General features: G+C 64.0%; 41 protein-coding genes (2 of these 41 running past the window's edge). 28 read left to right on the forward strand and 13 right to left on the reverse strand.

Annotated features, from left to right (window positions below; all coding sequences use genetic code 11):
- The 11 genes from ACODSP_RS06965 to ACODSP_RS07015 all read left to right on the forward strand — a co-directional run.
- Positions 1 to 2046, forward strand: the 3' portion of a protein-coding gene (locus ACODSP_RS06965) for a TonB-dependent receptor (RefSeq protein WP_488964897.1). Its footprint begins 237 nt before the window's first position; the window shows 2046 of its 2283 coding nt (coding positions 238–2283); its start codon lies beyond the left edge, outside the window; the stop codon is at positions 2044 to 2046.
- Between the two features lie 249 nt (positions 2047 to 2295).
- Entirely contained in the window at positions 2296 to 3858 is a 1563-nt protein-coding gene (locus ACODSP_RS06970) for a carboxylesterase/lipase family protein (protein ID WP_488964898.1), read from the forward strand.
- Between the two features lie 25 nt (positions 3859 to 3883).
- Complete coding sequence (locus tag ACODSP_RS06975) at positions 3884 to 4492, forward strand: gluconate 2-dehydrogenase subunit 3 family protein (protein ID WP_488964899.1); 609 nt, start codon at positions 3884 to 3886, stop codon at positions 4490 to 4492.
- Positions 4489 to 6174, forward strand: a complete 1686-nt coding sequence (locus ACODSP_RS06980) for a GMC oxidoreductase (protein ID WP_488964900.1) — start codon at positions 4489 to 4491, stop codon at positions 6172 to 6174. Before ACODSP_RS06975 ends, ACODSP_RS06980 begins: the two co-directional genes overlap by 4 nt.
- A 4-nt stretch (positions 6175 to 6178) precedes the next feature.
- Complete coding sequence (locus tag ACODSP_RS06985; RefSeq protein WP_488964901.1) at positions 6179 to 6622, forward strand: nuclear transport factor 2 family protein; 444 nt, start codon at positions 6179 to 6181, stop codon at positions 6620 to 6622.
- Between the two features lie 48 nt (positions 6623 to 6670).
- Positions 6671 to 7537 (forward strand): 3-keto-disaccharide hydrolase, encoded by an 867-nt coding sequence (locus tag ACODSP_RS06990; RefSeq protein WP_488964902.1) that lies wholly within the window; start codon positions 6671 to 6673, stop codon positions 7535 to 7537.
- 365 nt (positions 7538 to 7902) lie between these two features.
- Positions 7903 to 10164, forward strand: a complete 2262-nt coding sequence (locus ACODSP_RS06995) for a TonB-dependent receptor (protein ID WP_488964903.1) — start codon at positions 7903 to 7905, stop codon at positions 10162 to 10164.
- A gap of 3 nt (positions 10165 to 10167) precedes the next feature.
- On the forward strand, positions 10168 to 11487 hold the full coding sequence (locus tag ACODSP_RS07000; RefSeq protein WP_488964904.1) for a spinster family MFS transporter: 1320 nt from the start codon (positions 10168 to 10170) through the stop codon (positions 11485 to 11487).
- The gene (locus ACODSP_RS07005) at positions 11487 to 13121 is read left to right on the forward strand and encodes a carboxylesterase/lipase family protein (RefSeq protein WP_488964905.1); all 1635 of its coding nucleotides are present in this window, start codon (positions 11487 to 11489) and stop codon (positions 13119 to 13121) included. The genes ACODSP_RS07000 and ACODSP_RS07005 overlap by 1 nt, the downstream gene beginning before the upstream one ends.
- A complete protein-coding gene (locus ACODSP_RS07010) occupies positions 13121 to 14692 on the forward strand; it encodes an AMP-binding protein (RefSeq protein WP_488964906.1) in 1572 nt (523 codons plus the stop codon). Before ACODSP_RS07005 ends, ACODSP_RS07010 begins: the two co-directional genes overlap by 1 nt.
- Positions 14693 to 14754: 62 nt before the next feature.
- Positions 14755 to 15438 (forward strand): TetR/AcrR family transcriptional regulator, encoded by a 684-nt coding sequence (locus ACODSP_RS07015; RefSeq protein WP_054166439.1) that lies wholly within the window; start codon positions 14755 to 14757, stop codon positions 15436 to 15438.
- A 21-nt stretch (positions 15439 to 15459) separates the two neighbouring features.
- Here the strand turns inward: ACODSP_RS07015 and ACODSP_RS07020 are convergent, their stop codons facing one another.
- The 6 genes from ACODSP_RS07020 to ACODSP_RS07045 all read right to left on the reverse strand — a co-directional run bounded on the left by ACODSP_RS07020 (position 15460) and on the right by ACODSP_RS07045 (position 22036).
- A complete protein-coding gene (locus tag ACODSP_RS07020) occupies positions 15460 to 16353 on the reverse strand; it encodes an SDR family NAD(P)-dependent oxidoreductase (RefSeq protein ID WP_488964907.1) in 894 nt (297 codons plus the stop codon).
- Positions 16354 to 16576: 223 nt separating this feature from the next.
- Positions 16577 to 17515: a hydroxymethylglutaryl-CoA lyase gene (locus ACODSP_RS07025; protein ID WP_488964908.1), complete on the reverse strand. Its 939-nt coding sequence runs from the start codon at positions 17513 to 17515 to the stop codon at positions 16577 to 16579.
- Positions 17516 to 17518: 3 nt separating this feature from the next.
- Complete coding sequence (locus ACODSP_RS07030) at positions 17519 to 18730, reverse strand: CaiB/BaiF CoA transferase family protein (RefSeq protein WP_488964909.1); 1212 nt, start codon at positions 18728 to 18730, stop codon at positions 17519 to 17521.
- A 22-nt stretch (positions 18731 to 18752) separates the two neighbouring features.
- Positions 18753 to 19361, reverse strand: coding sequence for a 3-isopropylmalate dehydratase small subunit (leuD, locus tag ACODSP_RS07035; RefSeq protein WP_488964910.1), 609 nt, complete (start codon positions 19359 to 19361; stop codon positions 18753 to 18755).
- 4 nt (positions 19362 to 19365) lie between these two features.
- Entirely contained in the window at positions 19366 to 20778 is a 1413-nt protein-coding gene (locus tag ACODSP_RS07040) for a 3-isopropylmalate dehydratase large subunit (protein WP_488964911.1), read from the reverse strand.
- 4 nt (positions 20779 to 20782) lie between these two features.
- Positions 20783 to 22036 carry an MFS transporter gene (locus ACODSP_RS07045; protein WP_488964912.1) on the reverse strand — a complete coding sequence of 418 codons (1254 nt, stop codon included), beginning with the start codon at positions 22034 to 22036 and terminating at the stop codon, positions 20783 to 20785.
- 274 nt (positions 22037 to 22310) lie between these two features.
- Here ACODSP_RS07045 and ACODSP_RS07050 point away from each other — a divergent pair, with 274 nt between their 5' ends.
- The 5 genes from ACODSP_RS07050 to ACODSP_RS07070 all read left to right on the forward strand — a co-directional run bounded on the left by ACODSP_RS07050 (position 22311) and on the right by ACODSP_RS07070 (position 26593).
- Complete coding sequence (locus ACODSP_RS07050) at positions 22311 to 23000, forward strand: isochorismatase family protein (RefSeq protein WP_488964913.1); 690 nt, start codon at positions 22311 to 22313, stop codon at positions 22998 to 23000.
- Between the two features lie 17 nt (positions 23001 to 23017).
- Positions 23018 to 23971, forward strand: coding sequence for a polysaccharide deacetylase family protein (locus ACODSP_RS07055; protein WP_488964914.1), 954 nt, complete (start codon positions 23018 to 23020; stop codon positions 23969 to 23971).
- Positions 23971 to 24894, forward strand: a complete 924-nt coding sequence (locus ACODSP_RS07060; protein WP_488964915.1) for a polysaccharide deacetylase family protein — start codon at positions 23971 to 23973, stop codon at positions 24892 to 24894. The genes ACODSP_RS07055 and ACODSP_RS07060 overlap by 1 nt, the downstream gene beginning before the upstream one ends.
- A gap of 100 nt (positions 24895 to 24994) precedes the next feature.
- On the forward strand, positions 24995 to 25789 hold the full coding sequence (locus tag ACODSP_RS07065; RefSeq protein ID WP_488964916.1) for a GntR family transcriptional regulator: 795 nt from the start codon (positions 24995 to 24997) through the stop codon (positions 25787 to 25789).
- Between the two features lie 21 nt (positions 25790 to 25810).
- Positions 25811 to 26593, forward strand: a complete 783-nt coding sequence (locus tag ACODSP_RS07070) for an enoyl-CoA hydratase-related protein (RefSeq protein WP_488964917.1) — start codon at positions 25811 to 25813, stop codon at positions 26591 to 26593.
- Positions 26594 to 26605: 12 nt separating this feature from the next.
- Here the strand turns inward: ACODSP_RS07070 and ACODSP_RS07075 are convergent, their stop codons facing one another.
- Positions 26606 to 27316: a GntR family transcriptional regulator gene (locus tag ACODSP_RS07075; protein ID WP_488964918.1), complete on the reverse strand. Its 711-nt coding sequence runs from the start codon at positions 27314 to 27316 to the stop codon at positions 26606 to 26608.
- Positions 27317 to 27500: 184 nt separating this feature from the next.
- On the opposite strand from ACODSP_RS07075, the gene ACODSP_RS07080 reads away from it, so the two are divergent.
- The 7 genes from ACODSP_RS07080 to ACODSP_RS07110 all read left to right on the forward strand — a co-directional run bounded on the left by ACODSP_RS07080 (position 27501) and on the right by ACODSP_RS07110 (position 37642).
- Positions 27501 to 28871, forward strand: a complete 1371-nt coding sequence (locus ACODSP_RS07080) for an MmgE/PrpD family protein (RefSeq protein ID WP_488964919.1) — start codon at positions 27501 to 27503, stop codon at positions 28869 to 28871.
- The gene (locus ACODSP_RS07085; RefSeq protein ID WP_488964920.1) at positions 28868 to 30238 is read left to right on the forward strand and encodes an MmgE/PrpD family protein; all 1371 of its coding nucleotides are present in this window, start codon (positions 28868 to 28870) and stop codon (positions 30236 to 30238) included. The genes ACODSP_RS07080 and ACODSP_RS07085 overlap by 4 nt, the downstream gene beginning before the upstream one ends.
- Positions 30239 to 30259: 21 nt before the next feature.
- Positions 30260 to 31663, forward strand: a complete 1404-nt coding sequence (locus ACODSP_RS07090) for a phenylacetate--CoA ligase family protein (RefSeq protein WP_488964921.1) — start codon at positions 30260 to 30262, stop codon at positions 31661 to 31663.
- Positions 31660 to 32958 carry an amidase gene (locus ACODSP_RS07095; RefSeq protein WP_488964922.1) on the forward strand — a complete coding sequence of 433 codons (1299 nt, stop codon included), beginning with the start codon at positions 31660 to 31662 and terminating at the stop codon, positions 32956 to 32958. The genes ACODSP_RS07090 and ACODSP_RS07095 overlap by 4 nt, the downstream gene beginning before the upstream one ends.
- 223 nt (positions 32959 to 33181) lie before the next feature.
- Positions 33182 to 35665, forward strand: a complete 2484-nt coding sequence (locus ACODSP_RS07100) for a TonB-dependent receptor (protein ID WP_488964923.1) — start codon at positions 33182 to 33184, stop codon at positions 35663 to 35665.
- Positions 35666 to 35745: 80 nt separating this feature from the next.
- On the forward strand, positions 35746 to 36921 hold the full coding sequence (locus ACODSP_RS07105; protein ID WP_488964924.1) for an alpha/beta hydrolase-fold protein: 1176 nt from the start codon (positions 35746 to 35748) through the stop codon (positions 36919 to 36921).
- Positions 36922 to 37009: 88 nt separating this feature from the next.
- Positions 37010 to 37642: an isochorismatase family protein gene (locus ACODSP_RS07110; RefSeq protein WP_488964925.1), complete on the forward strand. Its 633-nt coding sequence runs from the start codon at positions 37010 to 37012 to the stop codon at positions 37640 to 37642.
- 41 nt (positions 37643 to 37683) lie between these two features.
- On the opposite strand, the gene ACODSP_RS07115 is transcribed toward ACODSP_RS07110, so the two are convergent.
- Positions 37684 to 39873 (reverse strand): beta-glucosidase, encoded by a 2190-nt coding sequence (locus tag ACODSP_RS07115; RefSeq protein ID WP_488964940.1) that lies wholly within the window; start codon positions 39871 to 39873, stop codon positions 37684 to 37686.
- 334 nt (positions 39874 to 40207) lie between these two features.
- On the opposite strand from ACODSP_RS07115, the gene ACODSP_RS07120 reads away from it, so the two are divergent.
- Positions 40208 to 41716: an aldehyde dehydrogenase family protein gene (locus tag ACODSP_RS07120; protein ID WP_488964926.1), complete on the forward strand. Its 1509-nt coding sequence runs from the start codon at positions 40208 to 40210 to the stop codon at positions 41714 to 41716.
- A gap of 41 nt (positions 41717 to 41757) precedes the next feature.
- Entirely contained in the window at positions 41758 to 43962 is a 2205-nt protein-coding gene (locus ACODSP_RS07125; protein ID WP_488964927.1) for a TonB-dependent receptor, read from the forward strand.
- A gap of 192 nt (positions 43963 to 44154) precedes the next feature.
- Here the strand turns inward: ACODSP_RS07125 and ACODSP_RS07130 are convergent, their stop codons facing one another.
- The 4 genes from ACODSP_RS07130 to ACODSP_RS07145 are packed head-to-tail and all read right to left on the reverse strand — an operon-like array spanning position 44155 to position 51355.
- On the reverse strand, positions 44155 to 45054 hold the full coding sequence (locus ACODSP_RS07130; RefSeq protein WP_488964928.1) for a LysR substrate-binding domain-containing protein: 900 nt from the start codon (positions 45052 to 45054) through the stop codon (positions 44155 to 44157).
- A 15-nt stretch (positions 45055 to 45069) separates the two neighbouring features.
- Positions 45070 to 46905 (reverse strand): CocE/NonD family hydrolase, encoded by a 1836-nt coding sequence (locus ACODSP_RS07135; protein ID WP_488964929.1) that lies wholly within the window; start codon positions 46903 to 46905, stop codon positions 45070 to 45072.
- Positions 46902 to 48458 (reverse strand): AbgT family transporter, encoded by a 1557-nt coding sequence (locus tag ACODSP_RS07140; protein ID WP_488964930.1) that lies wholly within the window; start codon positions 48456 to 48458, stop codon positions 46902 to 46904. The genes ACODSP_RS07135 and ACODSP_RS07140 overlap by 4 nt, the downstream gene beginning before the upstream one ends.
- 59 nt (positions 48459 to 48517) lie before the next feature.
- The gene (locus tag ACODSP_RS07145) at positions 48518 to 51355 is read right to left on the reverse strand and encodes a TonB-dependent receptor (protein ID WP_488964931.1); all 2838 of its coding nucleotides are present in this window, start codon (positions 51353 to 51355) and stop codon (positions 48518 to 48520) included.
- 324 nt (positions 51356 to 51679) lie between these two features.
- Here ACODSP_RS07145 and ACODSP_RS07150 point away from each other — a divergent pair, with 324 nt between their 5' ends.
- On the forward strand, positions 51680 to 53881 hold the full coding sequence (locus tag ACODSP_RS07150; protein ID WP_488964932.1) for a TonB-dependent receptor: 2202 nt from the start codon (positions 51680 to 51682) through the stop codon (positions 53879 to 53881).
- Positions 53882 to 53896: 15 nt separating this feature from the next.
- Positions 53897 to 55624: a tannase/feruloyl esterase family alpha/beta hydrolase gene (locus ACODSP_RS07155; protein WP_488964933.1), complete on the forward strand. Its 1728-nt coding sequence runs from the start codon at positions 53897 to 53899 to the stop codon at positions 55622 to 55624.
- Between the two features lie 47 nt (positions 55625 to 55671).
- Here ACODSP_RS07155 and ACODSP_RS07160 read toward each other — a convergent pair whose 3' ends face one another.
- The gene (locus ACODSP_RS07160; RefSeq protein WP_488964934.1) at positions 55672 to 56829 is read right to left on the reverse strand and encodes a hypothetical protein; all 1158 of its coding nucleotides are present in this window, start codon (positions 56827 to 56829) and stop codon (positions 55672 to 55674) included.
- Between the two features lie 629 nt (positions 56830 to 57458).
- Here ACODSP_RS07160 and ACODSP_RS07165 point away from each other — a divergent pair.
- Positions 57459 to 57671, forward strand: partial view of a peptidase domain-containing ABC transporter gene (locus tag ACODSP_RS07165; protein ID WP_488964935.1) — the 5' end (the start) only. The gene runs 1374 nt beyond the window's last position; only the first 213 of its 1587 coding nucleotides appear in the window; the start codon lies at positions 57459 to 57461; its stop codon lies off the right edge, out of view.

Below are 57671 nucleotides of genomic sequence, written 5' to 3' on the forward strand. Positions count from 1 at the left end.
CTGAATGTCACCAATGACACGATCTTTACGAAGATTTCGGTGCGCGGCGTGTCCAGCCAGGACATTTCCGAAGCGTCCGATCCCGCGCTGACCATCGGCATCGATGGCGAGTACATCAACCGTCCGGTCGCACTGAATGCCAGCTTCTTTGACTTGGAACGGATTGAGGTTCTGCGCGGTCCGCAGGGTACGCTCTATGGCCGCAACGCGACCGCCGGCGCCATCAACATCATCGCCGCCAAGCCGCAGCTGGGCAAGACCGCCGGCTTCCTGACCGTCGGCTATGGCAATTTCGACGCCAAGCGGGCCGAGGGTGCCGTCAATGTCCCGCTGGGGGATACGGTTGCCGTCCGTGTCGCCGGCATGCACACCGATCACAAGGGCTATCGCAAGCATGGCGCCGTCGGTCGTGGCGAGGACCAGAATGTCGATGCGGCCCGCCTCGCCATCGCCTGGGAACCCACGGAGAATATCCGCACCTATCTGGCTGGTGAGTATGTGAATGTCGATCAGCTGCCGCCGTCGCAGTTCGGTATCCTGGTGGCCCAGAACGGCGTTCTGACCAATCCCGCCTACTCCGCCGGGGTCATCGACGCCATCCCGTCGACCACCGCGTTTGAAAATAATGGTATTCCCGCCAACCTGACCTTCAGCGGCATCAATACCAAGAATTATCCCCTGGGTGATCTGGGCAATTTCAACAGCGAGCAGTTTGCCCTGCGCGGCCGGGTCGAGTTTGATTTCGACCTGGGTACGCTGGCCTATCTGGGTGGCTATCGCGACAATGAAACCAACAGCGTCCTGCCGCTGAATGGCTATCTGCCCGCGACCTTCACCTTCCGCAACAACAAGCTGAATTCGCAGACGCAGAGCCATGAACTGCGCCTGTCGAACACGCTGGATAACGGCCTGTTCTATCAGCTGGGCGGTTTCTACTTCCGTGAGAAGGTCGACCTGTCGCGCGGCCTGTATCTGGAACTGCCGCGCGCCTTTCTGAACTATTTCTACCGCCCGGACATCCTGTCCAAGTCCAAGGCCGCCTTCGGGCAGGTTACGGTGCCGGTGGCCGGTCCGGAACTGACCTTGACCGGTGGCCTGCGCTATACCGACGACGCCAAGAGCGCCACGTTCTACAATTACGGCGCGCGTTTTGGCCGTGGCGAGGGCACGACCCCGCCGGCATTCGGCTCCGCCGGTGCCACCATCCTGCGCCCGCGTTCTTCTTCCGATCAGGTTACCGGCAATATCGGCATCGACTGGAAGCCGGCGGATGACAGCCTAGTCTATGGCAAGCTCAGCACCGGTTATAAGAGCGGCGGTTTCGACAGCGTTGGCGCTTACGAGCCGGAAGAGCTGGTTGCCTACGAGGTCGGTACCAAGAACCGCTTCAATGGTGGCCGCCTGCAGTTCAATGCCTCTGCCTTCTACTATGATTACAAGGATCAGCAGATCCAGGTGTTCGTGGACAATAATATCGGCGCCCGCACCCTGAACGCCGGTAAGTCGCGCGTCTGGGGTATCGAGACCGATACCAGCATCCTGCTGACGGAAAATGACGAATTGTCCTTCACCGTCAATTACCTGGATGCCAAGGTGCAGAGCTTCGCGACCTCGCTGGTCGGTGTGAATGGCAACCCGATCAACGATGCCGATCCGGTCACCCCCGGCGTCCAGCAGTTCAACCTGAAGGGCAACCGCCCGCCGCAGGCCCCGAAATGGACCCTGTCCGCCGGTTACAGCCATACGTTCGAGCTGGGTGACGGCGCGAATGTCGTGGCCTCGGCCTTCAGCCGGTACAAGTCGGCCCATTACCTGTCGGTCGTGAACTGGGCTGCCCTGCGTCAGAAGGGCTATATGATGACCGACCTGTCGGTCGAATATAACTCGGGCGACGGCGACTATACGGTCCAGGCCTATATCCGCAATCTGGAGGACAAGCAGCCGCTGGCCTTTGCGAATTTCAACGCTGCTGCCGGTTCGCTGATCTATAACTCCATCTATGGCCCGCCGCGTACGTTTGGCGTGCAGGGCACCTACCGGTTCTGATCGCCGGCGCACTGTATTGGCTTGAGATCATGGATGCCGGGGGAAATTCCCCGGCATCCATGTCCGGCTTTATACCAACGGTCATAAATTATGACCGTTGGTACGGCGGTGACTACCGCCGCGCCGCGCATGCGGCGTAGCAAAGGGCGCGGATGCGCCTGCCGGCGATTGAGGGGCACGAAATCTTGACCATCGGTCATGATTTCATGCCGCTTGTATCAGCCGGCTTTCAGTATCGGGAGGTGTCAGGTGCGGTGGAATTTCTCCATTCTGCGGGTTGGTGCATCATTGCTGGCCCTGTGTGCCATGCCGTCAATGGCGGGCGCTGCAAGCCCGGAGGCCGTGACGGAGGCGGGGCGTGTGGCAGGGTCCACCCAGAACGGTATCGACCGTTTTCTGGGCATTCCCTATGCCGGTGATACCGGCGGTGCCAACCGCTGGCGCCCGCCGCAGCCTGTTGCGGCATGGTCCGGCGTGCGCGACGCCACGCAGTTCAGTGCCGATTGCCAGCAGGAACCTCCCTATACACCGCCCGGCGGGTCACCCTGGACGGCGGAGTATTTTCCCACCCGCCCCATGAGTGAGGATTGCCTGTCGGTCAATGTCTGGCGCCCGGCGGTAGCCGGCAATGTCAGCCATCCGGTCATGGTCTGGGTGCATGGCGGTGGGTTTGCGGGTGGTTCGGGTTCTGTCCCCCTTTATGATGGGGAGAAGCTGGCCGCACGCGGCATCATCGTCGTCACGATCAATTATCGCGTCGGGATCTATGGCTTCCTGGCCCATCCGGCGCTGACCGCCGAAGCGGGCTCTTCGGGCAATTACGGCCTGATGGATCAGGTGGCGGCCCTGCATTGGGTCCAGAAGAATATCGCGAATTTCGGGGGTGACCCCAAACGGGTGACGATTGCCGGACAATCGGCGGGTGCGGCCTCTGTCCACGCCATGCTGTCTTCACCCAAGGCAGACGGGCTGTTCATCCGCGCCATCGCGCAAAGCGGGTCCGGCATGGGCATTCCCAGCCTGCCGCTGTCTGACGCCGAGGTGCGAGGGCAGAAGGTCATGGACGCCGCCGGAGTGACCGGTATCGCCGCCCTGCGTGCCCTGTCGCCCGAACAACTGGCCAAGGCGGCGAAGGACCCGTCCGTCGGGCCGCCGGGCCTGCGCTTCTTTCCCATCACGGAACCCGCCATCCTGCCCGATCCGGCGCGGCAGCGTCAGGACATCACCGTCCTGACCGGTCTGACGACGGATGAAAGCAGCAATGGTCCCGACTGGCACCTGACGAGTTCGATCAAGCTGAACGACCTGATCGACCGCCGCTTCGGCACACAGGCGGTGTCCTTCCGCCCCTTCTATCAGGGGGGCGATGGTCCGGCGGCGGGTGAGGCGGCCAAGGCCCTGCTGCGCGAACAGGCCACCGCCTCCATGCTGATCTGGGCACAGACCCGGCAGCCCGGTGCCGCCCCCGTTTATGCCTATCTGTTCCAGCACCCGCAGCCCGGCAGTGATCCGGCCCGGTTCGGCACGTTTCATTCCGCCGAACTGCCCTATGTGTTCGCCACGCTGGACAAATCCACCCGCCCCTTCACCAAGGCGGACCATGACATCGCCGGCACACTGGGCCAGTACTGGGCCAATTTCGTGAAGAACGGCAACCCGAACGGTGCCGGGCTGCCGGAATGGCCGGTCCTGGCGAATGGCCGCGTAATGGGCCTTGGCGACAGGACCGGGGTGATCGAACCTTTGTCCCCGGCCAAGCGTCAGGCCTACAGTGCCTTCGTGGCCAATGGCGGGAAACTGGGCCTGTTCTGACCTTCGGCGGAGAAGGAGAGTTTTGATGCAGGAAGAGATATCGCGCGCCGGCATTGGCCGCCGTGGCCTGCTGCTGTCGGGCATGGCACTGGCCCTGACCCCGGCGGATGTGTGGGCACAGGTGGCAACGGGCGCCCCCCTGCCCGACCGCCACCGTACCCTTGTTGCCCGTGTCTGCGATCTGGTCATTCCCGATACGGACACGCCGGGTGCGGTGAAGGCCGGCGTTCCCGCCTTCCTGGCCCTGGCCATTGGACACGGAATATCGGGATCAAATGGGCCGGTCGCAGCGGCACTTTTCACCGGCGGCAAGGCCCCGGCGGATGCCGGCATCCTGGACTGGCTGTCCTTTGAACTGAACCTTAAGGCGGGCCGGGCGTTCCTGTCGGCCAGCCCGGACATGCAGGTCAGGGTGCTGACCGACCTGGATTCCCAGGCCTATACGCGCGGCAATGAAAAATCGCCCTGGCGCACGCTGAAGGGCCTGATTGTCACTGGCTATTACACGTCGGAAATCGGCGCCAGCCAGGAACTGCGTTTTGAACTGGTGCCGGGCCGCTTCGACCCGGACATCCCCGTCGGCCCCAAGGATCGGGCCTGGTCAAACGACTGGACAGCGGTGGAATTCGGATGAGCAAAGATTTCGATGCCATCGTCGTCGGCTCCGGCATCACCGGCGGCTGGGCGGCAAAGGAACTGACCGAAAAGGGCCTGAAGGTCCTGATGGTCGAACGCGGTCGCCATATCGAACATGGCGCCGACTATGTCACCGAAATGAAATCCCCGTGGGAGATGCCGTTTCGGGGCGTCGGTGATCCGCAGCTTTATGCGACCGACTTCGCCGTTCAATCCAAGAACCGGCATTTCACCGAATATACCCAGAACCATTTCGTCAATGACCGTGAAAATCCCTATTCCGTGGCCGAAGGCAAGGAATTCAACTGGTGGCGCAGCTATCAGTTGGGGGGACGCTCATTGACCTGGGGGCGCCAGACCTACCGGATGAGCGACCATGATTTCGGGGCCAACAAGCAGGACGGTCATGGTGTCGACTGGCCCATCCGTTATGCCGATCTGAAGCCCTGGTACGATCATGTCGAACGGTTCATCGGCGTGTCGGGACAGAATGAAGGCCTGTCATCCCTGCCTGACGGCATCTATCAGCCGCCGATGGCGCTCAACGTGCTGGAAAAGCATGCCAAGGCCGCGATTGAGGCGAAATGGCCCGACCGCCGCCTGACCATCGGGCGCACCGCCAATCTGACGCAGGAAAAGGAAGGCCGCAGCGCCTGCCAGAACCGGATGATCTGTCAGCGCGGCTGTTCCTATGGCGCCTATTTCAGCACGCAGAGTTCCACCCTGCCGGCGGCGCAGGCCACGGGCAACCTGACCCTGATCACCGACACGGTGGTGGAAACCGTCGATTATGATGCCAAGACCAAGCGCGCCAGCGGCGTGTCGGTCTTGAATGTGAAGACGGGGGAGCGCCGCCGCTACACCGCCCGCATCATTTTCATGAATGCCGGGGCATTCAACACCAACCATGTCCTGCTGCGCTCCCGCTCTGCCGCGTTTGCCAACGGGTTGGGCAATAGCAGCGGCCGGCTGGGCACCCATATCATGGACCATGCCAGCACGGTGGGGGCCATCGCCCTGTTCGACAGTTTCCAGGACCGCACCACCTTCGGCAACCGGCCGACGGGCATCATCATCCCCCGTTTCCGCAATCTGGGGGACCAGGCGGAAGGCGATTTCGTCCGCGGCTATAGTTTCCAGGGCGGCGCGCTGCGCAGTGCCTGGACACGCGGCAAGCGGGAACCCGGCATCGGCGCCGGCTTCAAGGAGAACCTGCGCAATGTCGGCCCCTGGCGCATGGTGCTGGTCACCTTCGCCGAAAGCCTGCCACGGGAAACGAACCGCCTGCGCCTGGACCCGGTAAAGGTGGACGCGTTCGGTGCGCCATTGCTGCAGGTGGATTTCACCCATGGCGAGAATGAGCAAAAGGCCCTGACCGACGCGGGCAAGGAAGCCAGCGCCATGCTGACCGCCGCCGGCGGCAAGGTGATCATGTCGCTGAACCGTCCGGGCGTGGGCGGCAGCGCCATTCATGAGATGGGCGGGGCCATGATGGGCCATGATCCGCGCATGTCGGTCACCAACCGCTGGAACCAGTTGCATGACGTGCCCAACGTGTTTGTGACCGATGGCGCCGCCATGGCATCGTCCGCCTGTCAGAACCCGTCGCTGACCTATATGGCCATGACGGCCAGGGCCTGTGACACGGCGGTGAAGATGCTGAAGGAAGGGCGGATCTGACGCCATGCTGGACCGAAAGCAGTTCCTGTCTTTGGCGGGTATCCTGCCCCTGGTGGCGGCGGGCGGGGCGCAGGCCAGCACCCCGCCGGCCCTCGACATGTTCTGCACCCTGTTCTATCGGCAAAAACAGGTGCGGGCGGCCTTCGAACAGTACGTCGCCGTCGATTACATTCAGCACAGCAACGGCATGGCGCAGGGCCGGGAGGCCGCCATCAAGGTACTGGAACCGATGTTCGCGCGCCCGGAGTTCCTGATCAATCCCGTCAGCACCATCAATCAGGGTGCCTTGTCCATCGTGATGCTGGATGTGCGTGTCGGGACCGGGATACGGGCGGCGGTGATGGATATCTTCCGCTGGCAGGACGGGCTGATCCGGGAACATTGGGATTTGAAACAGGAACTGACAGCCGATCAGGCCGCCAGCTATTTCGATCGCCTTCGCCCGTAATCACGCATGTCGGCGAAAGTCGCCCATGCCTTGCCAGGGAAGACAGCCATGCCGCAGCCGATATCCCGCCGCCATCTGATGGGGATGGGAATGGGTGGTGCGTTTGCCACTGCGCTGGCCCCCACCCTTATGCGTCAGGCGCAAGCCGGTCAGGAGGCCGGCTGGACACCCCTGTTCAATGGCAAGGATCTGTCCGGCTGGACCTTCTTTCAAGACGGGGTGGGCGACACGGATACCGGCGGTGTGCTGGATATCCGGGACGGGACCCTGCACGTGCTTGGGCCGACATTCGGGGGCGGGGGCAAGGTCGGTTTCGGCCATCTGGCCACCGCGCAGGAATATGGCAACTACCATCTGCGCCTGGAATTCAAATGGGGCGAGCGACGGTTCGCCCCGCGCCGCCTGGCCAAGCGCAACAGCGGCATCCTCTACCATATGAAGGCCACGCGTGGCGTTCTCTACCCCGATTCCGTGGAATTCCAGGTGGAAGAAACGGATGTCGGCGACGCCATTATGATCAATACCCAGGCGCTGGAAGGTCCGAACCTGGGCGGCACGGCCCTGTGGCCGAACTACCCGCCCAGCTTTTCGCGTGAATATGTGCCGCCTATCAAAGCCGGCCCCATTGAACGGCAATGGTTCCGCAAGACGGGCGATTTCGAGCGGCTGGACGGCTGGAACCAGCTTGATCTGATCGCGTTCGGGGATCAGGCGGCGCATCTGGTGAATGGCCGAATCGTCACGACCCTGTTCGCGATGCGGACACGGCGGGAGGATAATCCCGCCGAATGGCGTTCCCTCACCGGTGGCCGCATCGCCCTGGAGATTGAGGCTGCGGAAATCAGCTTCCGCAATATCGCCCTGCGGCCATTGTCGGACAACGACATCAAGGCGGTTAGGGACGGGTCCTACTAGGCCAGAAGCCTCGGCTGATGACTGCTAGCCGTAGGTCGCGGGTGAGCGCCAAGCGAACCCCGACAAGCGACGGTCCCATTAAATGTCGGGGTTCGGCATACGCCTCACCCACGACCTACGGTGGGCGAATATCAAGTGGATGACTGTTGAGGCGAGGTGAACTCGATTGACTTCAAATCTCAACAGCTCCTGACAAACCTTCGGCTTTCCCTACCCTCCGCAGGGTCGGATCGGGCAGGCTTTTTGCTTCACCAACAATATTCACACACACGATAGTGAATGTTGACAGGGACATGTGCTTGCCCCATTCTCCCCTTCAAGCACGCTGGCGAAACGACCGGCGGCCAATAGGGAGAACGCTTCACATGAGGGCCAAGCTGCTCGCGTCCGCCTGCGCGGTCGCGCTGACCACGATTTCGACCCATGCCCTGGCGCAGGATACGGCGCCCACCCGCAAGGCCGCGACGCAGGAAGATGCGTTGCAGGAAATCATCGTCACCGCCACCCGCCGCGCCCAGAATATCAGCGAAGTGCCGCTGTCCATCACCGCCTTCTCGCAGGAAGACCTGAACATCAAGGGCGTGGTCGGGTATGAGGGGCTGGCGCGGGAGACACCGGGTGTGGTGCTGAACCGGCCCAGCGCCAACTTCAACAATTTCACGGCACGCGGCATCGCCACCAACGGCTATGGCGCCAACCTGCAAAGCACGGTGGCCGTCTATATCGACGAACTGCCCATCTCCACCATCGGCAACACGACCGTGCTGGACCCGACCCTGTTCGATGTGGAGCGGGTGGAGTTCCTGCGCGGGCCGCAGGGGACCTTGTTCGGCTCCGGCTCGCTGTCGGGCGCCATGCGCATCCTGACCAAAAGCCCGGATTTGCGGAAATTCGACGCCGCCGCGCAGACGGATTACGGCCTGACCGGGTCGGACAGCCTGCGTCAGCGCTATAACCTGATGCTGAACACACCGCTGGTGGAGGATGAACTGGCGCTGCGTGTCGTCGGCTTCTACCGGCATGAGGAAGGCTATCTGGATAATGTCGGCACCGGCATCCACAATTCCAATACGCTGGAAAGCTGGGGCGGGCGGGCCATCCTGCAATGGAAACCCGCCGACCAGATGTCGGTGCGCCTGCTGGCGTCGCGCGAAAACAGCAACCCGCGCGACAGTTCGCTGACCAGCCCGTCACTGGGCCGTGAAAAGCGCATCTCCGACCGGCCCGACCTCTATTCCGGCGTGCTGACCAGCTATAACGCCACCATCGACTATCAGTTCGATGGCGCCAAGCTGACCAGTTCAACGACCTATTCCAGCTTCGACCAGAAATTCTGGGTCGATCTGGCCGGCACCTTCAATCAGGCCATCGCCTTCGGCCTGGATGCCAATGGCTATCAGGATACGTTCGTGGAGGAGATGCGGCTGGCATCCGACCCCGGCGGGGACTGGGACTGGACCATCGGCGGCTTCTACCTGGATCGCCGGCACGACGTTGATTATTTCTACCGCTCGTCGCCGGCCTTCCTGGCGGCACGCCGCATCACCGGCCTGCCGGATGAATATTACCAGCGCCAGTATGTCCACACGATCTCCCACGAGTTGGCGGGGTTCGGGGAGCTGACCTATCACGTGAATGAGAAATTCTGGCTGACGGGTGGCCTGCGCTACGGAAAGCTGGATGCGCAGGGTTTCACGGAAGGCGGCTATAACTCCGCCTACCTGACCTGGGCCCTGACAGGACAGTCCGGGCAGTTGCCCATGGTGCCCATTCCGGCAGCGACGGGGGTGAAGGCCAAGGGCTCCAAGCCATCCTACAAGGTCAGCGCGTCTTACCGCGTCAATGACCCCATCACCACCTATGCCAGCGTCTCCACCGGTTTCCGGGCACCCGTGGTCAATGCCTATGCCGGACGGCCCAGCGTGGTGAATGCCAACGACCTGATCATCCCCTATGGCGCCAGTTCGGACGATTTGACCAACTATGAGCTGGGGCTGAAGGGCCGCTGGCTGAACGGCAAGCTGACAGCGCATCTGGCCGCCTATTATATCGACTGGAAGAACATCCAGGTGCAGGCCAACCGAACCTCCGACAGCGTGCAGTTCGCCACCAATATCGGGGCGGCGCGCAGCAAGGGTATCGAGTTTGAAATCGCCGCCGTGCCGGCCACGGGCCTGACCATCGGCCTGAACGGATCGGTCAATACCGCAAAGGTGACGAAACTGTCGGCGGCGGAGGCCGCGATTTCCGGCGCCGTGGAGGGGGCCCGCCTGTCGTCGCCGCGCTTCCAGGGGTCGGTCTTCGCCCAATACTGGTTCAATCTGGCGCCGGAACTGGATGGGTTCACCACGGCCAACTGGCAGCATGTGGGCTCCTTCCCCTCCTCCTTCCCCAATGTGCCGGGTGCGCCTAACCGGGTCAGCCCGACCTATGGCAAGACCGACAGTTACAGCAACGTCAATGCCAGCTTCGGTTTGACCAAGGGGAACTGGACAGCGACCGCGTATGTGGAGAATCTGTTCGACGATCATTCGATCACCTACATCCACCCGGAAGCCTTCCTGGCAAGCCGCTTCGGTACGATGCGGCCACGCACCGTGGGCGTCCGCATCGGCTATGAGTATTAAGCCATGAATGCCGCCCCTTCCCCCTTGCACAGTCCGGCGGCCCATCCGCCGCCGGACGCCCGCGCCTGGTACGTGCTGGGTGCGCTGTGCTTCGTCTATGTGCTGAACTTCCTGGACCGGCAGTTGCTGTCGATCCTGGCCAAGCCCATCCAGGATGATCTGGGGGTGACCGACGGGCAACTGGGCCTGATCAGCGGGCTTTATTTCGCGCTGTTCTATTGCACCATCTCCATTCCCGTGGCCTGGCTGGCTGACCGGGCGAACCGGGTGAAGGTGCTGTCCATTGCGTGTGCGCTGTGGAGTGCGGCGACGGTCGCCTGCGGCATGGCATCCACATACCCGCAGCTGGTCGCGGCGCGTATGGCGGTGGGGGTGGGAGAGGCAGGGGGCGTTCCCCCCTCCTACGCCATTATCACCGACTACTTCGCGCCGGGCCGGCGGGGCACGGCGCTGGGCCTGTTCAATCTGGGTCCGCCGCTGGGTCAGGCCATGGGGGTTGCCTTCGGCGCCTCCATCGCCGCCGCCTATAGCTGGCGCAGCGCCTTTGTCGTGCTGGGCATGGTCGGTATCGTCGCGGCTCTCATCGTCTGGACCACCATCCGGGAGCCGAAACGTGGCGGCCTGGATGCGCCGGCACCGGGCGCGACCGCCGCCCCGATGGAGAAGGCCGGGTTCATGGAAACCGTCTCCATGTTCTTTGGCCGCAAGGATCTGTTGCTGCTGTCGCTGGCCTGTGGCGCCACACAGTTCGTTACCTATGCCGTGATGAATTTCACCGTCCTGTTCCTGATGCGGGAAAAGGGGATGAGCCTGCAGGAGGTGGCGCTTTATTACGCGCTGCTTATCGGGGTGGGGATCAGCCTGGGCATGTATGCGTCGGGCCGCCTGATCGACCGGTACTCAGTGCGCTTCCGGCAGGCCTATGCCCTGATCCCGGCGGTGGGCCTGCTGGGGGCGGTGCCGTTCTTTGCCGGTTTCGTCTGGGCACCGGGCTGGGAACTGGCGCTGCTGTTCCTGATCGGTCCGACCTTCTTCAACTATTTCTACCTGTCGCCCGCCGTGGCCCTGGTGCAGGAGGCAGTGCGGCCCAATCAGCGTGTTATGTCGGGTGCCCTGCTGCTGCTGGTCATGAACATGATCGGGCTGGGCCTGGGGCCAACCTATCTGGGCGCGGCCAGTGACTATTTCCGGGCGGCCAACCAGGACAATTCCCTGCAAATCGCCTTTTACACCCTGATCCCCTTCTATTTCCTGGCCATCGGCATGTTTTTGATCCTGGCGCGGGTGTTGAAGGGGATGGCACACCGGAACGGAGGCCGTTGATGCGCCTTTCCCTTCGCCTGGGCGCCTGCGCGGCGACCGCCTTTCTGTCCTTTGCCGCCATGGCGCAGGACAATCCCACCGTCACTGCCCCGGCAGGCACCCTGATGGGCCGCGCCAAGGATGGGTTGACCATCTTCAAGGGCATTCCCTACGCCCAGCCACCCGTGGGCGAACGCCGCTGGAAGGCACCCGAACCGCTGCCCGCCTGGACCGGGGTCCGCGATGCGGGCGAACCGGGGCGCGCCTGTGTGCAGCCGCGCCCGCGTCTGGCCAGCATCTATGCCAACCCGCCCAAGGACATGGGGGAGGATTGCCTGTCCTTGAACATCTGGGCACAGGAGGGGGCGAAGAACGCCCCCGTGCTGGTCTGGATCCATGGCGGATCGCTGACCGGCGGGTATGGGCATGAGGAAATGTATGATGGATCAGCCTTGGCCAAGCACGGGGTGATCGTCGTCTCCATCAATTACCGGCTCGGCGTCCTGGGCTATCTGGCACATCCAGGCCTCAGCGCGGAGAACCCGGACGGAATTTCCGGCAATTACGGCCTGCTGGACCAGATCGCGTCCCTGCGCTGGGTGCGCGACAATATCGGCGCCTTCGGTGGTGATGCCGGCAATGTGACCGTGGCGGGAGAGTCCGCCGGCGCCCTGTCGGTCATGTATCTGATGGCCTCCCCCCAGGCGAAGGGGCTGTTTGCTAAAGCCATAGCGCAAAGCGCCTACATGATCTCCACGCCCGACCTGAAACAGCCCCGCAATGGGGAGTTCGCGGCAGAAGCCATTGGTGCCTATGTCGCCGGCAAGGTGGGCGCCGCCGATGCCGCCGCATTACGTGCCATGGACCCGGAAACCCTGACGGCGGAAGCGGTGAAGGCCGGCTACATCCCCTTCGGCACCGTCGATGGCAAGGTGCTGCCGGCACAGCTGGTCGAGGTTTTCGACAAGGGGCAGCAGGCGCCCGTGCCTATCCTGACCGGGTTCAACAGCGGCGAAATCCGCTCCCTTCGGTTCCTGCTGCCGCCGAAACCTGCGGATGGTGCCGCTTATGAGGGGATGATCCGGGAACGCTATGGCGATCTGGCCGACCTGTTCCTGCGGCTTTACCCGGCCAGCAATGTCGAGGAGAGCATGCTGGCCACCACCCGCGACGCGCTTTATGGCTGGACCTCGGAACGGCTGGCCCGCAACCAGACGGCGCTGGGCCAGAGCGCCTATCTCTACCTCTTCGACCATGGCTATCCGGCGGCGGACGAACATGGGCTGCACGCCTTCCACGCCGCCGAAATCCCTTATGTCTTCGGCACCGCCGACCGTACCCCGCCGCTGTGGCCCAAGGTGCCGGACAATGCGGCCGAACGCCGTCTGTCGGCGGCCATGAACAGCTATTGGGCCAGTTTCGCCCGCACCGGCACGCCGGTGGCGGATGGACAGCCGGCATGGCCCGTCTTCGGCGGCCAAGAAGGCTACATGGCCTTTGCCGGCACGCCGAAGCCGGGGGTGCGGATGCGACCGGGCATGTTCGCCCTGCATGAGACCACGGTCTGCCGCCGCCGGGCCGCCGGCACCCTGGCCTGGAACTGGAATACCGGCGTCGCCTCACCCGTGCTGCCGCCCAAGGGGAATGTCTGCTGATGCTGGACGGAACCATGCAGGATTTCCCCCTGACGCTGGATCAGTTCCTGCGCCATGCCGCCAAATGGCACCCCGATGCCATGCTGGTGACGGCACGCGAAGGGGGAGAGCCGACCCGCATTTCCTATGCCGACCTGATGGACCGCAGTCTGGCTGTTACCGGCATCCTGATCTTCCATGGCATGCGGCGGGGCGACCGGGTGGCAACATTGGCCTGGAACAGCCAGGCACATGTGGAGGTCTGGTACGCCATCATGGGGGCGGGTGCCGTCTGCCACACGCTGAACCCCCGCCTGACGGCGGAACAGCTGGCGGCGATGCTGGGACAGTCCGGGGCACGCATCCTGGTGGTCAGTGCCGACCTTGTCCCCCTGGCCCGACAGGTGACGGCACAGGCGCCCGGCATCATCCAAGTGCTGGTGATTGACGGGGCCGCCCCTGACGACTGGCCGTTGGCCACCGCGCTGGACCCATTGATCAATGGGGCAGCGCGCGATGCGGCGTGGGGCGGGTTCGCGGAAACCGCGCCATCGGGCCTGTGCTTCACATCGGGCACAACGGGTGCGCCCAAGGGCGTGACCTACACCCACCGGTCCAGCTTCCTGCATACATTGAAACTGCTGCAGGCCGATGTCATGGCCCTGTCGGGGCGCGACAGCGTGCTGGTCGCCGTCCCCATGTTCCATGCCAATGCCTGGGGGCTACCCTTTGCGGTGCCGGCGGTGGGCGGACGGCTGGTGCTGCCGGGGCGGCAGACGGATGGGGCCAGTCTGGCCCGGTTGATCGCATCCGAAGGCGTCACGGTGGGTGTCGGTGTACCCACCGTCTGGCTGGGTCTGGTGGAACATCTGGATGCCACGGGTGGGGAACTGCCCAGTCTGGAACGGATCATCGTCGGCGGTTCCCCCCTGCCCCCGGCCCTGATGGAACGGATCGAACGGCGACTGGGCGTCATCGTGCAGACAAGTTGGGGCATGACCGAGCTGTCACCATCCGGCACGGTCGCCCCGGCCACTGATGGGGCGCGTGACGCGGCCCTGTCGGGCCGGCCATCGGTGGGCGTGGACCTGCTGCTGACCGACGCGGATGGCAAACCGCTGCCGCAGCAGCGGGGGACAGAGGGGCATCTGCGGGTACGCGGCGTCGCCGTCATCGATCGTTATTTCGGACAGGATGCGCCCGCCACCGACGCGGAAGGCTGGTTCCCCACCGGCGATCTGGCCCGCATTGACGGGCGCGGCAACCTGATGATCACGGGCCGGGCCAAGGACCTGATCAAATCGGGCGGCGAATGGATCAATCCTGCAGAGATCGAGGCGCTGGTTGGCGCCCTGCCGGAAGTGTCACTGGTCGCCGTCATCGGGCGATCCCACCCCAAATGGGGCGAACGGCCCATCCTGCTGGTGGAAACACGGGACAGCATCGATGATGAGGGGCTGCTGGCCCCATTGCATGGCAAGGTCGCGCCCTGGTGGCTGCCCGATGCCGTCATCCGGTTGGATGCCATGCCGCTGGCGGGAACCGGCAAGATCGACAAAATCCGCCTGCGGGTTCAATATGGTGGCAGTTGAATTGGCGGAGGCGCCCCACGCGTCTTCCGTCACGGTACTGGCAATGACGGAAAGACGAACCGGTGTCTGAACAGGTGAAATCCCGCCGACGCTCCACCAAGGCGGAGCAGCGCGCGGAGATGATGGAACAGATCCTCGACGAGGCCGAGTACCTTTTCTCCAAGCACGGTCTCTATGGCGTCACACTCAAGGATGTGGCGCAGCGCGTGGGCGTCCACCATACGCTGCTGAATTACTATTTCGAGGATAAGAAGAAGCTGTTCGACGCCGTCTTCGCGCGCCGTGCCGCCGTGACCAGCGAGCGGCGGATGACCGTGCTGGACGAATATGAGAAGGCAACCGCCGGCAAGCCCACGGTCGAGGGAGCGCTGCACGCCTTCCTGGACACCGACCTTGACCTCTATATCGAGGGGGGGGAAGGCTGGAAGAACTATGCTGCCCTGGGCGCGCAGGTTGCCAATACCCCGGAATGGGGGGCCGAACTGATGGACAAGCATTTCGATCCGGTCGTCCTGCGCCTGATCGAATTGCTGAAGAAGGCCCTGCCCGGCTGCGCCGAGGAGGATATCTTCTGGGGCTATCATTTCGTGACGGGTGCGCTGCTGCTGACCCTGGCGCGCACGGGGCGTATCGACAAGCTGTCGGGCGGTCTTTGCAAATCCGATGATTTCGCCGCCGTGAAGGCCCGCATGGCCGCCTTCATGGCCGCCGGCTTCAAGGAAGTCTGCAAGGTGCGGGAGGGGTGATGCCCCTCCCATAGTGATGGCTTACCGCGCCACGGCCATGACCGGCTGGCCCCAGCCACTGGCCGCCAGTTCGCGTTCAGCCTGCATGAAGCCGTATCCGGGCACGATCTCCCCGGTGCGGTCCGTCACCTCATCCAGGCGGGCCACTACCCTGGCACCCGTTTCAGGACCGCTGCCGATATAGCACCCCTGGGTCAGGGTAATGTTGGCCGCTGCGAAATTGCCCCCGCCGGCGCACAGGATGGTCCGCGTCGGCGCGTCATCGCACACCAGCGGCAGCAGGGCCGGACTGACCAGGGACGGGTGCAGCCGTTCCAAACTGTCACCCGACAGCACGCCATCGGTCATCTGCGTGGCGGCGGTTGGGGCCAGACAATTGACGCGGATGCCGTACCTCTCCCCCTCGATCGCCAATGTCTGCATCAGGCCGACCAGCGCCATCTTGGCCGCCGCGTAATTGGCCTGCCCGAAATTGCCGTAAAGGCCGGAGGAGGATGTGGTCATCACGATGCGGCCATGACGCTGGGTCCGCATGATCTCCCAAACCGCCTTGGTGCAGATGACGGCACCCATCAGATGCACATCCAGGACGATACGGAAATCGTCCAGCCCCATCTTGGCAAAGCTCTTGTCACGCAGGATGCCGGCATTATTGACCAGGATGTCGATCCGGCCCCATTGCGCCATCGTGCGGGACACAAGCGACGCCACCGCCGCCTCATCCGTCACCGATCCGGCATGGGCCAGGGCATCGCCACCGGCCTCCACAATCTCCGCAGCCACGGCATCGGCCGCTTCCTGGCTCAGATCATTGACAATCACCTTGGTGCCCTGTCGGGCCAGGAACAGCGCATGCTGACGGCCCAATCCGCCACCAGCACCCGTGACAATCGCGATACGGTCCTTCAACGCCATTTCGTGGCACCTCCCTGCTTATTCCTTGGCCCTATATAGCGGATCAAATATTAACTAACAAGCGAGTGAATATCATGCTAGCTGGAAACTCCTCTGTAGCTCAAAGCCAGCAGGAGATTGACGGAACCGGGATTAGCCGGCGCAAAGGCTCCGCCTTCGTCGCCGGCCTAGGCACTGCTTCAGCCGCCCTCCCATTCCGGGCAGCATCCGGGGTGACGGGTGGTCACACACCCCAGGAGCCCTGGAACCCCTTTGGCAATCCGGCATCCGGGGTGAAGCCATACATCTCCGTATCCGGCAGGGCCGCCTTCACGATATCCCGTACAGCCAGCAGCCTTTCCAGATCGACCCCGGTTTCATAGCCCATGGCGGCCAGCATGAAGGCCAAATCCTCGGTCACGATATTGCCGGAAGCACCAGGGGCGAAGGGGCAGCCGCCGATCCCGCCCAGCGATGCATCCAGGGTGGTGATGCCTTCATCCAGTGCCGCCAGGGCGTTGGTAAGGCCCAGCCCGCGCGTGTTGTGCAGATGAACACCCGAACAGGCATGGTGCCCCACCACCCCACGTACCGCGCGGATCAGGCGCTTGACCTGGGCCGGGTTGGCGTAACCGGTGGTATCGGACAGGCCAACCTCATCACAACCGGCCTTCATCAGAGCCTCGGCGATTTCCAGTACCTTGGCCTCCGGCACCACCCCTTCCAGGGTGCAGCCGAAGGCGGTGGAGAGGCCGCCTTCAAACTTGGGCCGGCTGCCCTCTGTCTGCGCCTTGATCAGGGCGGCGATGGCGGCGGTTTCTTCCAGCATCTGGGCATGGGTGCGGCGGACATTGCGCAGGCTGTGCGTTTCGCTGACCGACAGCGGAATGGTGATCTTATGCGCGCCGGCGGCCACGGCGGCCTCCGCCCCCTTCAGGTTGGGCACCAGCACCGCGACCGTCAGACCGGGGATGGTACGGGCGAAGGCGACCAGCTCGGCGGTATCGGCCAGCTGCGGCAGGATCTTGGCCGGAACGAAGGACCCGACCTCAATCTCCCGCACCCCTGCCGCCGCCTCTGCGGCGATCCAGGCCTTCTTGGCTTCGGTCGGCATGATCGGGCTGATGCTTTGCAGCCCGTCACGGGGACCGACCTCGGAAATCTCGATGAAGGTACCGGTCATGACTTACCCCTCCGCCTGAACGACGAGACCGCGCGACAGCAGGTCCTGGATGCGGGCCGGGTCGTACCCCAGCTCCGCCAGCACCTCGCCCGTATGCTGACCGGGCTTGGCCAGATCATGCTGAATGGCGGGGCGCTGACCGTCGATTTCCACCGGCAGGGCCGGCAGGCGGATCGGGCGCTGGTCATCGGGCAGATGCAGGTCCAGCAGCCCGCCAGAGGCCGCCAGATGCGCATCATCAAACAGATCCTCCGGCCGGTTGATCGGCGCGAAGGGCAAACCGATCTCCTCCAGCTTGGCCAGCAAGTCGGCCTTGGTGAAACTCTTGAACAGGTCCTGCACGCGCGGGATGATCCGGTCGCGGGCCTGCACCCGGCCATTATTCTTGGCCAGCGTCTCGTCGGCGGCGAAATCGTCCAGGCCGAACGCCTTGCAGAAGCCGACCCATTGCCCGTCGGTGACGACACCGGCAAAGACGGTCTGCTCGTCCTTCGTCTGGAACTGGTCATAGATGGCCCAGGCGGAGATACGCACGGGCATGGGGCGTGCGGCGGTGCCGGTCACGACATACTGGGCCATGTGCTGTCCCACCAGGAACACGCAATTCTCATACAAGGCCGATTTCACGGTCTGACCCCGGCCCAGCGTACCGCGTTGGATCAGGGCGGCCAGCACGCCAATGACACCGAACAGGCCACCGATCACGTCGATTACCGACGCCCCGGCGCGCAGGGGACGGCCCGGCGGACCGGTCATATAGGCAAGGCCGCCCATCATCTGCGCCACCTCATCCAGGGCGGCGCGATGTTCATAGGGACCGGACAGGAAGCCCTTGGCGGAGCAATAGATCAGGCCGGAATTGCGCGCCTTCAGCGCCTCTTCCCCAAAACCCAGCGCATCCATGGCGCCGGGGCGGAAATTTTCGATCAGGACATCGGCCTTGTCGATCAGATCAAAGGCGATCTGCTTGCCTTCCGGCGATTTCAGGTCCACGGACAGGCTGCGCTTGTTGCGGCCATACATGGGGAAATAGCCGGCACCCGAGCCCAGAAGGCGGCGGGTATTGTCGCCCCCGATCGGTTCCACCTTCACCACATCGGCACCCAGGTCACCCAGCACCATGCCCACGGTAGGACCCATGACCATATGGGTAAACTCCACCACCTTCAATCCAGCAAGGGGCAAAGGGGTGGCAGCCTTGTCGTCGTGCGACATGAGAAACCTCGAACGCTGAAAGTCAGAAGAAAAGCCAGGGATTGCGGGCGCGGTAGCTGCCTTCGAAATCCCTGATGGCGGGCAGCCGTTTCAGGGTGACGCCGATGGCATCCAGCCCTTCCAGCAGCATTTCCTTGTCGGCGGGCGCGATGGTAAAGGGCAGCTCCGTGCCGTCAGGCACACGCACACTCTGCGCCGCCAGATCGACGGTCAGGAGTTGCGGTGTCGCCGCCTGCGCCAGCGCCGCCACCGATGGCTCCGGCAGCATCAGCGGCAGAATGCCGTTGCGCACGCAATTGCCCTGAAAGATCGCCCCGAAGCTGGGCGCGATAACGCAGCGGATACCGTAATCCTGCAGCGCCCAGACGGCATGTTCACGTGACGAGCCACAGCCGAAATTCGGACCGGCCAGCAGGATCGGCGCCTTGCGGAAGCAGGGCCAGTTGAGAATGAAATCCGGGTTCTCGACCCTGTTCGCAACGTCGCTGTAGCGCCAGTCGGCGAACATGCCCTCGCCCAACCCCTCCTTCGATACTTTCTTCATCTCCCGTGAGGGGATGATGGCGTCAGTATCGACATTGGCACGGAACAGCGGGGCGGCGATGCCGGTCAGGCGGGTGAACTTTTGCATGATATCACCCCTCCCCCAGAAATGACCGCGGATCGGCGATATGACCGGCAATGGCAGAGGCCGCCACAGTCACGGGACTGGCCAGATGCGAGCGGGTGCCCGGTCCCTGGCGGTTTTCGAAATTGCGGTTGGTGGAGGTGACGACACGCTCCCCCTTGCCGAAATGTTCGCCGCCCGCGAAGAAGCACATGGAACAGCCGCTTTCACGCCATTCAAAGCCGGCGGCCAGGAACACCAGATGCAGCCCTTCGGCCTCTGCCGCCGCCTTCACCTGCATGGAGCCGGGAACGCAGATGGCGCGAACGCCGGTTGCGACCTTCCGCCCCTTCAGCACAGAAGCCGCCGCGCGAAGGTCCGACAGGCGGCTGTTGGTGCAACTGCCGATAAAGGCACCGTCGATGGGCAGACCGATCAGGGCGTCACCCGCCTTCAGGCCCATATATTCCAACGCCCGGCGCCGCGCCTGTGCCGCGGTGGCATCCGCAGCGGTATCGGGATCAGGCACATGACCGGTCAGCGGCACCGCATGCTGTGGACTGGTACCCCAGGTGATGGTTGGCGCGATGGCGGCACAGTCGATGCGGATATCCTTGTCAAAGACCGCATCCGCATCACTGACCAGCCCCTGCCAGTCGGCAATGGCGGCGTCCCACAGATCGCCCGTGGGTGCGAAGGGGCGGCCCTTGACCCAGTCGATGGTCTTGGCGTCAGGCGCCACCAGCCCTGTCCAGGCCGCGAATTCAACGGCCATGTTGCACAGGGTCATGCGCGCTTCCACCGACAGGGCGGACACCGCAGACCCGGCAAATTCGATGGCATAGCCCGACCCACCGCCGGCCCCATGGGCCGCGATCAGGTGCAGGATCATATCCTTTGCGCCTACGCCGGGGGGCAGCGCCCCGTCGAACCGCACACGCATGGTCTTGGGCCGCTTGACCACCAATGTCTGGGTGGCAAGCGCGTGGGCAGCCTCGGTCGATCCGATGCCCCAGGCCAAGGCGCCCAGACCACCCTGCGTGCAGGTATGGCTGTCGGGACAGACCAGCGTGGCCCCCGGCAGGGCGATGCCCTGTTCGGGGGAGACGACATGGACAATGCCCTGGCGGTCGTCACCGATATCGAAGACGCGGATGCCGGCTTCCGCCGCCGCTGCCCGCGTTTCCTGGATGAAGGCGGTGCCGCCGGGCATGATGGTCGTGTCGCTGCGCCCCGGCAGCGTATCGACGATATGGTCCATACAGACAAAGGCGCGGTCGGGATGGCGCACGGCGCGCCCCTGTTCCTTCAACCCTTTCAGCGCCATGGACCCGGTGCGTTCATGCAGCAGCACACGGTCGATATAAAGCAGGTCCGTGCCGTCACCCAGATCGGCGACGCAGTGGCGCGCCCACAGCTTCTCGACAAGGGAAAGGCCCATTTCCTCACCCCCCCGTCGCGGGCCGGGCATCATCGCCGGGCAGGCTTTCCTGGGTGGGGTAACGCCCCATGGTCAGCAGCAGGGCCGCACCGGCCAGCAGGGCGACGGCGCCGTATATCAGGGCCGTGTCGTAATGTCCGCTTTGGACGAACATCCGGCCAAAAATGAAGGGACCGAAACCCGCACCGAAGGCAAAGAAGCCATACATCATGCCGTAAATGGCGCCATAGGACCGCATGCCATAGTAGCGGCTGACCATGAAGGCCAGGATGTCATATTCGACTCCCGCCGCGAACCCGATCAGCAGCACCGCCACAATGGCGGGCATGGCCGTGACCCCATCGCCCGTCAGCAGCAGACAGGCCGCCGCCGGCAGGGCCAGCAGCACAAAAGCCACGCCCGGCGCCCAGAACCGGTCGATCAGCCAGCCGCCGATCAGGCGGCCCGCGATGACCGACGGGCCGATCAGGCTGGCAATCTGCACCGCCTGCTGCGCATCCAGCCCCTTGGAGCCCAGGATCTTTTCCAGATTGGGGATCGGGCCGCCGACGGCGAAGGCGATGGGCACAAAGGCGATGGCCAGCACCCAGAACCGGTAGGTGCGCAGTGCCTGACGCAGGGTGAAGCCGCGATGCGCCACCTTCGCTGGCGCGCCCGTTGCCCCCTTGTCCGTCACGTCACGGAACAGCAGGAACGCAACCGGCAGCGCAAGCAACAACGGCAGCAGTGCCAGGCCGACATAGGCCATGCGCCAGCCGACAACACCGATCAGGTAATTGGCATAGAGCTTGGCGAACGCCCCGAACAGGCCCGTGCCCAGCAACGACAGGCCCAGGGCCAGACCGCGATTGGCGTTGAACCAGTTATTCACGGCCCGCGTCCAGGTGATGGGCAATGTCCCCGCACCCAGCGCCGCCATCAGCATCCAGTTGATGTAGAAAAGCGTCAGCGATCCGTTCGAAAACGCAAAGCCGGCCAGTGTCAGGCCGAAAAGCGCGACAGAGATCAGCACGACACGTCGGACACCGAACTTGTCAGCCGCCATGCCGGCCACCGGCCCCATGACCATGGCCCCAAGGGTCATGATCATCAGCGCCAGCATGATCTGATCGACGCCCCAGCCGAATTCCGCCGACAGCGGCGCCACGAAGACACCCATCGTGTAGAAGGGGATGGGCGACAGCCCGGTCCCGATGCCAAGGGCGGAGGCGGCGACCACCTTCCAGCCTTGCCTGAATTCAGACCGATCGACAGACATGCACGCCCCCGGCTTTAAATGGTATAATGATATGTCTTTATCATGACACCATCAGCCTTCACCAATGGGAATGCTGGCCACCGGGAAATTTTCATCGCCCCATCCACCCAGCGGACAATGGCTGTGCCGCGAATTGCAGCAGCGGCCCCGTCATCCGTCCACAGGATGGAGCATCCCTGTCCACCTGACAGATGAATGCGGGGCCGGCCATTTCAAAACTCGCCAGTCTGTTGGAAACAGGGTCAGTTCACTTATCAGACGGAAAGACGATACGATGCGGTTCGAGCCGACGATGGTGCGGGAAGAGAAGACGGCCCGCCAATTGTTTGAACAGGTGAAGGCCAACCCCGCCCGCGCGAAGTTCGGCTTCGGCAGCCGGGTCGCCATCGTGAATGTCGATTTCCAGCAGGCCTATACGCGGCCCGACCTGTTCCCCAAGACCGCCTATGTCACCGACCCGGATCAGATCGCGCATGTGAACCGGATCAGTGCGGCCGCCCGCCGGCTGGGTATGCCCGTGATCTGGACCCGCGTGATGTACAAGCCCGATGCAGGCGATGCCGGCGTCTGGGGGACCCGCACCAACACGCCCGACAGCCTGCAGAACATCAAGGCCGGCAGCGACCGCCACGCCTTCGATCCGCGCGTGGAAATCGACCCTGCCGTGGACTTCGTCTTCGACAAGCGGATGCCATCGGCCTTTTTCGAAACGCCGCTGCCCAGCTATCTGGTCTGGCACAAGGTCGATACGGTGATTGTGACGGGCGGCAGCACGTCGGGCTGCGTGCGCGCCACGGCAGTGGACAGCCTGTCCCATGGCTATCGCACCATCGTTGCGGAGGAATGCGTGGCCGACAAGCATGAAAGCTATCACTACGCCAACCTGACCGACCTGCTGCTGAAATATGCCGACGTCGTGAATGTGGCGGAAGTGGACGCCCATCTGGCGGCCCTGGCCGGTTGAGCGGGAGGACGGAAGTGATGCACAGCGATCCCAATCTGTACGATTTCTGGCCCTACCGCGACCGGCCCAAGATCACCTGGCCGGGGAATAAGAAGGTTGCCTTCTGGGTGGCCCCGAATATCGAGTTCTATGAGTTGGACCCGCCCATCAACCCGTCGCGCAAGCCCTGGGGCCGGCCGCATCCCGACATCGTGCCCTATTCCGCCCGCGACTGGGGCAACCGGGTCGGACATTGGCGGCTGATGGAGGTGATGGACGAGTTCAATGTGCGCGGCAGCATCAGCCTGTCCGTCGCCATGCTGGACCATCACCCGGAAATCATCCGCGCCTGCGTGGACCGTGACTGGGAATTCTTCAGCCACGGCATCTATAACACCCGCTATTCCTACAACATGAATGAGGCGCAGGAACGCGCCGTGCTGGAGGACAGCATCAAGTCCGTGATGGACGCGACGGGGCAGCGGATTCGCGGATATCTGGCACCCGCACTGACCCATACCGAGCGTACGCTCGACCTGCTGGCCGAGTACGGCTTCTGGTATAGCTGCGACCTGTTCCAGGACGACCAGCCGCAGCCCGTAAAGGTGAAGGGCGACAACCGTCTGATTTCCATGCCCTACAGCCTGGAGGTCAATGACGTCATCACCTATGGCATCTATCACCAGAGCCCGCGCGCCTATGCCGATGCCCTGATGCGCCATTTCGACCAGTTGCTGGAGGAAGGGGCGGACACAGGCACCGTCATGTGCATCCCGCTGCACGCCTATCTGGTCGGCCATCCCCACCGGATCGGGCCGTTCCGGGAGGCCTTGCGCTATATCACCAGCCACCGTGACGATGTCTGGGTGACGACGGCCAAGGAAATCGCCGAGTTCTATAGGACCAACCATTACGACCAGACCCTGGCCGACATCGCCCGGCGCGGTGATGCGCGGCCCGGCACCGGTTTCAACCCGCAGGGGGGCCTGTGATGAGCATCCTGCCCGACAGCTATTTCACCTATGCCAAGCGTCATGCCGGCCCGGACCATGATCATTATCCGGCATCGCCCATCATCAACCGCACGCCCATCACCCTGCCGGGTGGGGCGAAGCTGGGCCTGTGGGTATTGGTCCCGCTGGAATTCTTCCCCCTGAACCCATCGGGGCAGCCGTTCAAGGCGCCGGGCGCCATGCAGACGCCCTATCCGGACCTGCGCCATTACACCACCCGTGATTATGGCAACCGCGTCGGTGCCTATCGCCTGCTGACACTGTTCGGCAAGCTGGGCCTGCGCGCCACCTTCGCGGTGCAGGGTGCGGTCGCAGAACGCTATCCGGGACTGGTGCGGGATGTCCTGTCGGATGGGCATGATATCTGCGCCCATGGCTGGGACACGGACAGCCTGCACCATTCCGGCCTGTCGGCAGAGGTGGAGGATGGCTATATCACCCGCACCCTGGACGCGGTCCAGACGGCCTGCGGGTATCGCCCCGACGGGTGGTTGAGTCCGGGACGGGCCGAGGGCTTTGCCACGCCGGCCCGGCTGGCGGCCAAGGGGATAAGCTGGTTCGCGGATTGGGCACATGACGAACTGCCCACCCGGTTCCGGACGGAGGCGGGCGATTTGGCGGCCCTGCCCCTGTCCAACGAGTTGGACGACTGGCAGATCCTGATCAACTACACACGGCCGGAGCATGAATGGGCCACGCAGGTGGCGGATGCCGCCGATTGGCTTCTGGATGAGGCGGGCCGGTTCAACAGCCCGCGCCTTCTCACCCTGACCGTGCGCCCCTATGTCAGCGGCCTGCCCTATCGCGTCAAGGCGTTGGGCGACAGTCTGAAGGGCGTGCTGGACCGCGCCGGGGCCGCCGGTGTGACGCCGCGCGACCTGACACGCGCCCTGTCGGCATGAGGACGGAACGCTCCCGACCGCAACGCCATCCTTGTGCGGCAGGCATAAGATGCGGATAAGTCGGGAGCATTCCCTTCCCATGCCCCCTGGACGCCCCTTCATGGACCAAGAATTGACCCCGGCGGGATTGAGCCCGGATCAACTGGACCCCAGCGCACCGGTCCCGCTCTATCACCAGATCTATCTGGTGCTGCGGGAGAAAATCCGCACGGGCGAATTCCCGGCCCATTCGGTGATCCCCGGCGAACAGGAACTGGCCCGGCTTTTCGATGTGTCGCGCATCACGGTGAAACGCGCGCTGAACGAACTGGCGGCCCATGATCTGGTCAGCCGGCATCGCGGGCGCGGCACAATGGTCACCGCATCCGCCGCCCTGCCCCAGGTCCATGGCAGTTTCGACAATCTGATCGACAGCCTGAAGACCATGGGGCTGGAGACGCAGGTGCAGGTGCTGGAACTGGCCGATATGCCGGCCCCGCCCGCCGTGGCGGCGTTGCTGGACATGGAAGCGGGCACCCCGGTGCAGCGCGCCGTGCGCCTGCGCAAACTGTCGGGCGAACCGTTCAGCTATCTGATCCAGTACATGCCCACCGATATCGCCGCCCGCATCAGCCGGGAGGAGATGGAAAGCATCCCCACCCTGGTCCTGCTGGAACGGGTCGACGCCACCCCGCATGAGGCGGAGCAATGGATCACCGCGGTCGCCGCCGAACCGCAGATGGCCGCCGCCCTTGACCTCGCCTCCGGATCGCCCTTGCTGCGGGTGGAACGGGTGATGCGGGACAAGGATGGCCGCGCGGTGCAGCTGATCCATGCCCACTACCGGCCCGACCGCTTCAAATACCATATGCGTTCCACCCGCAAATCCGCCGGAAGCTGGCGCGCGGACGGGTGAGAGACAGAGACAAGGTGTGACATGTCCGACAAGGTTATTCTGCGCCGCGACGCCGATGGCATCGGTCGCCTGATCCTGAACCATCCTGCCAAGCGTAATGCCCTGTCGCAGGAAATGTGGCGGCTGGTGCGTGTGCGCCTGGATGAGGCGGCGGCGGACCCCGCCATCCGCGTGCTGGTGGTGCAGGGGGCAGAGGGAACCTTTGCCGCAGGGGCCGATATTTCCGAATTCGAAGCCGCCTATGAAACGCGCGAAGGCACCGCTGCCTATGCCGGCGACATTGCCGGGGCCATGAACGGGCTGGCCGATTTCGTGAAGCCGACCATCGCCATGATCCAGGGGGCCTGCGTGGGCGGCGGGCTGGGCCTGGCCCTGGCCTGCGACCTGCGCTTTGCCGCATCCGACGCCCGCATGGGCATCACGCCTGGTAAGCTGGGTCTGGTCTATCCGCTGGGCGACACCAAGCGGCTGGTGCAGGCGGTGGGGCCGTCCCATGCCAAGGACCTGCTGTTCACCGGTCGCCTGCTGGGTGCCGACGAAGCGTTTGCCATGGGGCTGGTCAACCGGGTGACAGCGGTCGACGCGCTGGAAAGCGCAGTGCTGGATTATGCCGGACAGATCACAGCGGCCAGCCAGTACACGGCACGCGCCACCAAGCGGATGATCAACCGCGTGCTGGGCGGGCAACTGACCGACAATGCGGCGACGGTGGCGGAATTCCTGGACGCCATCGAGGGCGAGGATTTCATCGAAGGCCGCAATGCCTTCCGTGAGAAGCGGAAGGCCAACTTCACATTCGGGTAACGATGAGCGTTTCTATTCCCGCTCCCGGTTGAAGCTCATCGAATAGACGAAGCGGTCGGCGGGATGAATGCTCTCGCTGGCCAGGAACAGCACGCCCTTGGCATCGTGATAGGTGCGGCGGGTGCGCAGGGCCGCCGTGCCCGGTTCACAGCCCAGCAGGGCAGCGTTGCGGCTGTCCAGCACCATGGCGCTGATCTGCTGGTCGATGCGGCTGGGTGTCAGGCCGAACCGGGCCTCGATCGCGTCGGCAACGGTTGGCGTCTCCTCGATCTCTGCCTGCAAGGGTGCGCAATCGGTGCGGATCAGGATGCGGGTCAGGCCCACCACCTTCGCCCCGTCGCGGCGCAGGCCGCGCAATTCCCGCCAGTCACCCGGCAGCAGGCCAAGATCACGGGCCATGCCATCGGCGGGTGCGGGGACATAGGCCAGGATGGTCAGCCGGGCGGTGCGGGCATATTGCAGCAGATCCTGAAATCCCCCCAGCGGCTGCACGAACAGGGCCGGCTCCGCACTGGCCGCCACCACGGTGCCCGCCCGGCGCTTGCGAGTCACCAGACCGGCATCCGTCAGCAGGCGCAGCGCGTCGCGGGCCGTGTGGCGGGAAATGCCATGGGTGGCACAAAGCTCCTGCTCCGTCGGCAGAAGGTCGCCGACCTTGTAGGTGCCGCTGGTGATGGCGGCACGCAGCATCTGGGCGATCTGCTGGTATCGGGGAACGGCCACGCTGCGCTTTCCTTATCTGCGGACGGGGGATGAAAGCCTCCGCAAGGCCGCTTCGTCAACCGTGACCGGGACTCCGCATCTCCACCTGTCGGACGGGCGGCATGAAAACCGTCCCGTCCCGCCATCGCATGGCTGTTTGATGCCGGGAAGCATGGTACGGAGTTTTGTCCGGACAAATAGGGTCATGATGATGCTGATCGCCCAGTTCGCCGACCATCTTTCCCGCCCGGTTCCCACCGCGATGCGGCGGCGCACGGCTGTTCATCTGCTGGATTGGGCGGGATGTGCCGTGATCGGCGCGGCAACACCGGTTGCCGACACGCTTGCCGCTGTCTTCCTGGACGGTGCGGACGGTCCCTGTACCGCGATCGGCCGCGCGCATGGCGCGGGGGCGGAAGCGGCGGCGCGGTATAACGGCGCGCTGGGCAACATCTATGAAATGGATGACGTGGACAAGCGGGCAAGGGTGCATCCCGGCCCCATCGTCATCCCCGCCGCCCTGGCCCTGGCCCAGGCGACCAACACCAGTGCCGATGCCCTTCTGGATGCCATTGTGCGCGGGTATGAGGCGGTGATCCGCCTGGGCCGCGCGTTGGGCGACGGGCATTACCGCGTCTGGCATACCACAGCCAGTGCCGGAACGGTGGGGGCGGCGGCGGCCTGCGCCAGCCTGCTGGGCCTTGACCGCGACGGCATGGCCCAGGCCATGGCGCTGGCCATCACGCGTACCGGCGGCCTGTGGGAGACACGCAACGACCCACGGTCCAGCGCCAAGCAGGTGCATAATGCCCAGGCTGCGGGTGACGGGCTGCTGGCCGCGCGCATGGCCGCCGCCGGCCTGCGGGGACCGGCACAGATACTGGAGGGCAAGGAAGGGCTGTTCGCGGCCACGGCCCCTGGCGCCATGCCCGCGGACCTTCTGGCCGGGATCAGTCCGGCGGGATGGTGCATCACCGATGTCAGCCTGAAGCCCTGGCCCGCCTGCCGCCACGTTCATCCGGTGATCGACGCGGCCCTGGCCCTGCTGTCCAAAACGGGGCGTGAAGGGCTGGACCTGCGGGAGGTGCGGGGGATCGCCATTCAAACCTATGGCGATGCTATCCGCTTTTGCGACCGGCCCGCACCGCGCACTGTGATTGAGGCAAAATTCTCGCTCCAGCATGTGGTGGCTGTCAGCCTGCTACACGGTCCCCCGCCGCTTTCGGCCTTCGACCCGCCGATGATTGCCGACCCTGCTGTGGTCGAATTGCGGTCGCGGGTAAAGGTGACGGTGGGCGAACCCTATGCCAGGGCCTATCCCAATCATTTCGGGGCACGGGTGGTCGTCAACCTCATCAATGGCGACCTGCTGGTGCATGAACAGCCGGACGCCCTGGGCGATCCGGAAAACCCGCTCTCCATCGACCGCACCATCGACAAGGCACGCGGCCTGATGCAGGCAGCGGGGATGGGGGCGGCGGAGATCGGCATGCTGGTGACGGAATGCCTGGAACTGGCGGAAGGCCGCCCCCTGCCCACGCAATGGCCGGGGCGTTTGACGGGAGAAGCCGCATGACCGCATCGCAAATCATGGCCCGCCACGCCTTGTCGGTGGAATGGGTCACGCTGCCCGAACCGGCCCGCGACGCGGTTCGCACCTTCCTTCTGGATACGCTGGGGGTGGGGATCGCGGGGGCCAAAGCGGCGTTTGCGCCGGAGATCGGTGCCGTGGCACAGGCATGGGGCGGGGATGGCCATGCCCCCATCCTGGGGCGCGGATATCGATTGAGCCCGCCACAGGCGGCCTTCATCAATGCCTTTCAGATCCATGCCCAGGAATTTGACTGCGTGCATGAAGTCGCTGTGCTGCATCCGCTGGCCACCATCCTGGCCGCGATGATAGCCGATACGGCACGCCAGCCCCTGCCCGTGACGGGGGCGGAGTTCGGCGCGGCACTGGCCGCCGGTGTCGATATCGCCGTCACGCTGGGTCTTGCCGCCAAGACACCCCTTAAATTCTTCCGCCCGGCCACGGCGGGGATTTTCGGCTGTGTGGCGGCCATGGCCCGGCTGCGGCGACTGGATGTCGATACGACATGCAACGCCTTTGGCCATGCCCTGGCCTTTGCGTCGGGCACCATGCAAGCGCATGTGGAGGGCAAGCCCGGCCTGCCGATCCAGGTGGCGCACGCGGCCCAGGCCAGCCTGATGGCGCTGGATCTGGCGATGGCCGGCATACCCGGCACGGCGGCCAGTATCGACGGTCCCTTCGGCTATCTGGCGATGTTCGAGACGGCAACCGACCTGCCGCCGCTGCTGGACCGGCTGGGCAAGGATTGGCGCATCGCAGAGGTCAGCCACAAGCCGTTTCCCACGGGCCGCGCCGCGCATGGGGGGATCGTCGCCCTGCAGACGCTGATGCGCGACCATGGGTTGACCGCCGCTAATCTGGAAAGCCTGACCTACACCGCGCCGCCGCTGATCCAGCGGTTGGTGGGCCGTCCCCTGCCCGCATATCCGGCGGCACTGACGGCCAATTACGCACGGCTGTGCTTTGCCTGGCTGGGTGCGGTCGTGCTGACGCGCGGCACCGTCGGCCTGTCGGATTTCGCGGGAAGCCGCCTGTCGGACCCGGCGCTGCATGCGCTGGGCAGCCGGATCAAGGTGGTGGCGGATGACAATCCCGACCCCGCCGCCTTCACCCCCGGTATCGCGGAAGCGACACTGACCGATGGACGCATCGTGCAGGCCCATATCGACAGCCAGCTGGGCAGTCCCATGACGCCCTTGAGCCGGGAACAGCATCTGCGGAAATTCCGCGCCTGTCTGGATTTCGCCGGTGCCGCCGATCTGGCCGACCCGTTAATCCAGGCCATCGACGATCTTCAGGACCAGGCCGATATGGCCCGTCTGCTGCGCCGCGCCGCCGGCCTGTCAGACTGATATCAAGGGAGCAATTTTGCCATGGACGGGCACAAGACCTATTTCAACGCCGTGGACTGGGATGCCCTGCAGAAGGACCATCCGATCGGTGACAATTTCGTACGGTTTGCCACGCAGACCAGCAGGGACGCGCTGACCGCGCATCAGAACCGCCTGTTCATGCGCTGCGTCGCCCGCGCCTGGGCCACGCCCTTCTATCAGCGCCTGTGGGGCAAGGCCGGGATCGAGAAGGGCGACATCCGCTCCATCGCCGATCTGCCGCGCCTGCCGATGTTCGACAAGTCGGACATCATGGCCAGCCTGGAAATCGCCCCGCCCTTTGGTGATTTCTCCGGTTTCTCCAGCTACCCCGCCGGGGAGCGGCCGCCCGTCGTGTTCCACACGACCAGCGGCACCACGGGCAAGCCGCAGGTCCTGCTGTTCGGGGCCAAGGGGCGCGAGGCGCAGAACCTGCTTCTGGGCCGGCTTTACCGGTTCCAGGGCATGCGGCCCGACGATGTGGTCCATTCCGTCTATGGTCACGGCATGATCAATGGCGGCCATTATGTCCGCGAAAGCGTGCTGCACTGGACCTCCTCCATCTTCATGTCGGCGGGTACGGGCGTGGAAACACGGTCGGCGCAGCAGGTGCAATTGATGAAGGAGTTCGGGGCGACCGTGATTGTCGGCTTCTCCGACTACATCAAGAAGCTGGCCGAGGTGGCGCGGGAGAACGGGATCGACCCCGTCCGCGACCTGAATATCCGCATGATCTCCGGCCATCTGGGTAAGGAGGACAAGGCGGGCCTGTCGGCGGCCTGGGGCGGGGCGGAGTGCTTCGACTGGTACGGCGTGGGGGATACGGGCTGTATCGCCGGCGAAGGGCCGGACCGTGACGGTCTTTATGTCATGGAGGATGCGCAAGTCCTGGAAGTTTGCGACATCGACACGGGCGCGCCGGTGGCCGATGGCGCCCTGGGCGACATGGTCGTCACCTGCATCTATAAGGACGATATCCACCCCATCATCCGCTTCAACACCCATGACGTGACGCAGGTGCGTACCGGTGCCTCCAGCATCGGTGTCGGTTTCAAGCGGATTGAGGGGTTCCTGGGCCGGTCGGACAATATGGTGAAGATCCGGGGCATCAATATCTTCCCACAGGCCATCGGCCCCATGCTGAACGGCGTGGCCGGCATCACGGGCGAATATATCTGCAAGGCCGTGCGCGATGCCGCCGGACGGGATGAGTTCATTGTCATTGCCGAGACGAACGCGGCCGGCAATGACCGCCAGGATGTGGCGGAACGCAGCCGCGCCGTCCTGAAACAGAAGATCGGAATTGAGGTGGGGGTCGAACTGGTCGATCACCGCGCCACCGCCGGCCTGACCCAGATCGACGTGCGGCAGAAGCCGATCCGCCTGATTGATGAGCGGTACAAATGAGCGACGCCATCCTTTCCGCCGGCATTACCGGCCTGCCCGACCTGTACCGGCGGGGCGACGCCGACGCCCTGTCTGTCACCCGCTGCTATCTGGACCGGATCGCAGCACTGGACGGGCATATCCGCGCCTATAATCAGGTACTGTCCGACCGTGCCCTGGCGGCGGCGGCGGCATCGGCCCGGCGCTGGCAGGAAGGCAAGCCCCTATCGACGATTGACGGGGCACCGATGGCCGTCAAGGCGAACATCGCCGTGGAGGGTGCCTTCTGGCATGCCGGCATCGGCGCCTACCGCGACCGGGTGGCGCAACAGGATGCCGAATGCGTGGCGCGGCTGCGCGCGGCGGGTGCCGTGATTCTGGGCACCGTCAACATGCATGAAGGGGCCCTGGGCGCCACGACCGACAATGTCTGGTTCGGGCGCACGCAGAACCCGTTGCGCGACGGATACACGGCTGGCGGCTCCAGCGGCGGATCGGCGGCATCCGTGGCCGGCGGGCTGGCTGCGGCGGCGTTGGGGTCCGACACTATGGGATCGGTGCGCATTCCCAGCGCCTATTGCGGCATCGTGGGCTACAAGCCGGCGCGGCATGCCATCAGCCTGGATGGCGTCATCCCGCTGTCCACCACGCTGGACCATGTGGGCGTGCATGCGCGGTCGCTGGCCGACTGTACCCTGCTGGCCGCCCATGCCGGAGACCGACGGGCGCTGATGCCGGTGGATATTGCGGGCCTGCGGCTTGCCATTCCGGACTGGCGCGCCCGTGTGGACGCACCGGATTTCACCTGGAAGGCGCGGGAGGAAGCGGCGACCCTGCTGCTGCTGAACGGCCTGAAACGGGTAATGTCCGACATGCCGGGTTATCAGCCCGGCCAGGCCCGCCGCCTGGGCCTGCTGGTGTCGGAGGTGGAGGGGTTGAACGCCCATGCCGACCGGCTGGCACAGGGGGAGGATGGCTTCTCACCGGAATTCCTAGGCCTGCTGCGCTGGGGCGGGCGGCAGCCGGCAACGAAGCTGGCCGCCGCCTATCAGGGGCTGGACGCAATCCGCACCGGCGGCAGCGCCTGGCTGGAAGAGGTGGATGTGGTGCTGCTGCCCACGGCACCGCAGACCGCGTTCCCCTTTGAGGCTCCGGTGCCGGCCAATCAGGCGGATTTCACCGCACTGGCCGATTTCATTGGCTGCCCCGCCGTCGCCATGCCCTTTGGCACGGCCCCCGACGGGTTGCCCTTGTCGGTGCAGGTGATGGGCCGGGACGCGGCAACCGTGCTGGCCGCCGCCGCCTGTCTCGCCTGAGCCCCATTGCGACCGCCTAGTGGACAGGCGTGGTGTCAGGCTTGAGCGGTTTCCAGGCCAAACACATCATCCGCCGAACGACCAACGCTCAAAGTTCCGACCCATCCCTGAAAGAAACCCGTGGAACCCCGGTTCTTCACGGAGGGGCGGAGCTTTGCGTGCAAGGCGGGCCGACAAGTGCCCGGCATGCTTTCTGGGACCATGTTTCGACTGGGAGACAAGAATGAAGGAAGTAAAGTTCAAGCCCCCGTTCGGCGCGTCGCGCCTGGCCATCACCATGGCCATCGGGGCATCCGTGCTGACGTCCGGCGCCCACGCGCAGGAGACAGCCAAGACCAGCAGCGGGGAAACCATGCAGCTGGAAGAAATCATCGTGACCGCCCGCAAGCGGTCCGAAAACATCCTGAAGACCCCTGTTTCCGTCACCGCCGTCACGGCGGAAGAGGTGGAGCAGCGGGGCATCACGTCCGTTCAGAACCTGTCCGAACAGACGCCCGGCTTCAACATCAACAATAACAGCAGCGGTCGCGGCGACCGGTCGTTCCAGCAGCTGATCCTGCGCGGCTTCACGCCGGCATCGACCGACAGCACGCCCGTCGCCACCTTCATCGACGGCGTTCCGGTTTCCTCCCCCACCGCCGTGATGAGCGTTTCAAGTCCGGAACGCATCGAGCTGCTGCGCGGGCCGCAGTCGGCCTATTTCGGGCGTAACACCTTTGCCGGCGCCCTGAACGTGGTGAACAAGGAACCGGGCAACGACTATGCCGGCAGCCTGACCACCATGATCGGCACCCGCAACACCCGCCGCGTTCAGGCCGAGTTGGAAGGTCCGCTGGTTGAGGACAAGCTGTCCTTCCGCGTTGCCGGCGATTACAACGCCAAGGACGGCACGTATAAGAACTACGCCAACCCGTCCGTGACCCTGGGTGACCAGTCATCGCGCAATGCTAACCTGCTGCTGGTGGCGACGCCGACCGAGAACCTGACGATCAAGGCGTTCGGAATCCTGTCCCATGACAAGGATGGCCCCGCCGCCCTGGGTCTGATCAGTGCGCGCGCCATCACGGACAGCACGGGCCGCGTTGTGGTACCGGCGCAGGCGAACTGCACCCTGGGCGGGTTCAATCCGTTCATGTGCGGTACCGTTCCGTCCCTGCCTACCACCACGCCCGCCGGCAATTACAATGTCGACAGCTTCGTGCGTAACGCGCTGGCCGTGACGACCAACCGTCTGATCGACCCGAGTGACAGCGTTGACAGCTACGGCCTGGTGCGTGACTACCGCCACGCGCATCTGGTGGTGGATTACGATATCCCCGACACCAACTTTACCATCAGCTCGCTGACCGGCATCAACCACGAGGAATGGGGCTCGCTGTCGGATATCGGCAATTACGACAGCTCCGGCATCGCCAACCCGGCCTATACCGCCACCAACGGCCTGCGCTCCTATTTCAGCTCGGCCTATCTGGTGGAGAATATCTCCAAGGATATCTCCCAGGAACTGCGCACCAGCTACGATGACGGCGAGGCGCTGCGCTTCGTCGCCGGCGTGTCCTATCTGGGTGCGAACGGCAAGCGGACCGTCGATACCCTGGACAACATGATCCTGAACCGTCAGGTCACGCCGTCCGGCAAGACGGAATCCAAGACCTATGGCGGCTTCTTCGGCGTCACCTACGACATCACCGACAAGCTGACCGCCAGCGTTGAAGGCCGTTATCAGATCGACAAGCTGTACGCCTATATCTCGCCGCTGGCCGATGCCGTGGTCACCGACCCCACCTTCGTGCCGGTTGGCACCTACAAGGCCGGGTCGAAGCTGGCGGAACAGACCTATAAGAACTTCCTGCCCCGCGTGATCGCCCAGTATCAGTGGACCGATCAGGTCATGACCTATGCCTCCGTGGCCAAGGGCGTGAACCCGGCATCGCTGAATTCCGGTGTGACCACCTATACCGGTCAGGCCGCGACCATCGCCAAGACGCTGGGCATCGACCTGTTCGTCAGCCCGGAAAAGGTCACCACCTACGAAATCGGCCTGAAGGGCACCGCCGTCGACAACCGTCTGCGTTATGCCTTTGCCGCCTATTACTCGCAGTGGCGGGATCAGCTGAACCAGGTCATCCAGACCTTCGTGACGCCCACCGGTGGTTTCGGCAGCGTGTTCGGCACCATCAACAGCGGCAATTCCGACATGAAGGGCCTGGAATTTGACGGCTCTTTCCGCGTTACCAACATGATCACGCTGACGGCAGCCGGCGCGCTGAACGACAGCAAGATCAAGGATTACAACGCCCCGCTGGTCACCTTCCTGGTCGGCAGCACCGATTTCTCCGGCAATGAACTGCCGGCGACGTCCAAGTATTCGGCCTCCGGCGGCGTCATGTTCAATGGCGAGTTCGATCAGTGGGAAGATGCCAGCTGGTTCGCGCGCGTCGATTACAACTACAAGTCCGGCGTCTGGTCGGATGTGGCCAATGTCGTGAAGACGCCCGAAAGCCACATCTTCAACGCCCGTGCCGGCGTGACGGTTGGTGCCGTGTCGGTCGATGTGTTCGCCAACAATGTGTTCGACAGCCGTCGTTACACCACGGCCAGCGACAATATCCTGTTCCAGCCGACCATTGGCTTCACCTACTCGACGCTGAATGTCGGTCTGCGTGAAGGCCGTACCCTGGGCATCCAGGCGAAGTACAAGTTCTGAGCATAAAGTCACGCCCCTGGGGACAACCTTGTCCCTGGGGGTGATTTTTGAGGCCACACCACGCCTTACTAGGAGCGATCATGCGCCAGCTTTTACTGTCCGCTGTTGCCGCCCTGCCGCTTGTCCTGGCAGCCCTGCCGGCCCAGGCGGCCCAGCCCGCCTGTGAAGCCCGGACCTTCTTCCAGCCGCCGCTGGAATATCAATCGGTCGAACATCTGCCCGACGGCCGCGTCACCTTCCGCCTGTGTGCCAAGGACGCCAAGGAAGTCGTCGCCCTGCCGCAGGAAATGAACAGCGTCCCCATGGGCATGGACGGCAAGCCGCCGGGCCTGCCCATGACCAAGGATGCCGATGGCTACTGGTCGGTGACCACGACGGGCGCCGTCGATGCCGGCGTCTATACCTATGTCTTCAAGGTGGACGGCATGCGCATCGCCGATCCGCGCGGCACCCGCTTTGCCGAAGCTTTAGGTGGCGTGCAATCGATTGTGCAGTTGACGGGTGACGGCAAGTCCAACCAGTTCTACAAGGCCGAGGTGCAGCACGGCGTCGTGTCCGTGGTCGAGTATCCGTCCTCCACCCTGGGCATCACGCGCCGCGCCCATGTCTATACCCCGCCGGGGTATGAGGCGGGGGGCAAGGATCGTTACCCAGTCCTTTATCTGGTCCATGGCTACAGCGACAGCGACGATGCCTGGACCACCAAGGGCAATGCCAATTACATCCTGGACAACCTGATCGCGGCGGGTAAGACCAAGCCGATGATCATCGTCATGCCGTATGGCCACACGCCGACGCGTGAAGGCGTGCAGGGCATGGAGAATACCGATTTCGGCAGCGACCTGCACAAAGACCTGATCCCCTTCATCGACAAGCATTTCCGCACCCAGGCGGCGGCCAAGACCCGCGCCATGGTCGGCCTGTCGATGGGTGGGGCGCACACGATCCAGTTCGGCCTGCCGCGCGCGGACGTGTTCGGGTCCATCGGCGTCTTCTCTATCGGCATGCTGTCGGCGGAACAGACGGCGAATTACCGCAAGGTCAATGACGCCGCCCTGAAGGCCCGTGCCAAGGCCGGCGGTCTGGTCTTCTATGCCGTCGGCAAGGAGGATTTCGTCATCCAGATGGCGCCGCCCTTCCGCCAGATCCTGGCCGATTACGGTATCAAATATACCTATGTCGAAAGCGGCGGCGGCCACACCTGGACCAACTGGCGCGCCTATCTGGAACAGATTGCACCGCTTCTGTTCAACTGACGGTCAGACGCACCGAACAGACAAGTCACGGCCTTCCCCGTCGCGTATCGGGGAAGGCCGTTTTCATTTGCAAAGGGGATCGCCGATCATGGCCACCGATCTGAATGCCGACTATGCCCAGGCCGGGTTCGGCAACCGCCTTGGCTGGGGCAAGCGCCCGGCCCTGCTGATCATCGATTTCGTGAATGCCTATCTGGACCCCGCCTGCCCGCTCTATGCCGGGGTGGAAAAGGCGCTGGCGGGGGCGGTCACGCTGCTGACCGCCGCGCGCGCCGCCGGCATTCCGGTCTTCCACACCAATGTCGCCTATACGCCCGGTGGCGTGGATGGCGGGGTGTTCTTCCGCAAGGTGAAGGCCCTGTCCTGTTTCGAACGCGGCCTGCATCCGCACTGGGCATCGTTCGCAGAGGGGCTGGAACCGGCGGCGGGCGAACCGGTGATCACCAAGCAATATGCCAGTGCCTTTTTCGGCACCTCGCTGGCCTCTACCCTGGCGTCCAGCGGCATCGACACGCTGCTGATTTCCGGCCTGTCCACTTCGGGCTGTGTCCGCGCCTCGGCGCTGGATGCCTGTCAGCATGGGTTCGTGCCGCTGGTGGTGCGCGAGGCTGTGGGCGACCGCGATGCCCGCGTGCATGACGCCAACCTGTTCGACCTAAACGCCAAATATGCCGATGTGATCGGCCTTGAAGAGGCGATTGCGCAGTTGGCAAAGCGCTGAAAAGAAAAGGGCCGGCGGAATATAGCCGGCCCCTCCATCGCTTACGGCTTCATCGCCCGCTTGCTGACCTTGGCGGTGCCGGTCAGGGCGGCCTTCTCCGCGGATGGCCCCACGGTCACCTCATAGGTGCCGCCCGCGACACGCCATTGCCGGCCCGCCTCGTCAAAGTTCGCCAGCAGGCGCGGATCAGCCTTCAGCGTTACCGTCCGCGTCTCACCCGGCTTCAGATCGACCTTGTCGAAGCCGATCAGGCGCTGCAGCTTCACACCACCGGCCCCGGTCAGATAGACCTGTGGCGCATCCTTGCCGGCCACAGCGCCAGTATTGGTGACGCGGAAGCTGACGGTCAGCGTGTCACCACCCTTCACCGACAGCTTGTCATAGGCGAAACTCGTGTAGGACAGGCCGTGGCCGAAGGGGAACAGCGGCTTCATGCCCAGGGCGGCAAAGCGGCGGTAACCGACATCGGCCCCTTCATCATAGACCACATCGAACTGCTGCTTCTTGGGCAGACCCCAGCCGGGCAGGTCGCGGCGCGGATACTGGTCCGGGCTGGCCGGGAAGGTCAGCGGCAGGCGACCCGACGGGTTGACCCGACCGGTCAACACATCGGCGATGGATTCCCCACCCTTCTGCCCGCTGTACCAGGCGGCGACCACGGCCCCAACCTTGTCCAGCCAGGGCATCAGGACCGGGCCACCGGTCTGCAGCACCACGATGCTGTTGGGATTGGCGGATGCCACCGCCTGGATCATCTCATCCTGGCCCTGCGGCAGCGACAGGTCATAGGCGTCCAACGCCTCCGCCATCCACTGGTTGGCAAAGACGATGGCGATATCCGCGGCCTTGGCGGCGGCCGCCGCCTCTGCCGGGTAGCGCCCGTCTGCGAAGGTAATCGTGGCTTCCGGCAGGGCGGCGCGCAGGGCCTTCAGCGGGGAGGAGGCGTGGAAAACCTGCCGCCCCCACATGGCCATGGGCCCGTCACCGCCGATCGGCACCACGCGGGCATTGCCGCCGATGCCCGTCACCTGCGATGAACCCGCACCCGACAGCACGCCGGCATCCGCCTGCCCGCCGATCACCACGATCTTCTTACCGGCCCCACCGTTGAGCGGCAGGATGCCCTTGTTGGCCAGCAGCACGATGCCTTCATCGGCCACCTTCTTCGCCACCGCTGCATGGGCAGCGGCGTCGATCTGCGGCTTCACCGGCTTGCCGTCAAACAGGCCGGCGGCGAACATGGAACGCAGGATACGGCGCGACATGTCGGACAGGCGCGCCTCCGGCACCGTGCCGGCCAGGGCCGCCTGTTTCAGCGGTTCGCCGAACCATATCTGCTTGTCCAGTTGCTCGCCCGACTGCTGATCCAGGCCCTTGATGGCATAGTCGGTGGCGTGGACCGCCCCCCAGTCCGACATGACCCAGCCCTTATAGCCCCAATCCCCCTTCAACACGCCGTTCAGCAGGTGATCATTGCCGCAGGAATAATCGCCATTCACCAGATTATAGGCACACATGACGGAGCCGGGCTGGCCCTTCTCAATGGCGATCTGGAAGGCCAACAGGTCGCTTTCGCGGTGGCCGGCCTCCTTGATGATGGAATTGGCGTAAAAGCGGCCCGTCTCCTGCCCGTTCAGGCTGAAATGCTTGACGGTGGAGATGATGTTCTGGTCCTGGATGGCCTTGATGCTTTCCCCGGCCAGAATGCCGGCCAGCCACGGGTCCTCCCCCAGATACTCAAAATTGCGGCCATTGCGCGGGTCGCGGGCCAGATTGACGCCACCGGCCAGCAGCACGTTGAAGCCCCGCGCCGCCGCCTCCTTGGCGATCATGGCGCCACCTTCATAGGCAAGCCGGGGATTGAAGCTGGCGGCCAGCGCCAGGCTGGCCGGAAGGGCGGTGGCGGTATCGCCGGGCCGCACCTCACCGGGATTGCTGATGCCCAGGCTGGCGTCGGTTTCCGTCAGTGCCGGAATGCCCAGGCGCGGCACGCCAGGGATGAAGCCGGCCCCGCCGACCGACCCCGCCGGAATGGGCGGACCGCCGGGAAAGGTGAGCGCCATCGGCCCATGCAGCCGACCGATCCGCTCATCAAGTGTCAGTTCCGCATCCAGCAACCGGGCCCGTTCATCCGGCGACAGCGACGGATTGCGCCAGCCCTCCCCCGCCGCCAGGGCAATGGCGGAGCAGGACAGGCTGCCTAAGCAAAGGCTGGCAGCCACGAGCGGCATCAGTACCCGGTTTTTAGACATGAACTTCCCTCTTGCAGGAATAACGGCAACGCCAATCATTCGGTTGTTGAAGTTTCCTCAAGCCTGCCATGGAAAGAAACGGACACCAGAATAGCGGCACCGGCTGTCCGCTACGTGGTCAGATGACTAATGGATAATGGATGAGCAAATTTGTCGCAGGCTTTGCACAGAACAGATCACAATTACATTTATCGCCACACAGCGGATAAAGGAGAGATTGAACCTGCCACACTGCGTTTCCTTGCCCACAATTACCTCCCAGAACGACAGCACCGGCCATGGCAGCTGTGACGGAACCTGGGAGTTACGGGATATGCAGATCGAAAACATTGCGCCGGCACAGGAAACTGTCCGCGAATGGCTGAAGAAGCCGCGCCATCAGCTGCTGATCGGCGGGCAATGGGTGGACCCGGCGGCGGGGCGCACGCTGCCCACCATCAATCCGGCCACCGGTGAGGTTCTGGCGGAGATCGCCGCCGCCGATGCAGTTGATGTGGACCGCGCCGTCGCCGCGGCGCGCAAGGCCTTTGATGATGGCGAATGGCGGTCGATGACGCCGGCCCTGCGCGCCCGGCTGCTGTGGCGCATTGCCGATCTGATCGATGCCCATATCGACGAATTGTCGGAACTGGAAACGCTGGACCAGGGCAAGGCGCTGTATGTCGGGCGCTGGGCCGAAATCCCCATGGCCGCCGAACAGTTCCGCTTCTTCGCCGGCCTGTGCACCAAGGTGACGGGCGACACGATCCCGTCCAGCATCAATTATCAGCCGGCGGGCAAGCGGGTCGCGGCCTTCACCACCAAGGAACCGGTGGGCGTGGTGGCCGCCATCACGCCTTGGAACTCCCCACTGATCATGCATGCCATGAAGCTGGCCCCGGCGCTGGCCGCCGGCTGTACGGTCGTGTTGAAGCCGGCGGAGGAAACCTCGCTGACCGCGCTGCGTCTGGCTGAACTGCTGGTTGAGGCCGGTGTGCCGGCGGGTGTGGTCAATGTCGTGACCGGTCTGGGCTCCGTCGTTGGGGCAGCGCTGGCCGCGCACAGGCAAGTCGACAAGGTGGCCTTCACCGGCTCCACCCAGACGGGCCGTGCCATCCTGGACGGGGCGAAGGGCAATCTGAAGAAGGTCACGCTGGAGCTGGGTGGCAAGTCGCCGGTCGTGATCATGCCGGATGCCGATCTGGACGCCGCCATTGCCGGGGCCGCCAACGCCATCTTCTTCAATGGCGGACAGGTCTGCGTGGCTGGTTCGCGCCTTTATGCCCACCGGTCGATCTTCGACAAGGTGGTGGCCGGCGTGGCGGAGATCGCCCGCAATATCCGCCTGGGCCATGGCCTGTCCCCGGATACGCAGATGGGTCCGCTGGTCAGCAAGCGGCAGGCCGACCGCGTGAAGGCCTATATCGATCAGGCCGTGGCCGATGGCGCCACCCTGGTGACCGGCGGCGGGCAGAAGGGGCCGGCAGGCACCTTCATCGAACCGACCGTGATCATCAATGCCGATCCCAAATCCGCCATCGTCTGTGAGGAAGTGTTCGGCCCCGTGGTGGTCGCCGCCCCGTTCGATGATGTGGCAGAGGTTGTGAAAGCCGCCAACGACACCGAGTTCGGCCTGGCCGCCAGCGTCTGGACCCAGGATCTGTCGGCGGCGCATCGCCTGTCGTCGGACATCTGCGCCGGCACGGTCTGGGTGAATTGCCATTCCTTCTGGGATGTGGCGTTGCCCATCGGCGGCTTCAAACAGTCCGGCTGGGGCCGCGAAAGCGGGGCCGGGGCCATCGAAAATTACTTGGAAATCAAAACCGTATGCATGGTTCTGTGACCTGCCGGTATAGTGACCTTTCGACCAAGGATAGACACCTGATGTACCGTACCCGCAATTTCGGCCGTTCCCTGCTTCTGGCCACCACCATCGCCGCCACCGCTCTGCCGGCCCTGGCGCAGAGCGATACTTTGGTTCTGGAAGAGATCATTGTCACGGCGCAGCGCCGCGAAACCTCGCTCCAGACCACGCCCGTCGCCGTCACCGCCCTGACCGCCGACGCCCTGGCCGAACAGAATATCAGCAGTGCCGAGGATCTGGCCGCAATCGTGCCCAGCCTGATCATGATGCCCGTCACGGCCAGCCGTTCCACCCTGCAGGTCGGCCTGCGCGGTGGTACCGAGCAGTCGGGCGGCCTCGTCACCTCCGAATCAGCCGTCGCCTTCTATGTCGATGATGTCTATCGCGGGCGTCTGGCCGGGTCGAACATGGAACTGGCCGATATTCAGCGGGTCGAAGTTCTGCGTGGGCCGCAGGGCACGCTCTATGGCCGCAATTCCTTCTCCGGCGCCATCAAGATCGTCACCCGCACGCCGGGCGAGGATGAATGGGCGGAGGTGCAGGGCGGCATCGGGTCGCAGGACATGGTCTATGGTTCCGCCTCCTGGGGCGGCGACGTGATCGAGGATGCGCTGGGTGCGTCCCTGTCCGTCCTGTACCGTGACCAGGATGGCTATGTGCATAACGAGGCCCTGAACAAGGATGTGTTCGGGCAGGAGAACCTGGCCCTGCGCGGCAAGCTGCATTTCTATGGTCGTGAGGGGCTGAAGGCGACCCTGTCGGTTACCCACACCAAGGACCGCAATGACGGCCCGGCCAACCTGATCCCCGTCACCTTCGCCGGCACCTATCCCACCCTGGCCGCCAACGCCGTTTCCACCACCGACGCCATCCCGCGCGCCGGTTCGCGCTTTGTCAGCCTGTCGACCACCGACCCGGACGGTTACACCGACCAGACGGCGGTATCGCTGGATATCAGCGCGGAATGGGGCGATGTGACGGTGCGGTCAATCTCCGCCTTTGTCGGCACGCAGGACGGCTTCGTCTTCGACCTGTCGGGTGGCATCCGCAATCCCGACGGCAGCTATCGGCCCAATGGTCTGGTCCGCGACGGGCGCGGCAGCACCGACCAGTACAGCCAGGAAATCCAGTTCCAGGGTGATGGGCTGGACGGCAAGCTGAACTGGATCACCGGCCTCTATTACTTCCGAGAGGAAAGCCATCAGGTGCTGAAGGACCAGCTGGTGCTGGGCCAGTTCTTCACCATGCCCGTCCTGCCGCAGACCATCGACACCACCACCGACAGCTACGCCGCCTTCGTCCAGGGCACCTATCAGGTGGATGACCGCCTGTCTGTGACCGGCGGCCTGCGCTATACTGAGGACAAGAAGAAGCTGGATGGCACGATCCAGAACTACCTGCCCTTCGCGCCCGGCCCGGCCATCGCCCTGGTGCCCGTGAAGCGGGAGCCGAAATTCAGCTCCTGGTCGCCCAAGGTCGGCGCTGACTACAAGATCACCGACGATGTCTTCGCCTATGCCACCGTCTCGCGCGGGTTCAAGGCTGGCGGCTTCAACGGGCTGGCCGTCGCCAACCCGGTGGTGTTCGGCACCGTCTATGATCCGCAGACCGTCTGGGCCTATGAGGGCGGGTTGAAGGTGACGGCGCTGGACGGGCGCATGCGCGCCAACCTGTCCGTCTATCGCAACGACCTGTCCGATCTGCAGCAGACCGAACAGGTCGCCGCCGGTTCCTATGCCATCAAGAATATCGGCAATGCCCGCGTCGATGGCGTGGAACTGGAACTGACCCTGAAGGCAGCAGAAGGGCTGGACCTGTTCGCCAATCTGGGTCTGATGGACGACAAGTACAAGTCCAAGAACCCGCTGTCCGACAGCGCAACCTCGGGCGCCAAGCATCTGCCCCTGGTGTCGCCCTGGAGCATTCAGACCGGCTTCACCTATGAAACCCCGGCCTTCTGGCAGGATCAGGCGCGGGTGCGGCTGTCCGCCAGCTACCAGTATCAGGATGATTATTATTCCACGGTCGCCAACCTGATCCAGACGGAAACGGTGGGTCTGGTCAATGGCGCCGTCGCCCTGGTGTCGGACAATGACAGCTGGAGCCTGACGCTGGCGGGCAAGAACCTGACCAACGAAAGCTACTTCACCACCGCCCCCAGCAACGCCGCCATCGCGGTGGCGGAACCGCGCACCTGGACGCTGACGGCGGGGTACAAGTTCTGACCCCGGTCGGCGCTTACATTCGCAGGTAATACTAACGGTCAAAGTTCTTGACCGTTAGTATCCGCGCCGTCTGGCGCGGCGGCGGCTCATGCCGCCGAAGCCTTTAATCCCGATGAGTCGGGATTAAAGGCCGCCGGTACAAAGACAAGCCCGCTCCGGATCGGAGCGGGCTTTTTCATGAGGTGGTCTTTATCAGGCCAGGGATCGCTGCACCTCCAGCAGAAATTCCTGCGCCAGACGGGACGGCGTCACCAGGGATGAGGTCACGAAGGCATAGTCGTGGCGCAGGTCAGGGCGAAAGGGCCGCACCACCAGCCGGTCGCCCAGATAGGATCGGGCCAGCATCTCATTCACGATGGAAATGCCGATACCGCGCGCAGCCAGGGCGCAGGCGGAACCGATGGTGTGTGTTTCCACCCGCACCTCCGACCGCACACCGGCCCGCGCAAAAGCCGCATCGATATGGGCACGCGACAGCCGGCCCAGGCCCAACAGGACCAGCGGCACGCCCTTCAGCGTTTTGGGGTCCAGCCAGGCGCGCGCCGCCAGCGGGTGGTCGGCGGGCAGCACACAGACGGTGCCGCTGCTGATCACCGGGACGGAGGTCAGGTCGGGCCGATCCAGGGGCAGTTTCAGGAAGCCGCCATCGACGGCGCGGGTGGCGATCAGGGTCTTGGCCGTTTCCACAGTACGGCTGTCGATGGTCAGGTGGACCTTGGGAAAGCGGGTCAGGAACCGGTCGATAATGTCGGGCAGCACCCCTTCAGCAAAGCTGGGCGGGGCGACCAGACGCAGTTGACCCACACGGAAATCGGCGATGTCACGCACCAGGGCGCGTACCCGTTCGACATTGCCCAGCGCCAGATCCACCTCATCAAACAGCAACAACCCGTCCGGCGTCGGCACCAGCCGCCCCTTGTCACGGTAGAACAGGTCGAAGCCGATGGTCTGTTCGAACTGCGCCAGCAGGCGACTGACGGCGGGCTGGGTCAGGCCCATGTCGGCCGCCGCCGCCGTCACCGATCCCGTCTTCACGATGGCATGAAAGGCACGCAGCGCCCGTAGGCCGAAATCGGGGCCATCATTGCTCATGCCCGCCCGCCCTTCTCAGGTATCGTCGGGCAGGATGGGAAGGACGATATGGGACGGGTGCAGCGGCCCCATATGCAGGCTGTTGCGCGCGATGACGGGAATGCCGGGGTCCTGCCCCGCCGGCGCACCGGTGCCGGGATTGACATCGAAATGCGGGAAATGGCTGCTGGCCACATCCAGCCGGATATGATGGCCGGCCTGGAACCGGTTGGCGGTGGGAAACATCTCAATCTCGAACGCATAGACCTGTCCCGGCAGCATCAGGCGCGGCTGTTCAAACCCGTCACGGAACCGCGCCCGGATGATGCCATGGCACAGGTTCATGGCAAAGCCAGGCGTGCCGTCCGCGCCCGCCGGATACTCATCCACCAACTTTACCACGATGTCGGTATCAACCGCGCTGGACGACAGGTAGAGACGCGCCCTGATCGGGCCGGCGACCGTCACGTCCCTTTCCAGGGCCGGCGTGCGGAAAACCACGACATCGGGCCGGTCGGCCAGCGCCCGGCCCGGCTGTGGGCAGGCCATCCAGCCCTCACGCTCCCGCTGATCATAGGCACCTGCGGGGATGATGGCACCACCGCTGGCCACCGCCCCGCCGATGCTGGGGACTGGATTGTGTGGGTCATGGTCCCAGGAACGGGTACCCGGTGTACCGGGCCTTTCCGACAAGGTGCCATCGGGCAACAGGTGGAAGGCGGTTGAGCGCACCTGCGCCGGCGGCCAAGCGGCGAAGGATCGCCAGTGACCGCCATGGCGCCACCGCCTCTCCCCGTTCCGCCCGCCGGGGCCACCGCCCATGATGAACAGGCTGACCGGTTGGGGCAGCGGGTCGGGCACATCGGCGCGACGCAGCAGATGGTGATCCAGGAATGCCCGGCGCAGGGCCGTGTAATCGGGGGCCAGATTGCCGTCCAGGGTCGCCGCCGGGCCGAAATCCACCTCCCCCGCATGGGTGACGGACCGTTGTCCATGCGTCCAGGGGCCCATGATCAGCCGGCCCGGCGCCTGCCGCCCCCCGCCCGTCAAGCCCTGGAAATTCTGCGGCGTGGACAGAGCATAGGGGTCGTACCAGGAACAGACATGCAGCATCGGCACATCGGGAAAGACATCATAATAGCCGCACGCATAGAGGCCCGGTCGCTGCCAGCCGCTATTGAAACATTCATCTGCCCATTGCCGGACGATATAATCCTCATATTCAGGGGCAGCACTGACCGGGGAATGGCCGGTGCGCCAGGGATTGATCGCCATCCAATGCCGGATGTTCTGTGCCGCCAGCGCCGCCTTCCGGTCCGGGTCCGCCGCCGTGCGGGGGGACAGGGCCGCATGTTTGACGGCCCAGGTCAGTTGCTTAAGCTCATAGGCGCCGCCCTGGCGGATGCCGCTGTGATAGGCGCTGGCGAAACCACCGCTATCCATGATCATGGCACCAACGCCCGGCGCGCCCAGGCTGGCCATCGCCGCCTGGGTGTGGGCGCTGTAGGACAGGCCTAGCGTACCGATGCGGCCATCGCACCAGGGCTGACCCCGCAACCAGTCCAGCATGTCGATGCCGTCTTCGGCCTCGTTCACATATTTCGTGAACTCCCCCTCCGATCCGAACCGTCCCCGGCAATCCTGCAGGATATAGGCATAGCCGGCGGCGGCGAATTCCGCCGCGATATCGGGTTTGGACCGGGGGGCCGGCTCTGCCAGGCTGCGGTCGGCATGGTTGGTGCCGCGCTTGTTATAGGGGGTGCGTTCCAGAATGACGGGCCAGGCACCGGGTCCCGACAGGTAGATGTCGGTCGCCAGCCGGACACCATCCCGCATCGCCACCATCACATCGCGCAGAATGATCATGGTCATGGCGACACCACGGGCAGATGATAGGCAACGGCGGCACCCGGCCCGACCGGCAGTTCAAGGGCGACCCAGCCCATCACCAGCAGGCACCCCGCCCCCAGGAAGGCCAGACCATAGGGCAGCATCAGGGCCAGGACCGAGCCGACGCCCGCCCCCTTGTTCCAGCGCTGACAGATGACCAGCACCAGGGGGAAGTTGGACATCAAGGGCGTCAGGATATTGGTGACGCTATCCCCCATGCGATAGGCGGCGGTGGTCATTTCCGGCGAAATGCCCAGCAGCATCAGCATGGGCACCACCACGGGCGCCATGGCGCTCCATTTCGCGGATGCCGACCCGATGAACAGGTCGAAACCTGACGACATCAGCAGCAGGCTGACCAGCAGCAGGGGCCGGGGAATGTCCAGCGTCCGCAGCGCCTCTGCCCCCTTGATGGCGATGACGGGACCCAGGTTGGACCAGTTGAACAGGGCCACGAAATGGGCGGCAAAGAAGACGATCACCAGATAGGGAGCCATGGTCTTCATGCCGTGGCCCATCATGGCGACGATGTCGCGATGCGATTTCACCGTCCCCACGGCCCGGCCATAGGCCCAGCCGCAGGCCAGGAACAGCAACATGAAACCGCCGATCAGGGCGCGGTAGAAGGGGGTGGTCCGCTGCGGCCCCTCTGCCGCGCGGTCCAGCAGCGGGGTGAAGCCGGGCCAGAAGGTGAAGGCCGCGAACAGGCCGATCACGGCCAGTGCCGCCAGCCCGGCATGGGCCAGCCCGCGCCGCTGCATCTTGGTAAGACCCTCATGGGGCACGACCAGGGCGGCGGCTTCGGCATCGGGCCGCCAGGGGCCCAGGCGCGGTTCCACGATCCGGTCGGTGATGAACCAGGCAACGGGCGCGAAGGTCAGGCAGATGCCGATGCTGAACCACCAGTTGCCCAGCGGGTTCATGGTGAATTTCGGATCGATCAGGCGGGCCGCCGCCTCCGTGATGCCCAGCAGCAGCACATCCACCTGTCCCGGCACCACATTGCCGGCAAAGCCACCGGAAATGGCAGCGAACGCCGTGGCGATACCGGCCATGGGATGGCGCCCCGCCTCGGCATAGATCAGAGCCGCCAGGGGGATGAACACGACATAGGCGGCATCCGACGCGTGATGGGACAAGAGGCCGATGATGAATACCGACGGTGTCAGGGCCCAGCGCGGTACCTTGCCGATGGACCCGGACAGCAGGGCCGTGAACAGGCCCGACCGTTCGGCCACCGCCGCGCCCAGCATGACCACCAGCACCAGACCCAATGGCGGAAAGCCCGTCAGCGTCGTCGGCATGCCGACCAGCAGCCGGCGCAGGTTCGCCTCGGTCAGCAGGCTTTCAACCTGCAAAAGCTTGCCGCTGACCGGGTTGACGGCACTCCACCCGACGCTGGCGGCCAGCACCGACAGGGCAATGACCAGCAGGATGAAGCCCAGGAAGATGAACACCGGGTCGGGCAAGGCATTGCCCCAGCGTTCAACCCGGTCCAACCAACCGGGACGGTCATCTTTGCGCATGGACTGCATGATGGAACCTTCAGACATCCGGCGGACGGGCACAGCGGCCCGCCCGCCCAGGCAGCATGTCAGAACTTGGTCGACAGGTTGGCATAGAAGTACCGGCCCCTTATGTCATAGGTGTACATGTCGAAATTGATGGGATTATTGGCGGCGGACAAGGGCGGCTGCCGGTCCAGCACATTGTCGACGCCCAAGGCCACGCGCGTGTCGCTGTCGGGGATGGTGTAGCCCAATTGCAGATCCTGATAGGTGATGCTCTTGGTCCGTCCGCCATTGATGGCATTGCCGGCGACATCGGTGGAGGAGCCGATATAGCGGGCCTTCCAGCCCAGATCGATGCTGTCCACCTTGTACCGGGCCGATGCCTGCCCCTTCCAGCGGGGGAAGGTGGAACGCGGCTGATCGCCCTTGCCGGCCCGGTCATCCACGGCGACGCTGCCATCGGGCTGCGGCACGAATGTGCGGTACTTCTCCAGATAGGAGACATCGACCGCAACCTCGAAATCACCGACATCGGTGGTGAATTCATAGCGGGCGGTAGCGTCGATGCCTTCCACCTCGATCCGGGACAGGTTGACCACGGCCTGGGTCAGGCGGGTGACCTCACCACTGGCGGCGCGGGCCACCAGATTGCAGAACACACCGGTATTAGCACAGGCGATCAGGATCTGCGTGGCGGTCTGGGACGCGATGGCGTCCTTCACCTTGATCTCAAACCAGTCGGCGGTCAGGGTCAGGCCCGGCAGGCCGGACGGGGTGATGGCCAGACCGGCGCTATAGGTATCCGCCGTTTCCGGCTTCAGGTTCTGGTTGCCCGCCGTGATGCCGGCGATCAGGCCGCCATTGAATTGGTTCTGGTTATAGGCGGTGGGAACGCCGGTACAGCCGGTCTTGCCCGCCCCGCCGCCATTGCAGGGATCGACGCCCTGGAAATTCGTCTGGCGCTGGCCCTGGTACAGTTCCAGGATGGAGGGCGCGCGGAAGCCCTGGGAATAGGTGGAGCGGACCAGCAGATCCTCCACCGGGCGATAGGAGACGCCGAACTTCGTCGTCGCCTTACCACCCACTGTGGAATAGTCGGAGTAGCGGATGGCGGCATCGACATCCAGGCGATAGGCGCCCGGCAGATCGGCCAGAAGCGGCACATTCACCTCACCATACACCTCATGCAGGTCATAGGAACCGCGCGTGGGGTCGCGCGACTGCGCCGTGGTCGGGGACTGCCGCGCACCCGACACCAGGGGCAGGACGGTCGACAGGCTGGCCGCGAAGGCGTCGGGCAGATCGTAGGCCTTTTCCTTGCGGTATTCATACCCCGCCGCGAAACCCAGCGGGCCAGCGGGCAGTTCCCACAGTTCGCGGGAGACATTGACGGCCAGATCGACCTGGCTGGCGCCGTTTTCATCATGCGCGTTGTAGCGGATATAGTCCGCCATCTGCGGCGTGATGGCGCCAAAGATGTTCAGCGGCACGCATCCAGCCGCCGCCGCACAAATGGCGGGAGAGGCGAGCGAGCGGTAGACATTTTCCAGATTGATCTGGTTGACCGCATCGAACGACGCCTTGTTCTTGGCATAGGATGCAAACGCGTCCCAGCGCCATTCACCGGCCAGATCGAACTTGCCCTCCAGGCTGCCGGCCAGACGATAGGTATCCACTTCCTGGATATTGTCGCGGTTGCCCACCTCCAGCGGCACCCGCTGGATGCGGAAGGTGGAGCCGGAAAAGGCCAAGGCATTGGCGGTGGGCACGCCATTGGCCGTGCCGAACGGGTTGAAGGCCTGATCGCGGGAAATGCTGAAACCGTTGGAACCGCGGATATCCAGGGGGAAGGGCGAGAAACGCTGGCTGGATTTGCGGTTATTGTACAGCGCCTCCACCTTGCCCGTGACGCTGTCCGTCAGGTCATAGGTCAGGCGCCCGAACAGGCCCGCGCGTTCCGCCGGACCCGTGGCATAGATGCCCTGGGTCATGGTGTTGTAATCATCGGCAGCCAGCGTGGCGACGCGAAAGCTGCCATCAGCCGCCGGCCCGGCCCCGATGCTGCTGGTGCCGGGGATCAGGGTGATGGCATTGGCGGCATTGTTGGCGAAGGCGGCGGGGGTGCCGAAATAGCTGTTATTGGCCAGACCCGGCAGCACGAACAGGCCGCGCGGACTGGTCGGCGCGGCGGTCAGCGGGGCCAGCGCACGGCGTGTAATCTTGCGATCGCTGGTCAGGATCGGTTCGGATTTCGTGTAGCTGGCGGACAGCAGCACATGGCCCCGGTCAAACCCGTGACCGGCATTCACATAGGCGCTGACATTCTCATTATCCCCGCGCTCGGTGATGCCGGCGCGCATATTGGCCTCAATGCCCTCCACCTTGCGCTTGGTATGGATATTCACCACACCGGCGATGGCATCCGCGCCATAGATGGCCGAGGCACCGTCCTTCAGCACCTCGATCCGGTCGATGATGCCCAACGGGATGGTGTTCAGATCCACGAAGTCGCGGAAGCCGCGCCCACCGACAGCGTTGACCCAGCGGTGACCATCCACCAGCACCAGGGTGCGGTTGCCGCTGCCTTCCGCACTGCCCAGATAGCGCAGATTGATGGAACTGACGCCGAAGGATGTCCCCTGGGTGCCGTTGGAATTCAGCGAGACACCGACGCTGGGCAGGCTTTGCAGCAGGTCACCGACAGAGGTGGGGGCGGCATAGACCATATCTTCCGCCGTCATGGTGGTGATGGGCCCCACCGCCGTCGCATCACGGCGGGCGATGCGCGAACCGGTGACCACGATCTCTTCCAGGATGCCGGCGTCGTCGGTGCTGCCCTGCGCCATTGCCTGGGGCGCCACGCCGGTCAGCAACAGGGCCGCCAGGGTCAGTTTCGCAATCTTCGCACGTTCAAGGCTCATCACCGGTCCCCTTCTGTCCATGGGCGGCGCCATTCGCGCAGCACCGCCATTTCGTTGTTTCGGAGGGCAGGTTATCGGCCAAGTCTAAATGCATGCAATGTGATGGTCATTTTTTATCAGGCCATAAAAAATTGATATGGCCAGCATCCTGTGTTCGCATGATGGTAAAGGCGTCCGGCTGTCGGGACCGCAGCAATCGCCCCACGCATTTAATTCGGTAGCTTTTTTCCGACCGAATTGGAATGTCTCATAACAAAATAAACGCCGGGGGTGGCAGACACGAAATCCGTGCGCGCCTTCGCAAAAAAGGGGAGGTTTAACACCATGAAGTCGAAACTGCTCGCGACCGTTGCCGTCGCGGCCTGTACAGTCCTGACGACCGCCGCCGGGGCGCAGGCCCCCGCCGACCCCGCTTCCTTCGATGGGCTGGAAGAGATTGTGGTGACGGCACAGCGCCGGTCGGAAAACCTGCAATCCGTGCCCATCGCCGCGACCGCCCTGACGGGTGACGCGCTGGAGGATAAGGGGGTGGAACGGCTGGCCGATCTGCAATTCGCGGCCCCTTCCCTGTCCATCACCGATCAGGGCCTGACCCAGTCGGTGAATATCCGCGGCATCGGCATTGCCAGCGGATCGCCCGCCGTCGCGAATGGTGTCGCCACCTATATCGATGGCGTGTTCCAGCCCCCGATCCTGACCACCAGCAGTTTCTACGACATCCAGAATGTGGAGGTGCTGCGCGGGCCCCAGGGCACGCTGGTCGGCTCCAACTCCACCGGCGGCGCCATCTTCATCAATACGCAAAGCCCATCGACCGACCGCGTGAAAGGCTATGCCCAGGCCAGCTATGGTTCCTATGACGAGGTGACGGGCCAGGGGGCCGTGAATGTGCCAGTGTCCGACACGCTGGCGGTGCGTGTGGCCGGCAATTTCCGCAAGCGCGACAGCTATTACGACGATGTCGGCAGCTTCAACAACAAGCCCGACAGGCTGAATGAGAAGGCGGGGCGCGTGGGCGTGAAATGGGAGCCGGGGAGTTTCCAGGCTCTGGGCAAGATCGAGCTGATCGACAAGGAAACGGGCGGCTATGCCTATCGCCCCATCGCCAGCACGACCTTTGCCGGCAACCGCCGCGCCGATTTCCGCGAACTGACCTATAACGCGCCCACGAAGAACCATGAGCGGGCGTTGCTGGCCAGCCTGGAACTGCGCCAGGAATTCGACAATGGCCTGACACTGCGGTCGGTCAGCGGTTTCACCAACAAACGCATCAACAATCTCTATGACACAGACGCGGCCATCACGGCCCCGGCGGGCGAAAGCGCCACACAGACCCAGGACCAGTATGTCCGCGAACGGCAATGGAGCCAGGAATTCAACCTGATCTCCCCCACTGACGGTGTCTTCGACTGGATCCTGGGCGGGTATTACCAGCGGAACAAGATCGACGTGGATATCCAGACCCGCAGCGGGTCGCCCGTCGATCCGACCGATATTAACCAATATCCGGATAAGGTGACGACCGGCGTCTTCGCCCAGGGCAATTACGAACTGGCATCGTCGCTGGAGCTTCAGGCGGGTCTTCGCTATTCGCATTTCAAGGCGGAACAGGAAGGCAGTGTCGTGATCGGTGCCGGGTCCGCCATTTTCGGCCCGGCGGGGCTGCAGGTTGCGGACCTGAAGGGCGGCCACCAGGATGGCCGCGTCACGGGCAAGCTGGGCCTGAACTGGCAGGCCGATGACGACACCATGGTCTATGCCTTCGCCGCCCGCGGCTACAAGCCGGGGGGATCGAATTCCGCCGTGTCGGAATTCGGGCCGGAAACGGTGTGGGATTATGAGGCGGGCGTGAAATCCACCCTGCTGGACGGGCATCTGCGCACCCAGGCCGGCATCTTCTATATGAATTACAAGGGCTTTCAGTTCGATGCCCGCGACACCTCCACCGGTCAGTCGGGCGTGTTCAACATCGCCAACGCCACCATCAAGGGGGCGGAGCTGCAGGTGCAGGCAAAGGCGGGCGGCTTCTCCGTCGATGGCGGCCTTGCCTATGTCGACAGCAAGCTGGACAAGCTGACGCTGGTCAATACCCGCACCCTGCCATCCCTGGCGCAATATGGGCCGCAATGCCCCGCCGGCACCGCGTCCAACCCGCCCGTCTGCTTTGATTTCCGGCCCTACCTGACGACGGCGGGCGGGGGGGACAATCTGTTCTCCCCGAAATGGAGCTACAATCTGGGTGTGCAGTACGACATGGATGTGGGGCCGGACATGGTCCTGACCCCGCGCCTGAACTATGCCTATGTCGGGCCGCGCTGGACCAACCTGCTCTATACCCCGACGCTGGATTACTTGAAGGCGCGCGGCCTGCTGTCGGCGCAGCTTACGCTCGCCATGGGTGACTGGACGCTGGAGGCCTATGGCAGCAACCTCGCCGATAAGGATTATGTCAGCGGCCAAAGCGGCAATAACGAACTTTATGGCGCCCCGCGTGAATACGGTATCCGCGCCTCTGTGCGGTTCTAAGGGAAAGGAAACGAAATGCAGCGCATGTTCATGATGGGGGCGGCGACCATTGCCCTTATGGCCTCACCGGCCGCCTGGGGGGAGGGCGCGCCGGTGACACCAGGCGAACCGGCCAGCCGCTGCGCCGCACTGGCAGGCTGGACGGGGGGCGATGGTGCACGCATCCTGTCCGCCACCTATAATGAGGCGGGACCCGCGAAGCTGCCGCCGCCCAACCCCATGGCCCCGCCGCCGGGGCCGCCGCCTCAACTGCCCGCCCATTGCGAAATCGTGGGCGTCATGAAGGAACGGACGGGCGTTGATGGACAGCCCTATGCCATCCGTTTCCACCTGCGCCTGCCTGCCGCCTGGAACCAGCGTTTCCTGATGCAGGGTGGCGGCGGCACCAACGGGGAGTTGGGGGACGCGCTGGGCCGCACGGGACCGGGGGCGCCGGCCCTGGCCCAAGGTTATGCCGTCCTGTCGCAGGATTCCGGGCATGATAACGCCATCAATGCCGCACCGGAACGCGGCGGCGCGCCAGCCTTTGGTTTCGATCCCGAGGCGCGGGCGGATTATGGCGGCACCTCCCTGCCTTTGTCGGTTGGGGCCGCGAAGACGCTGATCGGCGCCTTCTATGCCGCCAACCCGCGTTACAGCTATTTCGCGGGCTGTTCCAAGGGCGGGCAGGAGGGGATGATGGCGGCTCAGCGCTATCCCGACCTGTTTGACGGCATCGTGGCCGCCGCCCCCGGCATGTCCCTGCCCCGTGCCGCAGTGGCAGAGGCCTGGGACACGCAGAGCCTGGCCGCCGTCGCCGCCAAACCCGTCACCCCGGCCAGCCTGGCCGCCAGTTTCAGCGATAGCGACCTTAAGCTGGTCACCCGTGCCGTCCTGGATGCCTGCGACGCCGATGATGGCTTGGCGGATGGGCTGATCGGAAACTATCCCGCCTGCACCCCGCAGAAGGTGGTGCCGGTTCTGCGCAAGGCCACCTGTACCGGCGACAAGCAGGAGGGGTGCCTCAGCAATACCCAGGTCGATGCCTTGATCCGGGTGCAGGAGGGGGCACGCAACAGCAAGGGGGAAAGCCTCTACGCGTCCTTCCCCTGGGATGCCGGCTGGGCCGATATGGGGTGGCGGGTCTGGAAGCTGGGTTCCGGCGATGGGCGCATCCCCGCCATCAATGTCATGATGGGCGCCCCGTCATTGGCCATGGTCTTCACCACCCCACCCACTCTTCCGCCGCCGGGTCTGCAAGGTCTGATGGACTATGCGCTGACATTCGATTTCGACCGGGATGCGGCGAAAATCTATGAGACAGGCGGGGCTTTCACCCGTGCCGCCTGGACCGATATCGGGGCGCGGTCGCCTGATATCGATGCATTCGCGCGGCGGGGCGGGCGGATGATCGTGCCCCATGGGGTTTCCGATCCGGTCTTTTCCGTCAATGACACCACCGCCTGGTGGCAGGAGGTCAATCAGCGCACAGGCGGAAAGGCGGCACAGACGGTCCGTGTCTTCCCCGTTCCTGGCATGGGTCATTGCGCCGGCGGCCCGGCAACCGATGGGATTGATGCCTTCACCTCCCTGGTTGCCTGGGTTGAGCAGGGCAAGGCCCCGGACCGGCTGACCGGCACCGCCAACCCAATGTCGCCCTGGCCAGGCCGCACGCGGCCCATCTGCACCTATCCCACCACAGTCCGTTACAAGGGAACCGGGGACGCGGAAAAGGCGGAGAACTTTACCTGTCAGGCACCATGATGGTCAGCGGCGGGGCGTTCAGAATGGACCGCCCCGCCGTTCTGGCATCAGCAATGGCCCTGCTCCCGGCTGACGAAACCATGGATGGCACGGGCCACCTCACCGCACTCCGCCATGGCGAAACGGGCATCGTCGGGATTGCCAGCCAGGATTCCGACCACAATCCGCTGTGTGACGGCAATCATCTCCCCCGCCAGCGCCGTGCTCAGGATCACCGGCGGCGCTGCGTTGCGCATGACCTTGTGGTGCCAGTAGTACCACAGGCAGCGGACCAGCATGTGCAACACCTCATTCCCCGCACTGGTCGCAACATGCCGAAGCAGCGCCACATGCGAGGCGACGTTTCCGCGCCGTAACTCCTCCACCTGCAGCCGACCGGCCAGCATGCGCAGCCGCTCCGGGTCCCGCTCCCGTTCCGCCGCCAGACCGGCATTGATCTCGTTCACGATGCCGATCAACTGGTTGCAGACCTCGATATCCATGGCGTGGGCCACGAAATGCGGCAATGTCGACCGGACCAGCGATCCCGGCGTGGGATCGGTCCGCTTGAACCCGCCGGTACGTCCACGGACAGAGATGGCCACACCCAAATTCTCCAAAATCCGCAGGGATTGGATGATGATGGCACGGCAGGCGGAATGGACCTCCATCAGGTCATCGATGGTCCCCAGTTCAACGCCGCCGCCCCAGCCGTCACGCAGGATGCGGTGCGCGATGCGAAGGGCGCGGTTGTGGGACGGCTGGGCCGCCTGCACATCCTGCCAGGCACTTTCGATATGTCCGAAAAGCTCCACGACGAAGGACCGCGCCGGCGCCAGATCAATCCGCCCGATGGGAAGGTGCAGCAGCAAGGTTGTGCGGGCGGCACGCACAGCCTCCACCGGAACACCGCGCGCCATCAGATGCAAGGCCATAAGCCGGCGCCCCGTGACGGCCAGTGACGGCGTATGGATAAGAAGGCCGCCTGACGCCCCCCTTCGCATCTGGCCCAGACCGCGCCATTCCAGAACGCGCAGCGCCTGACGCATGGCCGGCGGTGTGGCACCATGTTCGCGGGCAAGGTCAATCTCCGACCCCAGGACGTGACCGGCAGGCCAGCCCCGATCCATCAGCGACATTTCAAGGCGATCCGCCAGCAGCAGGGCGCGGCTGGTCGGAACATAATGATGGATGCCTGTCGCTTCCTGCAATTCGGGCGTCATCATGACCGCATCTCCCCCGGCAATCACAACCTGGCTGACCACGTCATTTCACTATCATGCATAACAATTAACGGGGGCAATCAGAATCCTGCAATCGATTGCCTCTCACCGCAGCAGCATCGGCAGGCGGGGATTGCCGATAAGGCATGCGCACGCAGCCCGCGCCCGGCAATCGATCATCACCCTCCCTCCTAAACGCGGCAAATCCCTGCGAATGAAAGGTAAGCACCCCATCCCATGGCCGGTGTGCGGATTTTTCATTTATTGTGGGGTCCATTAATCGTTTAAGGGCCAAACCAACAGCCGCTCGCCCCATTTTATGCATACGATAGCGCCCATATACTATACTTTTGATTATTCGATATTAACAATGATTAACGTCCATATGCCAAGAAAATGCAAATTTTGTAAGAATATTATTCTATAGTACAAGAAAAAGTGATCATTTGAGAAAAATTTTGACTCCGATTTACATATCCCAAAGATAACATTATCGGCTCGCGCAAAAGGAAAAATGGAGTCAATAATCTTACCGTAATCCCAAACCGGGGCGGGGATTGATCATGACCCATGTTCCTTCAGTCAATGCGCGGAAAAATACCGTCGCAATGGAAATAGATCCATAGATACTTTTGTCTAGCATCACCATAAATCTGCTTGCACTGGCAATGCCTGTTGCTCTCTTGCAGGTTTATGATCGGGTAATTCCCAATCACGCACTTGATACAATGTCCGCGCTGACAATCGGTGTAATCCTGGCATTGGTGCTGGACTTCGCCTTAAGGCTGTTGCGGCAGCGTATATTCGGTGTGCGTGGCGCCAATTTCGAAACACGCGAGAATATC

The sequence above is a fragment of the Niveispirillum sp. FG156 genome, from assembly GCF_057809555.1.

Coding starts and splice junctions, on each gene's coding strand:
- ACODSP_RS06975 (WP_488964899.1), top strand. CDS start 3,884: ATGCAGGAAGAGATATCGCGCGCCGGCATTGGCCGCCGTGGCCTGCTG.
- ACODSP_RS06980 (WP_488964900.1), top strand. CDS start 4,489: ATGAGCAAAGATTTCGATGCCATCGTCGTCGGCTCCGGCATCACCGGC.
- ACODSP_RS06985 (WP_488964901.1), top strand. CDS start 6,179: ATGCTGGACCGAAAGCAGTTCCTGTCTTTGGCGGGTATCCTGCCCCTG.
- ACODSP_RS06990 (WP_488964902.1), top strand. CDS start 6,671: ATGCCGCAGCCGATATCCCGCCGCCATCTGATGGGGATGGGAATGGGT.
- ACODSP_RS06995 (WP_488964903.1), top strand. CDS start 7,903: ATGAGGGCCAAGCTGCTCGCGTCCGCCTGCGCGGTCGCGCTGACCACG.
- ACODSP_RS07000 (WP_488964904.1), top strand. CDS start 10,168: ATGAATGCCGCCCCTTCCCCCTTGCACAGTCCGGCGGCCCATCCGCCG.
- ACODSP_RS07005 (WP_488964905.1), top strand. CDS start 11,487: ATGCGCCTTTCCCTTCGCCTGGGCGCCTGCGCGGCGACCGCCTTTCTG.
- ACODSP_RS07010 (WP_488964906.1), top strand. CDS start 13,121: ATGCTGGACGGAACCATGCAGGATTTCCCCCTGACGCTGGATCAGTTC.
- ACODSP_RS07020 (WP_488964907.1), bottom strand. CDS start 16,353: ATGGCGTTGAAGGACCGTATCGCGATTGTCACGGGTGCTGGTGGCGGA.
- ACODSP_RS07025 (WP_488964908.1), bottom strand. CDS start 17,515: ATGACCGGTACCTTCATCGAGATTTCCGAGGTCGGTCCCCGTGACGGG.
- ACODSP_RS07030 (WP_488964909.1), bottom strand. CDS start 18,730: ATGTCGCACGACGACAAGGCTGCCACCCCTTTGCCCCTTGCTGGATTG.
- leuD (WP_488964910.1), bottom strand. CDS start 19,361: ATGCAAAAGTTCACCCGCCTGACCGGCATCGCCGCCCCGCTGTTCCGT.
- ACODSP_RS07040 (WP_488964911.1), bottom strand. CDS start 20,778: ATGGGCCTTTCCCTTGTCGAGAAGCTGTGGGCGCGCCACTGCGTCGCC.
- ACODSP_RS07045 (WP_488964912.1), bottom strand. CDS start 22,036: ATGTCTGTCGATCGGTCTGAATTCAGGCAAGGCTGGAAGGTGGTCGCC.
- ACODSP_RS07050 (WP_488964913.1), top strand. CDS start 22,311: ATGCGGTTCGAGCCGACGATGGTGCGGGAAGAGAAGACGGCCCGCCAA.
- ACODSP_RS07055 (WP_488964914.1), top strand. CDS start 23,018: ATGCACAGCGATCCCAATCTGTACGATTTCTGGCCCTACCGCGACCGG.
- ACODSP_RS07060 (WP_488964915.1), top strand. CDS start 23,971: ATGAGCATCCTGCCCGACAGCTATTTCACCTATGCCAAGCGTCATGCC.
- ACODSP_RS07065 (WP_488964916.1), top strand. CDS start 24,995: ATGGACCAAGAATTGACCCCGGCGGGATTGAGCCCGGATCAACTGGAC.
- ACODSP_RS07070 (WP_488964917.1), top strand. CDS start 25,811: ATGTCCGACAAGGTTATTCTGCGCCGCGACGCCGATGGCATCGGTCGC.
- ACODSP_RS07080 (WP_488964919.1), top strand. CDS start 27,501: ATGATGATGCTGATCGCCCAGTTCGCCGACCATCTTTCCCGCCCGGTT.
- ACODSP_RS07085 (WP_488964920.1), top strand. CDS start 28,868: ATGACCGCATCGCAAATCATGGCCCGCCACGCCTTGTCGGTGGAATGG.
- ACODSP_RS07090 (WP_488964921.1), top strand. CDS start 30,260: ATGGACGGGCACAAGACCTATTTCAACGCCGTGGACTGGGATGCCCTG.
- ACODSP_RS07095 (WP_488964922.1), top strand. CDS start 31,660: ATGAGCGACGCCATCCTTTCCGCCGGCATTACCGGCCTGCCCGACCTG.
- ACODSP_RS07100 (WP_488964923.1), top strand. CDS start 33,182: ATGAAGGAAGTAAAGTTCAAGCCCCCGTTCGGCGCGTCGCGCCTGGCC.
- ACODSP_RS07105 (WP_488964924.1), top strand. CDS start 35,746: ATGCGCCAGCTTTTACTGTCCGCTGTTGCCGCCCTGCCGCTTGTCCTG.
- ACODSP_RS07110 (WP_488964925.1), top strand. CDS start 37,010: ATGGCCACCGATCTGAATGCCGACTATGCCCAGGCCGGGTTCGGCAAC.
- ACODSP_RS07115 (WP_488964940.1), bottom strand. CDS start 39,873: ATGCCGCTCGTGGCTGCCAGCCTTTGCTTAGGCAGCCTGTCCTGCTCC.
- ACODSP_RS07120 (WP_488964926.1), top strand. CDS start 40,208: ATGCAGATCGAAAACATTGCGCCGGCACAGGAAACTGTCCGCGAATGG.
- ACODSP_RS07125 (WP_488964927.1), top strand. CDS start 41,758: ATGTACCGTACCCGCAATTTCGGCCGTTCCCTGCTTCTGGCCACCACC.
- ACODSP_RS07130 (WP_488964928.1), bottom strand. CDS start 45,054: ATGAGCAATGATGGCCCCGATTTCGGCCTACGGGCGCTGCGTGCCTTT.
- ACODSP_RS07135 (WP_488964929.1), bottom strand. CDS start 46,905: ATGACCATGATCATTCTGCGCGATGTGATGGTGGCGATGCGGGATGGT.
- ACODSP_RS07140 (WP_488964930.1), bottom strand. CDS start 48,458: ATGCAGTCCATGCGCAAAGATGACCGTCCCGGTTGGTTGGACCGGGTT.
- ACODSP_RS07145 (WP_488964931.1), bottom strand. CDS start 51,355: ATGAGCCTTGAACGTGCGAAGATTGCGAAACTGACCCTGGCGGCCCTG.
- ACODSP_RS07150 (WP_488964932.1), top strand. CDS start 51,680: ATGAAGTCGAAACTGCTCGCGACCGTTGCCGTCGCGGCCTGTACAGTC.
- ACODSP_RS07155 (WP_488964933.1), top strand. CDS start 53,897: ATGCAGCGCATGTTCATGATGGGGGCGGCGACCATTGCCCTTATGGCC.
- ACODSP_RS07160 (WP_488964934.1), bottom strand. CDS start 56,829: ATGATGACGCCCGAATTGCAGGAAGCGACAGGCATCCATCATTATGTT.